Origin of the sequence: Klebsiella sp. 10, from assembly GCF_018223925.1 — a bacterium.
Classification (GTDB): Bacteria; Pseudomonadota; Gammaproteobacteria; order Enterobacterales; family Enterobacteriaceae; genus Klebsiella; species Klebsiella pneumoniae.
On record NZ_JAGRRB010000004.1, the window covers coordinates 55,661 to 113,331 of the forward strand.

52 protein-coding genes and 1 pseudogene (1 of these 53 cut by a window edge) are annotated in these 57,671 nt (G+C 59.8%); 24 read left to right on the plus strand and 29 right to left on the minus strand.

All coding sequences use genetic code 11. From position 1 onward, the window contains the following. Positions 1–25 precede the first annotated feature (25 nt). Together KHQ26_RS04475 and KHQ26_RS04480 are read left to right on the plus strand one after the other, a co-directional pair. Positions 26–172, plus strand: a complete 147-nt coding sequence (locus KHQ26_RS04475) for a hypothetical protein (RefSeq protein ID WP_004224524.1) — start codon at positions 26–28, stop codon at positions 170–172. A 212-nt stretch (positions 173–384) separates the two neighbouring features. Next, positions 385–1,602 (plus strand): Glu/Leu/Phe/Val family dehydrogenase, encoded by a 1,218-nt coding sequence (locus tag KHQ26_RS04480; RefSeq protein WP_211777851.1) that lies wholly within the window; start codon positions 385–387, stop codon positions 1,600–1,602. 155 nt (positions 1,603–1,757) lie between these two features. On the opposite strand, the gene KHQ26_RS04485 is transcribed toward KHQ26_RS04480, so the two are convergent. After that, complete coding sequence (locus KHQ26_RS04485) at positions 1,758–2,756, minus strand: aldo/keto reductase (protein ID WP_004148231.1); 999 nt, start codon at positions 2,754–2,756, stop codon at positions 1,758–1,760. Between the two features lie 100 nt (positions 2,757–2,856). Between KHQ26_RS04485 and KHQ26_RS04490 the strand changes: the two genes are divergently transcribed. From KHQ26_RS04490 to KHQ26_RS04515, 6 genes and pseudogenes are all read left to right on the plus strand, one after another. Beyond that, positions 2,857–3,804 (plus strand): LysR family transcriptional regulator, encoded by a 948-nt coding sequence (locus KHQ26_RS04490; RefSeq protein WP_002902971.1) that lies wholly within the window; start codon positions 2,857–2,859, stop codon positions 3,802–3,804. A gap of 107 nt (positions 3,805–3,911) precedes the next feature. Next, the gene (locus KHQ26_RS04495; RefSeq protein WP_002902969.1) at positions 3,912–4,343 is read left to right on the plus strand and encodes a MarR family winged helix-turn-helix transcriptional regulator; all 432 of its coding nucleotides are present in this window, start codon (positions 3,912–3,914) and stop codon (positions 4,341–4,343) included. Further along, positions 4,343–5,995, plus strand: a pseudogene (locus tag KHQ26_RS04500) (MFS transporter). Before KHQ26_RS04495 ends, KHQ26_RS04500 begins: the two are co-directional and overlap by 1 nt. 28 nt (positions 5,996–6,023) lie before the next feature. Further along, positions 6,024–7,109 carry an HlyD family secretion protein gene (locus KHQ26_RS04505; RefSeq protein WP_002902965.1) on the plus strand — a complete coding sequence of 362 codons (1,086 nt, stop codon included), beginning with the start codon at positions 6,024–6,026 and terminating at the stop codon, positions 7,107–7,109. Then, a complete protein-coding gene (locus KHQ26_RS04510) occupies positions 7,106–8,485 on the plus strand; it encodes an efflux transporter outer membrane subunit (protein ID WP_020804011.1) in 1,380 nt (459 codons plus the stop codon). Before KHQ26_RS04505 ends, KHQ26_RS04510 begins: the two co-directional genes overlap by 4 nt. Beyond that, positions 8,486–9,160, plus strand: a complete 675-nt coding sequence (locus KHQ26_RS04515; RefSeq protein ID WP_004151576.1) for an O-methyltransferase — start codon at positions 8,486–8,488, stop codon at positions 9,158–9,160. Between the two features lie 60 nt (positions 9,161–9,220). Here KHQ26_RS04515 and hrpA read toward each other — a convergent pair whose 3' ends face one another. Further along, positions 9,221–13,123, minus strand: a complete 3,903-nt coding sequence (gene hrpA, locus KHQ26_RS04520; RefSeq protein WP_020803980.1) for an ATP-dependent RNA helicase HrpA — start codon at positions 13,121–13,123, stop codon at positions 9,221–9,223. Positions 13,124–13,327: 204 nt separating this feature from the next. On the opposite strand from hrpA, the gene azoR reads away from it, so the two are divergent. Further along, a complete protein-coding gene (azoR, locus tag KHQ26_RS04525; RefSeq protein ID WP_002902889.1) occupies positions 13,328–13,933 on the plus strand; it encodes an FMN-dependent NADH-azoreductase in 606 nt (201 codons plus the stop codon). A 36-nt stretch (positions 13,934–13,969) separates the two neighbouring features. Here the strand turns inward: azoR and KHQ26_RS04530 are convergent, their stop codons facing one another. The 14 genes from KHQ26_RS04530 to paaA all read right to left on the minus strand — a co-directional run bounded on the left by KHQ26_RS04530 (position 13,970) and on the right by paaA (position 25,539). Then, complete coding sequence (locus KHQ26_RS04530; protein ID WP_024940864.1) at positions 13,970–14,380, minus strand: GFA family protein; 411 nt, start codon at positions 14,378–14,380, stop codon at positions 13,970–13,972. 8 nt (positions 14,381–14,388) lie between these two features. Further along, positions 14,389–14,985 (minus strand): phenylacetic acid degradation protein PaaY, encoded by a 597-nt coding sequence (paaY, locus tag KHQ26_RS04535; protein ID WP_004183856.1) that lies wholly within the window; start codon positions 14,983–14,985, stop codon positions 14,389–14,391. 9 nt (positions 14,986–14,994) lie between these two features. Beyond that, positions 14,995–15,921: a phenylacetic acid degradation operon negative regulatory protein PaaX gene (paaX, locus tag KHQ26_RS04540; protein ID WP_020803992.1), complete on the minus strand. Its 927-nt coding sequence runs from the start codon at positions 15,919–15,921 to the stop codon at positions 14,995–14,997. Between the two features lie 99 nt (positions 15,922–16,020). Then, a complete protein-coding gene (gene paaK / locus KHQ26_RS04545) occupies positions 16,021–17,337 on the minus strand; it encodes a phenylacetate--CoA ligase PaaK (protein ID WP_020803996.1) in 1,317 nt (438 codons plus the stop codon). A 26-nt stretch (positions 17,338–17,363) separates the two neighbouring features. Continuing rightward, positions 17,364–18,569, minus strand: coding sequence for a 3-oxoadipyl-CoA thiolase (pcaF, locus tag KHQ26_RS04550; RefSeq protein ID WP_004151578.1), 1,206 nt, complete (start codon positions 18,567–18,569; stop codon positions 17,364–17,366). After that, positions 18,569–18,991: a hydroxyphenylacetyl-CoA thioesterase PaaI gene (gene paaI, locus KHQ26_RS04555; protein WP_211777852.1), complete on the minus strand. Its 423-nt coding sequence runs from the start codon at positions 18,989–18,991 to the stop codon at positions 18,569–18,571. The genes pcaF and paaI overlap by 1 nt, the downstream gene beginning before the upstream one ends. Further along, positions 18,981–20,405, minus strand: coding sequence for a 3-hydroxyacyl-CoA dehydrogenase (locus KHQ26_RS04560; protein ID WP_016831960.1), 1,425 nt, complete (start codon positions 20,403–20,405; stop codon positions 18,981–18,983). The genes paaI and KHQ26_RS04560 overlap by 11 nt, the downstream gene beginning before the upstream one ends. Then, a complete protein-coding gene (gene paaG, locus KHQ26_RS04565) occupies positions 20,406–21,194 on the minus strand; it encodes a 2-(1,2-epoxy-1,2-dihydrophenyl)acetyl-CoA isomerase PaaG (RefSeq protein WP_004140117.1) in 789 nt (262 codons plus the stop codon). A 2-nt stretch (positions 21,195–21,196) separates the two neighbouring features. After that, a complete protein-coding gene (paaF, locus tag KHQ26_RS04570) occupies positions 21,197–21,964 on the minus strand; it encodes a 2,3-dehydroadipyl-CoA hydratase PaaF (protein ID WP_004176372.1) in 768 nt (255 codons plus the stop codon). Then, positions 21,961–23,031, minus strand: a complete 1,071-nt coding sequence (gene paaE, locus KHQ26_RS04575; RefSeq protein ID WP_016831229.1) for a 1,2-phenylacetyl-CoA epoxidase subunit PaaE — start codon at positions 23,029–23,031, stop codon at positions 21,961–21,963. The genes paaF and paaE overlap by 4 nt, the downstream gene beginning before the upstream one ends. A 7-nt stretch (positions 23,032–23,038) precedes the next feature. After that, the gene (paaD, locus tag KHQ26_RS04580) at positions 23,039–23,536 is read right to left on the minus strand and encodes a 1,2-phenylacetyl-CoA epoxidase subunit PaaD (protein WP_004176374.1); all 498 of its coding nucleotides are present in this window, start codon (positions 23,534–23,536) and stop codon (positions 23,039–23,041) included. Positions 23,537–23,547: 11 nt separating this feature from the next. Then, positions 23,548–24,303: a 1,2-phenylacetyl-CoA epoxidase subunit PaaC gene (paaC, locus tag KHQ26_RS04585; protein ID WP_002902769.1), complete on the minus strand. Its 756-nt coding sequence runs from the start codon at positions 24,301–24,303 to the stop codon at positions 23,548–23,550. A 7-nt stretch (positions 24,304–24,310) separates the two neighbouring features. Then, positions 24,311–24,598, minus strand: a complete 288-nt coding sequence (paaB, locus tag KHQ26_RS04590) for a 1,2-phenylacetyl-CoA epoxidase subunit PaaB (protein ID WP_004176376.1) — start codon at positions 24,596–24,598, stop codon at positions 24,311–24,313. 11 nt (positions 24,599–24,609) lie between these two features. Further along, entirely contained in the window at positions 24,610–25,539 is a 930-nt protein-coding gene (gene paaA, locus KHQ26_RS04595) for a 1,2-phenylacetyl-CoA epoxidase subunit PaaA (protein ID WP_004176377.1), read from the minus strand. Between the two features lie 286 nt (positions 25,540–25,825). Here paaA and paaZ point away from each other — a divergent pair, with 286 nt between their 5' ends. Beyond that, positions 25,826–27,871 (plus strand): phenylacetic acid degradation bifunctional protein PaaZ, encoded by a 2,046-nt coding sequence (gene paaZ / locus KHQ26_RS04600; RefSeq protein WP_020804009.1) that lies wholly within the window; start codon positions 25,826–25,828, stop codon positions 27,869–27,871. Between the two features lie 476 nt (positions 27,872–28,347). Further along, positions 28,348–30,615 (plus strand): primary-amine oxidase, encoded by a 2,268-nt coding sequence (gene tynA, locus KHQ26_RS04605; RefSeq protein ID WP_020803986.1) that lies wholly within the window; start codon positions 28,348–28,350, stop codon positions 30,613–30,615. A 2-nt stretch (positions 30,616–30,617) separates the two neighbouring features. Here the strand turns inward: tynA and KHQ26_RS04610 are convergent, their stop codons facing one another. From KHQ26_RS04610 to KHQ26_RS04640, 7 genes are all read right to left on the minus strand, one after another. After that, a complete protein-coding gene (locus KHQ26_RS04610; RefSeq protein ID WP_075204417.1) occupies positions 30,618–31,601 on the minus strand; it encodes a zinc-dependent alcohol dehydrogenase family protein in 984 nt (327 codons plus the stop codon). Between the two features lie 22 nt (positions 31,602–31,623). Then, entirely contained in the window at positions 31,624–32,442 is an 819-nt protein-coding gene (locus tag KHQ26_RS04615) for a phytanoyl-CoA dioxygenase family protein (protein ID WP_004224479.1), read from the minus strand. 24 nt (positions 32,443–32,466) lie between these two features. After that, positions 32,467–33,639: an acetylornithine deacetylase gene (argE, locus tag KHQ26_RS04620; RefSeq protein ID WP_023279025.1), complete on the minus strand. Its 1,173-nt coding sequence runs from the start codon at positions 33,637–33,639 to the stop codon at positions 32,467–32,469. Further along, on the minus strand, positions 33,617–34,291 hold the full coding sequence (locus KHQ26_RS04625; RefSeq protein WP_020804013.1) for a DUF1028 domain-containing protein: 675 nt from the start codon (positions 34,289–34,291) through the stop codon (positions 33,617–33,619). Before KHQ26_RS04625 ends, argE begins: the two co-directional genes overlap by 23 nt. Continuing rightward, complete coding sequence (locus KHQ26_RS04630) at positions 34,288–34,722, minus strand: RidA family protein (protein WP_004190423.1); 435 nt, start codon at positions 34,720–34,722, stop codon at positions 34,288–34,290. The genes KHQ26_RS04625 and KHQ26_RS04630 overlap by 4 nt, the downstream gene beginning before the upstream one ends. A gap of 24 nt (positions 34,723–34,746) precedes the next feature. After that, complete coding sequence (locus KHQ26_RS04635; protein ID WP_020803972.1) at positions 34,747–36,006, minus strand: flavin-containing monooxygenase; 1,260 nt, start codon at positions 36,004–36,006, stop codon at positions 34,747–34,749. A 168-nt stretch (positions 36,007–36,174) separates the two neighbouring features. Further along, on the minus strand, positions 36,175–37,089 hold the full coding sequence (locus KHQ26_RS04640; protein WP_004190428.1) for a LysR substrate-binding domain-containing protein: 915 nt from the start codon (positions 37,087–37,089) through the stop codon (positions 36,175–36,177). A 488-nt stretch (positions 37,090–37,577) separates the two neighbouring features. Here KHQ26_RS04640 and KHQ26_RS04645 point away from each other — a divergent pair, with 488 nt between their 5' ends. From KHQ26_RS04645 to KHQ26_RS04660, 4 genes are read left to right on the plus strand one after another with little or no spacing between them, the layout of a single operon-like run. Beyond that, positions 37,578–39,098 (plus strand): amino acid ABC transporter permease/ATP-binding protein, encoded by a 1,521-nt coding sequence (locus KHQ26_RS04645; RefSeq protein WP_004190429.1) that lies wholly within the window; start codon positions 37,578–37,580, stop codon positions 39,096–39,098. A gap of 26 nt (positions 39,099–39,124) precedes the next feature. Beyond that, the gene (locus KHQ26_RS04650) at positions 39,125–39,997 is read left to right on the plus strand and encodes a phytanoyl-CoA dioxygenase family protein (RefSeq protein WP_020804005.1); all 873 of its coding nucleotides are present in this window, start codon (positions 39,125–39,127) and stop codon (positions 39,995–39,997) included. A 23-nt stretch (positions 39,998–40,020) separates the two neighbouring features. After that, positions 40,021–40,851 (plus strand): ABC transporter substrate-binding protein, encoded by an 831-nt coding sequence (locus KHQ26_RS04655; protein WP_016947240.1) that lies wholly within the window; start codon positions 40,021–40,023, stop codon positions 40,849–40,851. A 5-nt stretch (positions 40,852–40,856) separates the two neighbouring features. Beyond that, positions 40,857–41,588: a class II aldolase and adducin N-terminal domain-containing protein gene (locus tag KHQ26_RS04660; RefSeq protein ID WP_016947239.1), complete on the plus strand. Its 732-nt coding sequence runs from the start codon at positions 40,857–40,859 to the stop codon at positions 41,586–41,588. 17 nt (positions 41,589–41,605) lie between these two features. Here the strand turns inward: KHQ26_RS04660 and KHQ26_RS04665 are convergent, their stop codons facing one another. Next, positions 41,606–42,496, minus strand: a complete 891-nt coding sequence (locus KHQ26_RS04665; RefSeq protein ID WP_020803991.1) for an oxidoreductase — start codon at positions 42,494–42,496, stop codon at positions 41,606–41,608. 124 nt (positions 42,497–42,620) lie between these two features. After that, the gene (locus KHQ26_RS04670; protein ID WP_004140136.1) at positions 42,621–44,120 is read right to left on the minus strand and encodes an aldehyde dehydrogenase family protein; all 1,500 of its coding nucleotides are present in this window, start codon (positions 44,118–44,120) and stop codon (positions 42,621–42,623) included. Between the two features lie 235 nt (positions 44,121–44,355). Between KHQ26_RS04670 and feaR the strand changes: the two genes are divergently transcribed. Next, a complete protein-coding gene (feaR, locus tag KHQ26_RS04675) occupies positions 44,356–45,258 on the plus strand; it encodes a transcriptional regulator FeaR (protein ID WP_016947236.1) in 903 nt (300 codons plus the stop codon). Here the strand turns inward: feaR and KHQ26_RS04680 are convergent, their stop codons facing one another. The 3 genes from KHQ26_RS04680 to KHQ26_RS04690 are packed head-to-tail and all read right to left on the minus strand — an operon-like array spanning position 45,259 to position 48,411. Continuing rightward, complete coding sequence (locus KHQ26_RS04680; RefSeq protein ID WP_002902522.1) at positions 45,259–45,582, minus strand: YdbL family protein; 324 nt, start codon at positions 45,580–45,582, stop codon at positions 45,259–45,261. A 7-nt stretch (positions 45,583–45,589) separates the two neighbouring features. Next, positions 45,590–45,775, minus strand: coding sequence for a YnbE family lipoprotein (locus KHQ26_RS04685; protein WP_002902519.1), 186 nt, complete (start codon positions 45,773–45,775; stop codon positions 45,590–45,592). After that, positions 45,772–48,411 carry a YdbH family protein gene (locus tag KHQ26_RS04690; RefSeq protein WP_020804000.1) on the minus strand — a complete coding sequence of 880 codons (2,640 nt, stop codon included), beginning with the start codon at positions 48,409–48,411 and terminating at the stop codon, positions 45,772–45,774. The genes KHQ26_RS04685 and KHQ26_RS04690 overlap by 4 nt, the downstream gene beginning before the upstream one ends. Positions 48,412–48,617: 206 nt before the next feature. On the opposite strand from KHQ26_RS04690, the gene KHQ26_RS04695 reads away from it, so the two are divergent. The 3 genes from KHQ26_RS04695 to hslJ all read left to right on the plus strand — a co-directional run bounded on the left by KHQ26_RS04695 (position 48,618) and on the right by hslJ (position 50,818). Beyond that, a complete protein-coding gene (locus KHQ26_RS04695; RefSeq protein ID WP_002902516.1) occupies positions 48,618–49,118 on the plus strand; it encodes a DedA family protein in 501 nt (166 codons plus the stop codon). 147 nt (positions 49,119–49,265) lie between these two features. Then, positions 49,266–50,255, plus strand: a complete 990-nt coding sequence (locus KHQ26_RS04700; RefSeq protein ID WP_004176391.1) for a 2-hydroxyacid dehydrogenase — start codon at positions 49,266–49,268, stop codon at positions 50,253–50,255. Positions 50,256–50,377: 122 nt separating this feature from the next. Continuing rightward, the gene (hslJ, locus tag KHQ26_RS04705; protein WP_016831201.1) at positions 50,378–50,818 is read left to right on the plus strand and encodes a heat shock protein HslJ; all 441 of its coding nucleotides are present in this window, start codon (positions 50,378–50,380) and stop codon (positions 50,816–50,818) included. Positions 50,819–50,863: 45 nt separating this feature from the next. Here the strand turns inward: hslJ and KHQ26_RS04710 are convergent, their stop codons facing one another. Continuing rightward, the gene (locus tag KHQ26_RS04710) at positions 50,864–51,127 is read right to left on the minus strand and encodes a DUF333 domain-containing protein (RefSeq protein WP_004140155.1); all 264 of its coding nucleotides are present in this window, start codon (positions 51,125–51,127) and stop codon (positions 50,864–50,866) included. A gap of 362 nt (positions 51,128–51,489) precedes the next feature. Here KHQ26_RS04710 and nifJ point away from each other — a divergent pair, with 362 nt between their 5' ends. The 5 genes from nifJ to ttcA form a co-directional block, all read left to right on the plus strand. Then, complete coding sequence (gene nifJ / locus KHQ26_RS04715) at positions 51,490–55,017, plus strand: pyruvate:ferredoxin (flavodoxin) oxidoreductase (protein WP_020324683.1); 3,528 nt, start codon at positions 51,490–51,492, stop codon at positions 55,015–55,017. A 356-nt stretch (positions 55,018–55,373) separates the two neighbouring features. Beyond that, positions 55,374–56,528: a porin OmpK37 gene (ompK37, locus tag KHQ26_RS04720; RefSeq protein ID WP_002902433.1), complete on the plus strand. Its 1,155-nt coding sequence runs from the start codon at positions 55,374–55,376 to the stop codon at positions 56,526–56,528. A gap of 143 nt (positions 56,529–56,671) precedes the next feature. Next, positions 56,672–56,884: a KTSC domain-containing protein gene (locus tag KHQ26_RS04725; protein ID WP_002902432.1), complete on the plus strand. Its 213-nt coding sequence runs from the start codon at positions 56,672–56,674 to the stop codon at positions 56,882–56,884. 81 nt (positions 56,885–56,965) lie between these two features. After that, positions 56,966–57,400 (plus strand): universal stress protein UspF, encoded by a 435-nt coding sequence (gene uspF / locus KHQ26_RS04730; RefSeq protein WP_004140161.1) that lies wholly within the window; start codon positions 56,966–56,968, stop codon positions 57,398–57,400. 233 nt (positions 57,401–57,633) lie between these two features. Beyond that, positions 57,634–57,671 carry the 5' end (the start) of a tRNA 2-thiocytidine(32) synthetase TtcA gene (gene ttcA, locus KHQ26_RS04735; RefSeq protein ID WP_002902422.1) on the plus strand. Its footprint extends 898 nt past the window's final position, so only the first 38 of its 936 coding nucleotides appear in the window; the start codon lies at positions 57,634–57,636; its stop codon lies off the right edge, out of view.

Consider the following 57,671-nt stretch of genomic DNA (forward strand, 5'->3'; position numbering starts at 1 on the left):
TCTTTTTACGGGTAATTGTTAATTCATGGTTAATGCCATGTTGTTGTGTGGGCTAATGCTGGCCTGTGAACAACAAGATTGTCAATACGGGCAAAAGCAATTTATTCACTTTTTGAAGATCATCAAGATAATGAAAAACATAGAAAAAATATTTTCTTATGCACTTAAGTGAATAAAAAGTGAATTAAAATGCACAGCTTGCGGGTGGTTGACGTGCGTAGTTATTCACTTAAAAAATAAAAAATCTAACAAAAATTTAAAAATCGGAATTGCCGTCAAATACCGCTTTATAAAATTGGTGATACCATTCATTGCACAGAGTTTACTGCTGTAGCTATTCCACGGTTTTACACGACATAAATAACACTGAGAAACAGGACTCTTATGGAAAAGTTATCTTACGCATCTGAAAGTAGTACATCTCCATGGACCACCTACCTGCGCCAGATCGACCGCGTCGCGCCTTATCTCGGCGATCTTGCCTACTGGGTGGAAACCCTGCGCCATCCGAAGCGCGCGCTGATCGTCGACATTCCTGTGCAAATGGACGACGGCACCATCCGCCACTTCGAGGGCTATCGCGTTCAGCACAATCTGTCGCGCGGACCGGGTAAAGGTGGTGTTCGCTACCATCCGGATGTCGATCTTAACGAAGTCATGGCACTTTCTGCCTGGATGACCATTAAGTGCGCCGCGGTCAATATTCCTTACGGCGGGGNNACCCGCCGCTACACCAGCGAAATCGGCATTATTATCGGGCCGCAGAAAGATATTCCGGCGCCGGACGTCGGCACCAATGGCAAAGTGATGGCATGGATGATGGACACCTACTCCATGAACCATGGCACCACCATCACCGGCGTGGTCACCGGCAAACCGATCCACCTCGGCGGCTCCCTCGGTCGTGAAAAAGCCACCGGACGCGGCGTGTTTGTCACCGGCCGGGAAGTTGCCCGTCGCGCCGGTATCGAAATTGAAGGCGCCAAAGTGGCGCTGCAGGGCTTTGGTAACGTCGGTAGCGAAGCGGCCCGCCTGTTCGCCGGGGTCGGCGCTCGTATCGTGGTTATTCAGGATCATACCGCGACCCTGTATAACGAAGGCGGAATCGATATGGCCGCCCTCACCGCCTGGCAGGCGGAGAAAAAGCAGATTGCCGGTTTCCCGGGCGCCCAGGAGATCGATAAAGACGCCTTCTGGACCACCCCGATGGACATCCTGATCCCGGCGGCGCTGGAAGGGCAAATCACCCGCGAGCGCGCTGAGAAGCTGACCTGCAAACTGGTGCTGGAAGGGGCCAACGGCCCAACCTATCCGGAAGCGGACGACGTGCTGGCCGAGCGCGGCGTGATCGTGGTGCCGGACGTTATCTGCAACGCCGGCGGGGTGACCGTCAGCTACTTTGAGTGGGTACAGGACATGGCCAGCTTCTTCTGGAGCGAAGAGGAGATCAACGCCAAGATGGACCGCATTATGACCGACGCTATCGTGCACGTCTGGGATAAAGCCGCCGAGAAAGAGTGTACGCTGCGCACCGCCGCCTATATCGTGGCCTGCGAGCGCATCCTGATGGCGCGTAAAGACCGCGGCATCTACCCGGGCTGATCCCCATCAGCAACCGCATCAGGGGTGGCCTTGCGCCGCCCCTTTTTTTCTTTGCCGCGCCGTTAACCGCCGAGGATGTGCGCTATCTGACGAGGAGTTGTTCGGCAAAGGTGACAACGTCACGCAAGTAATAACCATCCGCTGCCCGCAGGGGATTATTTTTCGATTAAATCAAAGTCGCCCTGGGTATAGCGTAAGCCAGTGACGTTGTCGGCAGTGAAAATATGTTCGATGGTGAGGATGTCCTCCGGCGCGAGAGTAATATTCGCGGCGCCGGCATTGTCGCGCAGGTGAGCAATTTTCCTCGCCCCCGGGATAGGCACGATATCCTCGCCTTTGCTCATCACCCAGGCAAGGGCAATCTGCGCAAGGGTCGCGTCATAGCGGGTGGCCACCTGCTGCAGGCGCTCAAGCAGCAGCTGGTTTTTGCGCATGGTTTCGGCCTGGAAGCGCGGCAGATGGCGGCGGAAATCATCCGCTGCCAAAACGCCGGGATCGGTAATTGTCCCCGTCAGGAAGCCGCGGCCAAGCGGGCTGTATGGCACAAAGCCGACCCCCAGCTCGCGGCAGGTGTGGAGAATACCGGCCTCCGGCTCGCGGCTCCATAGCGAATATTCCGTCTGCACGGCAGCGATCGGATGTACCTTGCAGGCCCGGCGCAGCGTCTGAGCAGATACTTCCGACAGACCGATATGGCGAATTTTACCCTCTTTAACCAGATCGGCCATAGTGCCCACCACCTCTTCCACCGGTACCGCGGGATCGACGCGGTGCTGATAGAGCAGATCGATGGTCTCGACATTCAGTCGCTTCAGCGACCCTTCCACTGATTCGCGAATATGTGCCGGACGGCTGTCAACGCCGGCCATCCGCTCCAGACCCTGGCCGGTCGGCAAAATACGAAATCCAAATTTGGTGGCAATCTGCACCTTATCGCGAAAACCTTTAATCGCTTTTCCGACCAGAACTTCATTATCGAAAGGACCATATACTTCGGCGGTATCCAGGAAGGTCACGCCCATGTCCATGGCGGCATGGATCGTATTTATCGCCTGCGACGTTTCAGCGCCGCCATAGGCAAAACTCATCCCCATACATCCGAGACCTAATGCGGAAACCTGAAACTTCTCTTTTCCAAGATAACGTGTTTTCATCTTATTTTCCTTAATTGCTGAATGGCATTAAATATATACTTCCCTTTCATATTGATAACAATTAATCTATTCCGAACGCGGTGTTAGCTGGAAATTAACAATGAAAACCTTGCCCGATCTGCAACAAATAGAAATATTAATACTCATAGTGAAACATGGCAGTTTTCGTCAGGCCGCTAAAGCGTTAAACCTTTCCCCACCGGCCCTTACCGTCGCTATTAATCATCTGGAAGAAAAGTTAGGCGTGCGCCTGCTAAATCGCTCAACGCGCAGTTTGTCATTAACCGCAGTGGGTGAGGAATTTCTTAATAATATAACGCCGGTGGTCAATGATTATCGCCGGGTGGTGGACAGTCTGAATTATCACCGTCTGACTCCGGAAGGCGTGGTGAAAGTTAATTTACCGCGCATTGTTATTGACCTGTTTTTTCAAGACTATTTTATCGCCTTTAAAAACGCCTGTCCCAATGTGACGCTCGAACTGTATGCCACCGATCGGAAAGTCAATATTATCGAGTCCGGTTTTGACGCCGGCATTCGCTATTCGCAGGATGTGCCCAAAGAGATGATTGCCATCCCCTTTGGCGAGAAACTATCGCTGATCCCGGTGGCCAGCCCGGACTATATACGCGAAGCCGGAGAGCCCGACACCCCGCAGTCATTAGTTAATTTCCGCTGCATTAACCGCTGTTTTCCTGGTGGGGAGAAGTACCGCTGGGAGTTTATTGGCCCCAGCGGCGAGCTTAGCGAGGTCGCGGTTAAAGGCGATCTGGTCGTCGATGCCGATAGCGCAATGATCCAGGCCGCGGAGAGCGGATTAGGCATCGCCTTTGTCTATCAGTCGCTGGTGACGCAGCAGCTGAGCGCGGGCAGCCTGGTCCATTTGTTACCCGACTACCGCTATCCTGCCGACCATTTCTGCGTCTACTACCCAAGCCGGAAACATATTCCCGCCCCCCTGCGGGCCTTTATCGCCTGGGTGATGGCGCAGAATAAAAATATCCTCGGTCAGCAGACCGCACGACACGGATCGCGGCCGGAAGGTTAACTACAATTAACGTACATACCGTTAACCAATTTCTATCTTTCATCTTGAACTCCGGCGGTTATCCGGCATAAAATCGTTAGAGCTCTAACGATATTGACAGACGACCTATGGACAATCGACAGCTTACCTTCTCCCATCTTTTATACCTCACCGCGCACCACTGGCGGCTGGCGGTCAATCGTCGGCTGAAAAATCTCGGTCTCAGCCAGGCCAGCTGGGTGGCGGTAGCGTCCATCGCCCGCCACCAGCAGCCGCTGTCGCAAAGCGAACTGGCGCAGGAGCTGGGGGTGGAGAGCCCGACCATTGTGCCGTTGATCCATCGTCTGGTCGCCCTCGGACTGGTGGAGCGCATCACCACCGCCAGCGACAAACGTAAGCGACTGCTGGTGGTCACCGACAAAGGGAAGGCCCTCTATGAACAGGTCAAAACGGTGGCTGACGATCTGCGCGAAGAGATCCTGACGGCGATTACCCCACAGGAGCAGGAGCAAACCCAGCGGGTGCTGGAAAAGCTGTTGCGCGAAGTGGAGAAGAAATAATGCCCCGTCGCCAGGATAACCCCTACGCCCCGCATGACTGGGCGCCGCATGAAAAACCGGCTCTGCTCGGTTCGCCGTCGACGCCGCTGCACAGTCCGGCGAAACGCCTTGCCTACGGCGTGGTCGGTCTGCTGGTATGTCTCACCGGCGCGCTGGGCAACGCAGTGGTCACCGCCAACCTGCAGCTGCTGCAGGGTACCTTCGCCGCCTGGTCGACAGAAATCGCCTGGCTGCCGGCGGTATACGTGATGACCAACGTCTCCATCAACCTGCTGCTGGTGAAATTCCGCCAGCAGTTTGGCCTGCGCGCTTTCACCGAAGGCTTTCTGGTGCTCTATGTGCTGGTCACCTTTTTCCACCTCTTCGTCAACGATCTCAGCTCAGCGATGATGGTTCGCGCCGCCCATGGCATGGTGGCCGCGGCGCTCAGCTCGCTGGGGATCTACTACCAGGTACAGGCCTGGCCTGCTCGGCATCGCCTGAAAGGGCTGACTATCGGCATCACCGGCTCGTCGCTGGCCATTCCCCTGGCGCGCCTCTTTTCCACCGAACTGCTGCAGACCGATGAATGGCGCGGTCTCTACTTCTTTGAACTGGGCCTGGCGCTGGTGTCGCTGGCCTGCGTCATCGCGCTAAAACTGCCGCCAAGCGATCGTAAAAAAGTGTTCGAAAAAAAGGATTTCATTACCTTCTTTCTGCTGGCGCCCGGCATGGCGCTGGTGTGCGCCGTGCTGTCGCTGGGGCGGCTCGAGTGGTGGTTTGAAGCGCCGTGGATCGGCTGGGCGCTGGCGGCGGCGGTAATACTGATCGTCGCTGCGATTACCTTCGAGCATAACCGCAGCAACCCCCTGCTCAATACCAAATGGCTCTCCAGCGGCAGCATCGTGCGTCTGGGCCTGATTATGCTGTTGATCCGCATCGTGCTGGCGGAGCAGAACACCGGGGTCATCGGCTGGCTGCAGTACGTTGGCCTGCAAAACGAACAGATGACTAACCTCGCGTGGTCGATTTTCGCCGGTATTCTGTGCGGGATCATTGCCAGCTGTCTGACGCTCAACCCGCAGAAGCTCTACTGGCCGACCGCCACCGCGCTGGCGCTGATCATGATAGCCTCGCTGCTCGACAGCCAGTCCAACGCCCTCACCCGTCCGGAACAATTAATGTTCAGCCAGTTTTTACTCGGCTTCGGCAGCGCCTTCTTTCTGGCCCCGGCGATGCTCGCCGGGATTGGCGGCGTGTTTGCCGACCCGCGCAACCTGGTCAGCTTCTCGGTGCTGTTCGGCATGAGCCAGAACATTGGCGGGCTGCTCGGCTCGGCGATCCTCGGCACCTTCCAGACCTGGCGTGAGAAATTCCACTCCAGCCAGCTGGCGGACCAGATAACCACCCTGAACCCGCTGATCGTCGAGCGGCTGCAGCAGTACAGCCAGATGTATCAGAGCCAGATTGGCGACAGTACGCTGCTCAACGTTCAGGCCACCACCCTGCTGCAAAACGCCGCGACGTTGCAGGCCAATATTCTCGCCTGGAATGATACCTATCTGCTGACGGCGGCGATCTCCGCCGGGACACTAGTGTGGGTTTTCTGGCGCTTAATTCGCTTACGACTGACTGCCCGTATCGCGTTGCAACGCGCTACCGGCAGCAAATAATTATCATCATTTCATCTCTGGAGTCGTTATGAGTCAGCAGGATGCGGCCAAACAACAGGCCAACACCCGGAATAATATTCGCGTGGTTTCCATTTTTACCGCCGCGGCGATAGGCCTCGTCGGCGTGCTGGTGATCCTCTACGCCTGGCAACTGCCGCCGTTCACTCGTCATAGCCAGTTTACCGACAACGCCTATGTGCGCGGGCAGACCACCTTTATTAGCCCGCAGGTCAACGGCTATATCACCGCCGTCAACGTCAAAGATTTCGCGATTGTCCAGCCGGGCGAGGTGCTGTTCCAGATAGACGATCGCATCTATAAACAGCGGGTGCATCAGGCCCAGGCTACCCTGGCGATGAAAGAGGCCGCGCTGCGCAATAACCTGCAACAGCGCAAAAGCGCCGAGGCGACGATCGCCAAGAATGAAGCCGCGCTGCAAAACGCCCGCGCGCAGAATCTGAAAATCCAGGCCGATTTAAAACGCATCCAGCAGTTAACCGCCGACGGTTCGCTGTCGATCCGCGAACGTGATTCGGCGCGGGCCAGCGCGGCGCAAGGGGCGGCGGATATTGAGCAGGCGAAAGCGGCGCTGGAGATGTCGCGCCAGGACCGTGAATCGACCATCGTCAATCGCGATTCGCTGGAGGCCGACGTGGCCAGCGCCAAAGCGGCGCTTGAGCTGGCGCAGATCGACCTGCAGAATACCCAGATTATCGCCCCCACCGGCGGCCAGCTGGGGCAGATCTCGGTGCGTCTTGGCGCCTATGTCAGCGCCGGGACCCATCTGACCTCGCTGGTTCCGCCGCAGCACTGGGTGATTGCCAACCTCAAAGAGACCCAGCTGGCCGAAGTACGCGTTGGCCAGCCGGTCACCTTCACCGTAGACGCGCTCAACGGCGAGACCTTCCACGGCAAGGTGCAGAGTATCTCCCCGGCGACCGGGGTGGAGTTCAGCGCCATCTCTCCGGACAACGCCACCGGCAATTTCGTCAAGATCGCCCAGCGCATCCCGGTGCGTATTACGGTCAACGACGGGCAAAACAACAGCGAACGCCTGCGGCCGGGGATGTCGGTGCAGGTGACTATTGATACCCGTGCGGAGAAACAACCATGATCCGCCCGGTCGCCCTTGCTATCGTTCTGGCGCTGGTCGGCTGTCAATCCGCCGATGTGCAACGCGCGCAGCCGACCCTGACCATTCCTGCCGCCTGGCGGGCCGACGTTGGCCCGGCCAGCCCGGTGGAGGGCGTATGGTGGCGCAATTTTCATGACAATACCCTCAATCAGTATGTCGACCAGGCGCTGCGCTATAACAGCGATGTGCTGATCGCCCGCGAGCGGGTGAATGAGTATCAGGCGCGCGCTTACGCCGCCGACAGCAGTCTGTTTCCGTCACTGGACGCCAGCCTCACCGGCACCCGCGCCCGGACGCAGTCCGCCGCCACCGGCCTGCCGATCCACAGCACACTGTATAAGGGCGGCCTGACCGCCAGCTATGATGTCGATATCTGGGGAGCGAACCGCAGCGCGGCCAACGCCGCCGGGGCCAGCCTTGAGGCGCAGAAAGCCGCCGCCGCCGCCGCCAATTTGAGCGTCGCCAGCTCGGTGGCCGTTGGCTACGTCACGCTGCTGTCGCTGGATGAGCAGCTGCGGGTGACCCAGCAGACGCTAACATCAAGGGAAGACGCGTGGCGCCTGGCCAAACGTCAGTTTGAAACCGGGTATACTTCACGCCTTGAGCTAATGCAGGCGGATTCGGAGCTGCGGTCAACGCGGGCGCAGATCCCGCCGCTACAGCACCAGATTGCGCAGCAGGAAAATGCGCTCAGCGTGCTGCTCGGCGATAACCCTGGCGCGGTAAAACGCGGCGAGTTCGCCCAGCTTACCCCGCTGCGTCTGCCGTCGCAGCTGCCGTCCACCTTGCTCAACCGCCGTCCGGACATCGCTCAGGCCGAGCGCCAGCTGGTGGCCGCCGACGCCACGCTGGCCTCGTCGCAGGCGCAGCTGCTGCCCTCTATTAACCTGACCGCTACCGGCAGCCTGCAGGACCGGACGCTGCCGGATCTGCTGGACAACCCGCTGCGGCTGTGGAGTCTTGGCGGCAGTATTCTGGCGCCGCTGCTAAACCGCCAGGCGTTAAATGCCCAGGTGGACGTCTCCATGGCCCAGCGCAACCAGGCGCTCTATAGCTATGAGAAAACGGTGCGCAGCGCGTTCAAAGAGGTCAATGACAGCCTGGACGCCATCAGTCGCTATGGCGAACAGTTATCCGAGCTTCAGGAACAAGAGACCGTTGCCCAGGAAACCTTACGTATTGCACAAAACCGCTACCGTAACGGCTACTCTTCTTATCTGGATGTGCTTGATGCCCAGCGAACGCTGTTCTCCACCCAGCTTAGCGTGGTGCAGGTGAAGAACAACCTGCTGCTGGCGCAGATCGATCTGTACCGGGCGCTGGGAGGCGGCTGGTCTGACTCATCAGGGAGCTAAATGGGGAAGCGTCATATGCAACAACAGTGGTCGGCAGTAGACAATTATTTGATTAAGGCCTTAATTCCCGGCGATCCTGTACTCGATCGGGTACTGGAAAACAACCATCGTGCCGGGCTCCCGGCACACGATGTCGCCGCCAATCAGGGTCAGTTTCTCGCCCTGCTGGTACGGCTAACCCAGGCTAAGCGGATACTGGAGATCGGCACCCTCGGCGGCTATAGCACCATCTGGATGGCGCGCGAGCTTCCTGCAGACGGCCAACTCCTCACCCTGGAGGCCGACGCGCATCATGCCCAGGTGGCGCGGGAGAATCTGCAGCTGGCGGGCGTTGACCAGCGGGTCACGCTACGGGAGGGACCCGCGCTACAGTCCCTGGAGTCGCTTGGCGAATGTCCCGCTTTCGATCTGATCTTCATCGATGCCGATAAGCCGAATAACCCCCATTATCTGCGCTGGGCGCTACGTTATTCCCGCCCAGGAACCTTAATTATTGGCGATAACGTGGTACGCGACGGCGAAGTGGTCAACCCACAGAGCGCCGACGAGCGCGTTCAGGGTGTGCGTCAGTTCATTGAGATGATGGGCGCCGAGCCACGGTTGACGGCAACGGCGCTGCAAACCGTGGGCACTAAAGGCTGGGACGGCTTTACTCTGGCGTGGGTAAACGCTTAAGCGTGGACGCCTGACCAGTAGCCCCGGTAAGCGCAGCGCCACCGGGGACAACCAGCCAGGCTATGGGGTAATTTGCTCCATCGCCTGCAACACTCGCTTGTCCGAGATAGGATACGGGGTGCCCAGCTGCTGGGCGAAGAAGCTGACCCGCAGCTCCTCGATCATCCAGCGGATCTCGCGGACATCGTCGTCCTCACGGCGGTTCGGCGGTAGCTTATTCAGCCACTGCTGCCACGCCTGCTGCACGCTCTCCACCTTAAGCATCTGCGCCCGATCGCGGTGCGGATCGATAGCCATCTTCTCCAGACGCTTTTCAATCGCCTGCAGATAGCGCAGCGTATCGCCAAGACGGCGGAAACCGTTGCCGGTGACAAAGCCGCGATACACCAGACCCGCCATCTGCGCTTTGATATCCGACAGCCCCAGCGCCATGGTCATATCCACCCGGCCTTTCAGCCGTTTGTTGATATTGAAGACCGCGGTGAGGATCTGCTCGACCTGTTTAGCGATCTCCACCACCGTGTCGTTGAGCTCGGCTCGCACTTTATCGTGCAGCTGACTAAAGCCCTCTTCCGTCCACACCGGACCGCCCGCCTCGTCAATAAGCTTATCAACGCCGCAGGAGATGCAATCATCAATCAGATCCAGCACTTTGCCGTACGGGTTAAAGTAGAGCCCAAGCTTGGCTTTATTCGGTAGTTTCTCGTGCAGATACTTAATCGGCGACGGGATGTTGAGCAGCAGCAGGCGACGCAGACCGCGCCACATGGCCTGCTGCTGTTCCTGTGGATTATCAAACAGCTTGATGGCCACGCTGTCGCGCTCGTCCACCAGCGCCGGCCAGGCTTTCACCTTATAGTTACCGCGCTTCTGTTCGTAACTTTCCGCCAGGGTGCCAAAGCTCCAGATATGCAGCCCGCTCTGCTCAATACCGTCATCAGCGACCGCCGACAGCGTCTCCTGCACTTTGCCCTTCAGGGCGTCTTTCAACGCCTGCAGCGAGCGCCCTTCCTGCAGCTTCTTGTTTTTATCATCCACCACCCGGAAGGTGATTTTCAGGTGATCGGGCACCTGATCCCACTGCCAGGCTTCGCGGTCGATGGTCACGCCGGTCATCTTACGCAGCTCGCGCTCCAGCGAATCGAGCAGCGGCAGCTCAAGCGGCGTCGCCCGGCCAAGAAACGCTTCCGCATAGTTGGGAGCCGGGACGAAATTGCGCCGTACCGGCTTCGGCAGCGATTTTATCAGCGCGATAATGAGCTCGCGACGCAGGCCAGGGATCTGCCATTCAAACCCGGCTTCCTCTACCTGGTTGAGCAGCGGCAGCGGAATATGAACCGTTACGCCATCGGCATCGGCGCCAGGTTCAAACTGATAGCTAAGCCGCAGCTTGAGGTTGCCCTGATGCCAGAAATTCGGGTAGTCCAGTTTACTGACCTGCTCCGCCCCCTCTTTAATCAGCATGCTCTTTTCAAAATTGAGCAAGTCTGGCGTTTCACGGCTGGCCCGCTTCCACCAGCTATCGAAGTGGCGGGCGGAGATGACGTCGTGGCTGATGCGCTGGTCGTAGAACTCGAACAGCGTCTCGTCATCCACCAGGATGTCGCGGCGGCGCGACTTATGCTCCAGCTCTTCGATTTCCGCGCGCAGCTTCAGGTTATCGCGGAAGAAGGCGTGCCGCGTCTGCCAGTCGCCCTCTACCAGCGCGTGGCGGATAAATAGCTCACGACACAGCGCCGGATCAATCTGGCTGTAGTTGACCTTGCGCGCGCCAACGATCGGCAGGCCGTAGACGGTGACCTTCTCCGTCGCCATCACCGCGCCCTGCGACCGCTCCCAGTGCGGCTCACTGTATGAGCGCTTGATCAGGTGCTGCGCTACCGGCTCCACCCACTCCGGCTCAATGCGCGCGGCAATACGCCCCCACAGCCGGCTGGTCTCGACCAGCTCCGCAACCATCGTCCACTTCGGCGGCTTCTTGAATAGACCGGAGCCGGGGAAGATAGAGAACCGCGCATTACGGGCGCCGGTAAACTCCTGCTTATCGGCATCTTTCATGCCGATGTGCGACAGCAGACCGGTCAGCAACGCAGTATGGATCTCGCGATATTCCGCCGGCTCACTGTTGATCGGCAGGCCGAGCTCTTTCACCACCTGGCGCAGCTGGGTGTAGATGTCCTGCCACTCGCGCACGCGCAGATAGTTAAGAAAATCGACCCGGCACTGGCGGCGGAACTGATTCGACGACAGCGCCTTCTGCTGCTCGCCGAGGTAGTTCCACAGATTGACGAAGGCGAGGAAATCAGACTCTTTATCGTGGAAGCGGCGATGTTTTTCGTCAGAGGCCTGCTGTTTGTCCATCGGCCGCTCGCGCGGGTCCTGGATCGACAGCGCGGAGGTGATGATCATCGCTTCCCGCACGCAGCCGTGCTTCTGCGCCTCCAGCACCATGCGCGCCAGACGCGGATCCACCGGTAGCTGGCTGAGCTGGCGGCCCAGCGGGGTTAGCTTATAAGCCGTTGCCTGCGCATCGGTGGTGATGGCGCCCAGCTCTTCCAGCAGGCGTACGCCGTCCTGGATATTGCGCTTATCCGGCGCTTCGACAAACGGGAAGGCGGCGATATCGCCTAAGCCCAGGGCGGTCATCTGCAGGATGACCGACGCCAGGTTGGTGCGCAGAATCTCCGGGTCGGTAAATTCCGGGCGCGACAGGAAATCGTCTTCTGAATAAAGACGAATACAGATCCCTTCCGAAACGCGGCCGCAGCGGCCCTTACGCTGGTTGGCGGACGCCTGGGAAACCGGCTCGATCGGCAGGCGCTGCACCTTGGTGCGGTAGCTGTAACGGCTGATACGCGCAGTACCGGGATCGATAACGTATTTAATGCCCGGCACGGTCAGCGAGGTTTCCGCCACGTTGGTCGCCAGCACGATGCGTCGTCCGCTGTGCGGCTGGAAGACGCGGTTCTGCTCGCTGTTGGACAGGCGGGCGTACAGCGGCAGCACTTCGGTATGGCGCAGATCCAGCTTATTCAGCGCATCGGCGGTATCGCGAATTTCCCGCTCACCGCTCATAAAGATCAGAATATCGCCGGGCCCTTCGCGCCCCAGTTCGTCAACCGCATCAAAGATCGCCTGTAACTGATCGCGCTCGGTATCGTCCGCCTCTTCCGCTATCGGCCGATAGCGCACTTCCACCGGGTAAGTCCGCCCGGAGACTTCGATAATCGGCGCATTATTGAAATGCTTTGAGAAACGTTCCGGGTCGATGGTCGCCGAGGTAATGATGATTTTCAGGTCCGGGCGGCGCGGCAGGAGCTCTTTCAGATAGCCGAGCAGAAAGTCAATATTCAGGCTGCGCTCGTGCGCCTCATCGATAATGATGGTGTCGTACTGCATCAACAGGCGATCCTGCTGGATCTCCGCCAGCAGGATACCGTCGGTCATCAGCTTAACCATGGTGTTTTCGCTGACGTGGTCGCTGAAGCGGACTTTATAGCCGATGCAGCCGCCCGGCTCGCTCTGCAGCTCTTCGGCAATACGATTGGCGACGGTCCGCGCCGCCAGGCGACGCGGCTGGGTATGGCCGATGAGTCCTTTCAGCCCGCGCCCCAGCTCCATGCAGATTTTGGGCAGCTGGGTGGTTTTACCCGAACCGGTCTCCCCGGCGACGATCACCACCTGGTGGTCGCGCACCGCCTCGAGAATCTCTTGTTTTTTCTGGCTAACCGGCAGGTTTTCCGGATAGGTGATGGCCGGACGCGCCGCTTCGCGCAGCAGGACTTTACCGGCTGCCTGGCTTATCTCCAGCGCCATCTCCTGCAGAATGGCCTGTTGCGATTCAGGATTTTTAACCTTCTTCACGCCGTGCAGACGGCGGGCAAAGCGCGTTTTGTCGCGCAGCATCAGGCCGTCGAGCTGTTGATAAAGCTGGGGGAAGGTGATTTTTTGTTGTTCTGTCATAGCGTTATCGGGCAGAGCTCTGCCGGGAAAATCTCTTTTGAAGTATTGCCTTAGAGTACCACATCTGTGTCATTCGTGCCTTGTTCAAAAAATCTGAACATAGGATTCGATATATTGCGCTATCTCTGTGGCGCGATTGTGAATACAGTGTCAACAAGCACCAGGGCATTGACCCGTCAATCACATTAAAAAAAGGAAACACCCATGAGCAAAGTATTAGTTCTGAAATCCAGTATTCTGGCAGGGTACTCACAATCTGGTCAGCTTTCCGACTATTTTGTTGAACAATGGCAGGAAAAACACCCTGGCGATGAGATCACCGTGCGTGACCTGGCCGCCAATCCGATCCCGGTTCTGGATGGCGAACTGGTTGGCGCCCTGCGTCCGAGCGACGCGCCGCTGACTCCGCGTCAGCAGGAAGCGCTGGCCCTTTCCGACGAGCTGATCGCCGAACTGAAAGGCAACGATGTGATTGTTATCGCTGCGCCGATGTACAACTTCAACATCCCGACGCAGCTGAAAAACTATTTCGACCTGGTGGCTCGCGCCGGCGTCACCTTCCGCTACACCGAGAAAGGGCCGGAAGGTCTGGTAACCGGTAAACGCGCGGTCGTCGTTACCAGCCGCGGCGGTATCCATAAAGATACTCCGACCGACCTGGTCACCCCATACCTGTCCACCTTCCTCGGCTTCATCGGCATCACCGACGTGAACTTTGTGTTCGCCGAAGGTATCGCTTACGGCCCGGAAGTCGCGGCCAAAGCGCAGTCTGACGCGAAAGCGGCCATCGACAGCGTGGTTGCAGCCTAATATTTCACTCCTCTCGCTTCCTGCGGGAGGAGAGTTTTACTTTTTCTCGTAGCGTAAATACCCCACCACGCCTCCGCCGCCATCTTTTGGATGATTCACGCCGTCGTTGACCTCCACGCAAGGGAAATCGAAAGGCGAAACGCCGTCAATGCAGGCCACATTCACCCCATACTGCTGTGGGTTTGATCGCCGTTGATGAAAGGTGTAGATCCCGCATACCGAGCAGAAAAAGTGCACGGCTTCCCCTGTATTAAAGCGATACTCTGTGAGCTTATCCCCTCCGCGTACCACCTCTATTCCTGAACGCGGCGAAGAGACCGCGACCGCCCCACGCATGCGACAATATGAGCAGTTACAGCGCCGAACGGTGTTGAAGCCGTCGCTGAGTTCCACGGTAAACGCCACCGCACCGCAGTGACAGTGAGCGGATAATTTCTCTGCCATAATTTTACCCCTCAGGTGGCGGCTTTTGGCCGCAGGTTTTCATCAAACGCCAGCCGCTTACGCCCTGCTTCGACTTCCCGTAATGGCTCCACCTGGTGCAGCGTCTGCTTACAGCGTTCCACCAGCGCCTGGTATTCACGGGTACCTTGTTTTTTCCACGCCAGCTCCTGTTCGCTCAGGATGCGAATCGCTTTTGCCGGGCTGCCGATAATCAGATGGTTGGCGGGCATCTCGGCGTTGGCTTTGACAAAGGCCGAAGCGCCGACAATGCTGTTTTCGCCAATGACCGCCCCGTCGATAATCACCGCGCTCATGCCCACCAGCGCGTTGCGGCCAATCACGCAGCCGTGCAGAATAGCGCCGTGGCCGATATGGCCCTCCTCTTCCACCACCGTATCCTGGCCGGGGAAGCCATGCATCACGCAGTTATCCTGAATATTGGCGCCGTCTTTGACCACGATGCGCCCGAAGTCGCCGCGCAGGCTGGCGTTGGGCCCAACATAGACCCCTTTGCCGAGGATCACGTCGCCAATCAACACCGCGGTCGGGTGAACGTAACTCTCCTCCGGCACCACCGGCGTCAGTCCATCAATCTGATATATCGGCATGCAACCTCCTTATGCGCCCGGCAAACCGCCAAAGCGCTGATAATAGAGCGGACCCGGCGCCGGGAGCTCGCCCACCGAGCTCTCACCTTTCTCGCTGACAAACGCCAGCGCACCGGGACTCACGCGTTGATAAATATTGATACACAGCTGGCGGGCGGTTTGCCCTGCCCAATGCGCCGGCAGGAGCTCTTCCGGCAGCAGCGGGTCTTTGAGCACCACCCGGCGATAGAAATGGATAAGGAGCAGTTGGATCTGGAAACAGCGCTCCGGCGTCAACTCTGACGGCTCGCTGTCGCGCAGCAGCGGCAGTAATGGTCGGAACAAGGCGATAAACGCCTCGTACATCTCATTTTGTTCGGTGAGATGCCAGCACTCCTCTACGCGGTCGCGCAGCGCCGCCCTTGAGAGCGCCAGCGGCGAATGGGCTTCAAAACAGATGACGTTTTCGGCAACGCCCGCTTCATGTAGCAGCGATTGGACATCGGCCAGTTTTTGCGACGGCGAGGCCAGCAGGCTCGGCGCCAGCGCGCCAAATCCCTGCCATAACAGTTGCTTTTTGACTTCCGCCAGAACCGTTTTTTCTAACCCTTCCGACAATAGCAGCAGCCAGGTTCCGTCCCATTCCGGGGCATTCGCCCGATAAATTTTATGTTCCGCGCGCCGGGTCAGACGCAACCCTTTATCACTCAGGCGATAGAAGCTGCGCCGGCCGATGCGGACAACATCAAGCCACTCTTCTTTATTGAGGCGAAACAGCGCGGTGCGTACGAAGCGCTCGCCGAAGCCTAATCCTTCCAGCAGCGCCGCGACGCTGCCCAGCCACACTTCCCCACCGCGTTGTAATAAAGCGTCGCCATACAGCGAGGCAATTAATGACGTGCCGCTGATGGGCATCGCCGTCACCGCTTGTTGAATAAAGGCGTCGAGTTTACTCATCTGATTCATTCTGTTGTTATATTTTTCCTTTATGAATCATAGCACAGGAAATTCCCGGCTTACGGCGTAAAGGCCTCAGCCGGGTTATCGGGGAGAGGATTAACCGCTAACCACCGCTTTTCGCAGGTCGAATACCCGACAGGCTTTCCCTTCCGAGCGCGGAATGCTGCCGCAGTTGACGATAGTAATATCGGTGGAGATCCCGACCATCGACTTAATGCGGTGACGCAACTGATGGCAAATCTGGCAGCGTTGTTCATGACTCAGCGCCAGCCCGCTCTCTTTCAGCTCAACGCGCACCGCCAGCGAATCCAGATGACCGCGGCGATTGACCTCTAACTGATAGTGCGGCGCCAGGTGTTCAAACTTGAGGATCTCCTCTTCCAGCTGCGAGGGGAAGACGTTAACCCCGCGGATAATCAGCATATCGTCGCTGCGTCCGCTGATGCGATCCATGCGGCGCATGGTCCGCGCGGTTCCCGGCATCAGGCGCGTCAGATCGCGGGTACGATAGCGGATCACCGGCAGCGCTTCTTTGGTCAGGGTGGTAAACAGCAGCTCACCATGCTCGCCATCTTCCAGCGGCGTACCGTCGTCCGGGTTGACGATTTCCGGGAAGAAGTGGTCTTCCCAGATAGTCGGGCCGTCAACGGTTTCCAGACACTCCATCGCTACGCCCGGTCCCATGACTTCCGACAAACCGTAAATATCCAGGGCGGTGATCCCCAGCCGGCGCTCGATTTCCGCGCGCATCGCCAGCGTCCACGGCTCAGCGCCAAAGACGCCGACCCGCAATGAACAGCTGCGGGCATCGCCGCCCATCTGGCGCTCCAGCTCTTCAATCAGATTCAGACAGTAGGACGGCGTCACCATGATCATATCCGGCTGGAAATCGCGGATCAGCTGCGCCTGTTTTTCGGTCTGTCCGCCGGACATCGGGATCACCGTCGCGCCCAAACGTTCCGCGCCGTAGTGCGCGCCAAGGCCGCCGGTAAACAGGCCATAGCCGTAGGCGACGTGAATTTTATCTTTTGCTGAACCACCGGCCGCGCGCAGCGAACGGGCGACAATATTGGCCCAGTTATCAATATCGTTTTGCGTATACCCCACCACCGTCGGTTTGCCGGTGGTGCCGGAAGAGGCGTGAATGCGCACCACCTGCTCCATCGGCACCGCGAATGTATCGAAGGGATAGTTGTCGCGCAGATCCTGTTTGGTGGTGCAGGGGAATTTTTGCAGATCGTTTAATTCCCGAAAGTCGTCAGGGTGCACGCCGGCGGCGTCGAATTTGCGGCGATACATCGGCACATTTTCGTACGCATGCTTCAGCGTCCATTTCAGGCGCTGGGTTTGCAGGGCCTGCAGTTCGTCACGCGATGCGGTTTCAATCGGATCTAATTTTGTAGTAGTTATCATTGTAGGGTACTCGCAGGTAAATTAGCTCACACTCGCTCGAGGATCATGGCAATGCCCTGACCCACGCCAATACACATCGTACACAGCGCATAGCGCCCGCCCCGGCGTTGCAGCTCAAGGCTGGCGCTCAGCGCTAACCGCGCGCCGCTCATGCCCAGCGGATGGCCTAACGCGATGGCGCCGCCGTTGGGATTTACGTGCGCCGCATCGTCCGGCACGCCGAGCTGTCTGAGCACCCCCAGCGCCTGGGCGGCGAAGGCCTCATTCAGCTCAATCAGATCCATATCGTTAATATTGAGTCCCGCCCGCTCCAGCACTTTACGCACCGCCGGTACCGGCCCCAGTCCCATCAGGCGCGGTTCGACACCCGCCGTCGCCATCGCCACGATACGCGCCCGCGGCGTGAGCCCCTGGATAGCGGCCTGCTGTTCGCTGGCGATGATCAGCGCCGCGGCGCCATCGTTGACGCCTGAAGCATTGCCCGCAGTAATGACGCCGCCCTGGCGGAACGGCGCTTTCAGTTTCGCCAGCTGCTCAAGCGTGGTTTCCGGGCGCGGATGCTCGTCCTCGCGCACGTCGCTAACCGCCCCTTTCCGGCCGACAATCTGCACCGGCACAATCTCCTGCGCCAGAATGCCGTCGCGCTGGGCCTGCGCCGTGCGCTGCTGGCTGCGCCAGGCGAAAGCGTCCTGATCGGCTCGGCTGATATTTAACAATTCAGCTACATTCTCGGCCGTTTCCGGCATGCTGTCAGTTCCGAAGTGTTGCGCCATGAGCGGGTTCACAAAACGCCAGCCAATCGTGGTATCAAAGAGTTCCGCCTGACGCTGGTACGGCGCGCTGGCTTTTCCCATCACGAAAGGCGCACGCGACATCGATTCCACGCCGCCGGCAATCAGCAGATCGGCATCGCCGGCTTTGATCGCCCTGGCGGCAAAGCCGATGGCATCCAGACCCGATCCGCACAGGCGGTTAATCGTGGTGCCCGGCACGGTATGCGGGTAACCGGCCAACAACGTCGCCATGTGCGCCACGTTGCGGTTATCTTCCCCGGCCTGATTCGCACAGCCGAAAATCACATCATCAATTGCTGCCGGGTCGAGCCCGGGATTACGACTCAGGAGCTCACGCAGCGGGATTGCCGCCAGGTCGTCGGCGCGCACACTGGCCAGCGCGCCGCCGTAGCGGCCAATCGGCGTACGGATCCCGTCACAAATAAAGGCGTCGCGCATTACACGTCTCCCGTGATTGTGCCGCCGATGCGGTGCGATTTGCCGCGGAACAGGGCCACAATCTTTTGCTGTTGATTAACAATTTCGATGTCGTAGACGCCGGTCAGCTTGCCCTGCTGTTTGACTCTGGCGGTGGCGACCAGCCGGTCGCCGGCAAACGCCGGACGAAGAAAATCAATGCTTGCCGCCGAGGCCACCGCCGCCAGCCCCTGGCTGTTACAGGCGTAGGCGAAAGCGGTATCGGCAAGCGTAAATAGCTGACCACGGTGACAGGTTTGATGGCCGTTAAGCATGTCCGCCGAGACGGTCATACTCATCTGCGCAAAACCGTCGTCCATTTCGATAAGTTCGATCCCCATCTTTCTGGCGCAGGTATCTTTTTCGTACATCACGCGCGCGTTGCGCCACGGATCATTGCTCATGGTGCTTCTCCATCAGCGCCTTCTGGCGCAGCAGGGAACTGGGGCGATAGCGCTCCTCGCCATAATGGTGTTGCAGGTTCTCCAGCAGTTGCAGCACCCGCCGCCAGCCAAGGCGTTCTCCCCATGCCAGCGGGCCATGCGGATAGTTCACGCCAAGGCGCATCGCGGTATCGACATCCTGCGGGCTGGCGACGCCTTTTTGCACCGCATCCAGCGCTTCGTTAATCAGCATCGCCACCGTGCGCCACACCAGCAGGCCGGGATAATCGGCAATACGCAGCACTTTCTTGCCCTGCTGCTGGAAGTAATGCACGGCCTTTTCAGTGGCCGCAGGCGCGTTGGTTGCCGCTGCGGCCAGCACCACCGTATCGCTGGCGCACAGGTCATACACCACCACCGGGCGGTGATGCTTAATACTCAGCGCCAGGGCGGTCTCGCCTTCAGTCTCCAGCAGCAAGACATCGTCTAATTCAGTGACGTTGTCACTTCTGACGGTAACGGATTCAGCACCCATCATTACCGGCGGCAGCGCCGCGTCCGGCTGCGTCTCCGCGGGCCAGCGATAGACGCCGTGACCGCTCTTTTTACCCAGCCTCCCGGCCAGCGCCAGCTCTTGCTGGAGGAGCGATGGCAGGTAGCGGCGGTCCTGCCAGAAGGCGTTAAACACCGAACAGGTCACGGCGAAGTTGACGTCCTGGCCAATCAGGTCAGTCAGCGCCAACGGTCCCATCGGAAAACCGCCGCCGTCACGCAAAGCGGCATCGATAACCTCCGGGGCGGCAACCTGTTCTTCCAGCGCGCGCCAGGCCTCAGCGTAGAACGGACGCGCTACGCGGTTAACGATAAATCCCGGCGTTGAGCGGCAGCGTACCGGCTGTTTCCCCCAGCCGCTTACGCACTGGCACAGCTGCTCCACCACTTCTGTGGAGGTCGCAAGACCACTCACCACCTCGACCAGCTTCATCACCGGCGCCGGATTAAAAAAGTGCAGTCCGGCCACCCGCTCCGGGTTTTTGACCCCGGCGGCGATAGCGGTAATCGAAATAGACGAGGTATTACTGGTCAACAGCGTTGACGGCGCGCAGATCTCCGCCAGCTGCGCGAATAGAGCCGTTTTGACCTCCAACCGTTCAGAGGCCGCTTCGATCACTAAATCTGCATCGGCAAGTGCGGCTAAATCGTGGGCCGGATGCAGGCGCGCCAGCAGCGCGTCGGCCTGCTCTGACGCCAGTTTGCCCCGCGCAACGCGTGACGCCAGACGCCCGGCGATACCCTCTATCGCCAGGTCTACAGCCTTAGGGTTAATATCAAAAATACGCACCGGATGCCCGGCGGCGGCAGCCACTTCGGCGATGCCGGCCCCCATGGTGCCGCTGCCGATCACCGCCACGTTGACTAAGGATGTCGTCATCATCTATTTCCCGCTGAACTGTGGTGGCCGTTTGGCCAGAAACGCGCTGACCCCTTCGCGGTAATCATCGCTGCGCCCGGCCAGACGCTGATAATCGCGCTCCAGGTCCAGCTGCGCGTCGAGACTGTTGGTTTCAGAAGCCAGCAGCGCCTTTTTAATCAGCCCAAGACCAAACGTCGGTTGCGCCGCAAGATGGCGCGCCAGTTGCAGACTGGTATCCGCCAGTTCTGAATCGTCCACCAGTTGCCAGATAATCCCCCACTGCGCGGCCTGTTCCGCGCTGAGGCTGTCGCCCAGCAGCGCCAGCCCCATCGCGCGCGCACGGCCGGCCACCCGCGGCAGGAACCAGCTGCCGCCGCAGTCCGGCACCAGGCCGAGCTTGCTGAACGCCATCACAAATTTGGCCGAACGCGCGGCCAGCACGATATCGCAGCCCAGCGCCAGGGTAGCGCCCGCGCCGGCGGCCACGCCGTTAACCGCGCAGATGACCGGTTTCGGCAGCGCCGCCAGACGGCGCACTAACGGGTTGTAAAAGCGTTCTACCGACATGCCAAGATCCGGCGGCGGGCCGCTGGGGTCGACATTGCGGTCGTTCAAATCCTGGCCGGCGCAAAAACCGCGGCCGGCGCCGGTTATCAGCAGGCAGCGCACGCCATCATCGCGCTCGGCCTGCTTCAGACATTCCGCCAGCTGGTGATGCATCAGGTCGTTAAAACTGTTAAGGCGGTCCGGGCGATTGAGGGTAATGGTCATGACGCCCTGTTCCACTGCGCTGAGAATGAAAGCTTCCACGATTAGCGTCCTTTAAATTCCGGGGTACGTTTTTGTAAGAAGGCGTCGATGCCTTCGCGGCGGTCCTCGGTGGCGCTCAGCAGGCTAAACAGCTGGCGCTCCTGTTGCAGACCGGCCTGCAGGCTGACTTCCTGCGCCAGGCGCAGCGACTGTTTTGCCGCCCGTAGCGCCAGCGGCGAATGGCGGGCAATGGTGGTTGCCAGCTGCAGGGCATACTCATCGGTTAACGCCGCCGGATGGATATCACTGACCAGCCCGGCCTGCTGCGCCTGGCGGGCGTCAATACTCTCGCCGCTCAGCACCATCCGGCTGGCCAGCGCCTTGCCAACGCTGCGGATCAGCCGCTGGGTGCCGCCCGCGCCCGGCATTATGCCGAGGGTAATTTCCGGCAGGCCAAAGCGGGCATTGTCCCCGGCGACAATCAGGTCGCACAGCAGGGCCAGCTCGCAGCCGGCGCCGAGCGCGTAGCCGTTGACCGAGGCGATGAGCGGCTTAGTAAAAGCATCGATTCGCGCCCATAACCGTGGGCGAATATCATCCAGGGTGGCAGGAAGATCTTTTTCCGCCATTTCATTGAGGTCAGCCCCGGCGGCGAAAAAACGCGCGTTACCGCGAATAACGCAGACGCCGACGCTGTCATCAACTGCCGCCGCCTCCAGCGCCTCGGCAATCTGGGTTAATAAGGCATTGTTCAGCGCGTTGCGGGCCTGCGGGCGGTTCAGCGTCAACTGAAGCACCCGGCCATGACGGTGGATCAGCAGGTCACTCATGCCATCCCCCGCGCGTCAAAGTCGACCACCACATCGCCGCTTGTCGGCAGCGACTGGCAGCTCAGCACGTAGCCCGCCGCCAGCTCATCCGCTTCCAGGCTGTAATTGGCGGCCATCGCCACTTCACCGCGCAGCACTTTGCATTTACAGGTGGCGCATACCCCGCCCTTACAGGCGAACGGCAGATCGGCGCCCTGACGCAATGCGGCATCCAGGATGCTGTCGTCTTCGGCGCTGAGGGCGATAAGCCGATCGCGCCCGTCCTGGCGGATGGTCACCGTGCGCCCTTCCGCCTGCACTCCAGCGGCCCGCTTCACATTGCCGCCTGGTGTATTAAAGCGTTCGAGATGAATCGATTTCTCCGCTACGCCAAGTTCACGTAACGTCGCTTCCGCCTCGTCCATCATCGCCGCCGGCCCGCAGATAAAGGCCTCGTCGAAACGGCTGAAATCCAGCAGATGATCAGCGAGCTGGCGCAGTTTGTCGCCGTCAATGCGCCCCTGTAGCAGATCGCTGTCCATCGACTCCTGGCTAAACAGGTGGATCACCTGCAGGCGCTGCGGATAGCGGTCTTTTAAATCGGCCAGCGCCTGGCGGAACATCATGCTATGGCTGCTGCGGTTGCCGTAGATCAGCGTAAAGCGGCTTTGCGGCTCGGTCGCTAGCGTCGCGCTAATGATCGCCATCATCGGCGTGATCCCGGAGCCGGCGGCAATCGCCAGATATTCTCCCTGCCGTTCGGCCTGCGGTTGATAACCGAAATGCCCCTGCGGCACCATCACCTCCAGCTCCATACCCTGCTGGATATCGTGCTGGGCGTAGCGCGAGAAGCGCCCGCCGTCGATAGCTTTGACCGCGACGCTAATTTCGCCGGGCGTGCGGCTGCGACAAATGGAGTAACAGCGGCGCAGTTCTTCGCCGCCCAGACGGGCTTTTAGCGTCAGATGCTGGCCCGGGCGAAAACAGTATTCCGCCTGCAGGGCTTGCGGGATCGCAAAAGTGATGGTCACCGCATCGCGGGTTTCCGGCTCGACTCTCGCCACCTTAAGCGAATGGAACGTCGTCATGGCAACCTCAAATACATTTAAAGTAATCAAAAGGTTCCCGGCAGCTGTCGCAGCGATAGAGCGCTTTGCAGGCCGTGGAACCGAATTCGCTAATCAGCGAGGTATGGGCGCTGCCGCAGCGCGGACAGCTCACCTCAACGGGCCTGTCCGCATGGCAGGCGTGCCCCTGGGGCGGGCTGATGCCGTACTGGCGCAGGCGCTCGCGGGCATCCTGACTCATCCAGTCGGTGGTCCACGGCGGATCCAGCTGCAGGACGATATGTACCGGCTGAAAGCCATGCTCGCTCATGACCGTGCGGATCTCCCCCAGCAGATGCTCCGTCGCCGGACAGCCCGAATAGGTCGGGGTAAAGCCAATCACCCAGCCGTCGCCATGGCGCGCGACGCTGCGCACCATACCAAGGTCGGTGATGGTGAGTACTGGCACTTCCGGATCCGGGATCGCGCTTAATAATCCCCAGATGGTGCGAACCTCTGCAGGAGCGATATCGGCAAGACGTTGCATAGTCACCTCACTTACCACTGCAGTCCGGGATGCGAACGCTGCAGATACTGCATCTCCGCCAGCAGCGGGCCGAGATGTTCACTGTGCAGCCCCTGTTTGCCGCCGCTGCGGAAGGCCGCTTCCTGCGGGATCTGTAAGCCGGAGTCGAGAAGCGCCGTGTGTACCGCGCTTTGCCATTCGGCCTGCAGTTCACGCGGATCAACCGCAATGCCCTGCTCAACCAGGCTGAGCTCCACTTCATCAGCGAGGAACAGTTCGCCGGTGAAGCGCCACAGATTGTCGACCGCCTGCTGCATTTTGCGATTTGATAATTCGGTGCCGTTACCGAGACGCTCCAGCCAGCCGCGGCTAAAGCGCTGGTGGTAACGCACCTCTTTCAGCCCTTTAGCGGCAATGGCCGCCAGCTGCGCGTCGCGGCTGTTCACCAGCCGGCTGAACAGGGCGACATGCCAGACGTCGATAAAGAACTGGCGGGCGATAGTGTCGGCAAAATTGCCGTTTGGCTGCTCCACCAGCAGCAGGTTGCTGAACCGGCGCTCATCGCGGCCAAAAGCCAGCGTATCTTCGTCGCCGCAACCGTTAAGCTCGGCGGCATAGCTTAAAAAATTGCGCGCCTGGCCGAGCAGGTCGAGGCCGATGTTGGCCAGCGCAAGATCGATCTCGAGCTCGGGAGCATGTCCGCACCAGGCGCCTAAACGCTGGGCCAGAACCAGACCATTGTCGCCAAGCCGCAGGGCGTAGGTGGCTACGGGGTTAGGGTTATTCATCGCCGCCTCACATATGTTCCATGCCGTCCGGCACGGTATAGAAAGTCGGATGACGGTAGACTTTGCTTTCCGCCGGGTCGAAGAATTCGCTGCGATCTTCCGGCTGCGAAGCAACGATTTCGCTGGCCTTCACCACCCAAATTGAGCAGCCTTCGCTGCGGCGGGTGTAGGCATCGCGGGCATTCTCCAGCGCCATTTGATCATCGGCAGCGTGCAGACTGCCGACGTGACGATGGGATAACCCCTGTTTGCTGCGAACGAACACTTCATATAACGGCCAGTAAACTTTGCTCATGTTGTCTCTCCTCATGCTGCGCTGCGGGCCTGCTGTTTTTGCGCATGGGCCAGCGCGGCTTCGCGCACCCATTCGCCCTCTTCCCAGGCCTTACGCTTGGCGGCCAACCGCTCGTGATTGCAAATGCCACGGCCGCTAATCACCTCGTTAAATTCCTGCCAGTCGATTTCGCCGAAGCGGTAGTGGCCGCTGGCTTCATCAAACTGCAAATCCGGGTCCGGGACGGTCATACCGAGGATCTCTACCTGCGGCACGGTATTGTCGACGAAGCGCTGACGTAGCTCGTCGTTGGAGTGCAGTTTGATTTTCCACGCCATGCTGCGGGCGCTGTTCGGCGAGTTGTCATCGTTGGGGCCGAACATCATCAGCGCCGGCCACCAGAAGCGGTTAATAGCGTCCTGCAGCATCTGCCGCTGCGCGTCATTGCCCTGCGCCAGCGCCATGCAGGCTTCAAAACCCTGACGCTGGTGAAAGCTCTCTTCTTTGCAGATTTTGACCATCGCCCGGGCATAGGGGCCGTAGGAGGTCCGGCACAGCGCCACCTGGTTGACGATGGCCGCGCCATCGACCAGCCAGCCGATCACGCCGATATCCGCCCAGCTGAGGGTCGGGTAGTTAAAAATGGAGGAGTATTTCATCTGCCCGTCGAGCATCTTCTGATACAGGTCTTCCCGGGCGCAGCCAAGGGTTTCCGCGGCGCTATAGAGATACAGCCCGTGTCCAGCCTCATCCTGTACCTTAGCCAACAGGATCGCTTTGCGGCGCAGCGTCGGCGCGCGGGTGATCCAGTTGCCTTCCGGCAGCATGCCGACGATCTCCGAGTGCGCGTGCTGGCCTATCTGCCGAATCAAGGTCTTACGGTAGGCATCCGGCATCCAGTCCTGCGGTTCGATGGCCGTTTCCTGCGCGATGCGCTGGTCAAAGCGTTGTTCTTCTGTCACGTCATCACCTTTATGATTCAGATATTCACAACAAAAACATTTATGTGAATCACTTTGTTTATTGAAGGTTACATATTGGTTAAATAAAACCACAAATTTTGTTTGCTCTTTTTGTGATAATCTCCGCAAAACCTTTTGTAAACCACAATTAATACAGTAAGTTAAGCATAAGGCGTAACGCCATCGCGATCACAATGTTAATAATTTATTAAATACGGGCTTGCATTTTATGATTCATAAAAGAACTATTTATAGATATCACACGTAACACATTTGGAGATTTGCGATGCAGCAGTTAGCCAGCTACTTATCCGGCGCCTGGCAGACCGGCCGGGGCCGCGCCCGTACTATCCATCACGCCATCACCGGCGCGGCGCTTTGGGAGGTGACCAGTGAAGGCCTGGATATGGCGCAGGCGCGCCGCTTCGCGATTGAGCGCGGTGGTAAAGCCCTGCAGGCGATGACCTTTATTGAACGCAGCGCGATGCTGAAAGCGGTGGCGAAACACCTGCTGGAGCAGAAAGACCAGTTCTACGCCATCTCCGCGCAAACCGGCGCCACTCGCGCCGACAGTTGGGTGGATATTGAAGGCGGTATCGGTACCCTTTTCACCTATGCCGGGCTCGGTAGTCGAGAATTACCGGACGATATCCTGTGGCCGGAAGACGAGCTCATCCCGCTCTCCAAACAGGGCGGTTTTGCCGCGCGTCATGTGCTGACATCAAAATCAGGCGTCGCCGTCCATATCAACGCCTTCAACTTCCCCTGCTGGGGAATGCTGGAAAAACTGGCGCCCACGTGGCTTGCCGGTATGCCGGCGATCATTAAACCGGCAACCGCTACCGCCCAGCTCACCCAGGCAATGGTGAAAGCGATTGTCGACAGCGGCCTGGTGCCGGAGGGCGCCATCAGCCTGATTTGCGGCGGCGCGGGCGATCTGCTCGACCACCTCGATAGCCAGGACGTGGTGACCTTTACCGGGTCAGCCGCCACCGGCCAGCAGCTACGGGCGCACCCTAACCTGGTAGCCAAATCCATTCCCTTTACCATGGAAGCAGATTCACTCAACTGCTGCGTGTTAGGCGAAGACGTCACTCCGGAGCAACCGGAATTCGCGCTGTTTATTCGGGAAGTGGTCCGCGAGATGACGGCGAAAGCCGGGCAAAAATGTACCGCTATCCGCAGAATCATTGTGCCACTGGCTCAGATTAATGCGGTTAGCGATGCACTGATCTCCCGCCTGCATAAAGTAACCGTCGGTGACCCTGCGCAGGAGGGCGTTAAGATGGGGGCCCTGGTTAATAGCGAACAGCGTCAGGACGTACAGGAGAGCGTCAATAAGCTGATAGCCGCTGGCTGCGAAGTACTCCTCGGTGGAGAGGCGGATCTCAGCGCGGCCGGCGCATTTTTCCCGCCGACCCTGTTGTACTGCTCACAGCCGGATGAAACGCCGGCGGTACACGCCATTGAAGCTTTTGGTCCGGTGGCGACGCTGATGCCGTATCGCGACCGCCAGCATGCGCTGACGCTGGCGCGCGCCGGCGGCGGCAGTCTGGCGGGGACGCTGGTCACCGCCAGCGGCGAGCTGGCGCGCGAGTTTATCCTCGGCGCCGCCCGCGCCCATGGCCGTATTCAGATACTGAATGAAGCATCCTCCGCAGAATCAACCGGCCACGGTTCGCCGCTGCCGCAGCTGGTGCACGGCGGCCCTGGCCGCGCTGGCGGCGGAGAAGAGCTTGGCGGGCTGCGTTCGGTGAAACACTATATGCAGCGTACCGCGGTCCAGGGCAGCCCAACGATGCTGGCGACCATCGGTCAACAGTGGGTGCGCGGCGCCCAGGTGAACGAAGACCGTATTCACCCGTTCCGCAAATATTTCGAAGAGATTCAGCCTGGCGACAGCTTATTAACCCCGCGCCGAACCCTGACCGAAGCGGATATCGTTAACTTCGCCTGCCTGAGCGGCGATCATTTCTACGCGCATATGGACAAAATCGCCGCCGCCGAGTCGATTTTTGGCGAGCGGGTGGTCCACGGCTATTTCCTGATCTCCGCCGCGGCCGGGCTGTTCGTCGATGCCGGCGTCGGGCCGGTTATCGCCAACTACGGCATGGAAAACCTGCGCTTTATTGAGCCGGTCAAACCGGGCGACACCATTCAGGTTCGCCTCACCTGTAAGCGGAAAACGGTCAAACATCAGCGCAGCGCCGATGAGAAAGCCACCGGCGTGGTGGAATGGGCGGTGGAGATTTTCAATCAGCACCAGCAGGCGGTGGCGCTGTATTCCATTCTGACCCTGGTGGCGCGTCAACAGGGAGATTTCCCGGCGTGATAGCGAAAAATAGACCGCTGGCGCTCTGTTGGCCGACCCTTTAGCCATTGATACTGCAATCGGTTTGCAACGGTTTCGCCCCGGGAAGTCCTTTATGTTATCCGTGGCTTCAGCGCACATTGCGCTCCCGGTTAATCGTCTGCGTTATGCCTGGCATAGCGCTGGGAGCGCACAGGGGGCGGCCAGTCGCCGCCGCCCCCTGTACCCCCGGGCTCGGGCCAGCAAGAATGGTGAATAAATTAACGGCAGGCCGCACGGACCGTAGGCCGGGTAAGGCGTCAGCCGCCACCCGGCAAAAAAATCAGCGCACGTTCTCAATGCCTCTGCGGAGGCATTTTTTACGCCCGTCTGGCAAAACTGACAAACAAGCTGGCAAAAGCAAACAAACGCCCCGGCGCCGCTGGCTGGTAGCTTAAGGATGACAAAGCCGACATTCGCAGCGGCAAGAGACAACACAACAATAAGATGAGGTCACAATGGCAAACGGCTTGAAATTTTCTCCTCGTAAAACCGCGCTGGCGCTGGCCGTGGCGGTGGTTTGCGCCTGGCAATCACCGGTCTTCGCTCACGGTAGCGAAGCCCACATGGTACCGCTGGATAAAACGCTGCAGGAATTCGGCGCTGATGTGCAGTGGGATGACTACGCGCAAATGTTCACCCTGATAAAAGACGGCGCTTACGTCAAAGTAAAGCCCGGCGCCAAAACGGCGATCGTCAACGGTAAATCCCTTGACCTACCGGTGCCTGTGGTAATGAAGGAAGGTAAAGCCTGGGTTTCCGATACCTTTATCAACGATGTCTTCCAGTCCGGTCTCGATCAGACCTTCCAGGTGGAAAAGCGCCCGCACCCGTTAAACTCGCTCTCGGCGGCGGAAATCAGTAAAGCGGTGACCATTGTCAAAGCCGCGCCGGAGTTTCAGCCGAATACCCGCTTTACTGAGATTTCCTTACACGAGCCGGACAAGGCGGCGGTATGGGCCTTTGCCCTGCAGGGAACGCCGGTCGATGCTCCCCGCACTGCCGATGTGGTGATGCTCGATGGCAAACACGTCATTGAAGCCGTGGTCGATCTGCAAAACAAAAAAATCCTCTCCTGGACGCCGATCAAAGGCGCCCACGGGATGGTGCTGCTCGATGATTTTGTCAGCGTGCAGAACATCATCAATACCAGCAGCGAATTCGCTGAGGTGCTGAAAAAGCACGGTATTACCGATCCTGGCAAAGTGGTCACCACCCCGCTCACCGTTGGCTTTTTTGATGGCAAAGATGGCCTGCAGCAGGATGCGCGTCTGCTGAAGGTGGTCAGTTATCTGGATACCGGCGACGGCAACTACTGGGCGCACCCGATTGAAAACCTGGTGGCGGTGGTCGACCTTGAAGCGAAGAAAATCATCAAAATCGAAGAAGGTCCGGTGATCCCGGTCCCAATGGAGCCCCGTCCGTATGATGGTCGCGACCGCAACGCCCCGGCGGTGAAACCGCTGGAGATAACCGAACCGGAAGGCAAAAACTACACGATCACCGGCGATACCATTCACTGGCAGAACTGGGATTTTCATCTGCGCCTGAACTCGCGCGTCGGACCAATTCTGTCAACGGTGACTTACAACGATAACGGCACAAAACGCCAGGTGATGTATGAAGGTTCCCTCGGCGGGATGATCGTCCCCTACGGCGACCCGGACGTCGGCTGGTATTTCAAAGCCTATCTGGACTCCGGCGATTACGGCATGGGCACCCTGACCTCGCCGATTGTTCGCGGTAAAGATGCGCCGTCAAATGCGGTACTGCTGGACGAAACTATCGCCGATTACACCGGCAAACCAACCACTATTCCAGGCGCGGTGGCCATATTCGAACGCTATGCCGGGCCTGAGTATAAGCACCTGGAGATGGGCAAACCCAACGTCAGCACCGAACGCCGGGAGCTGGTGGTACGCTGGATCAGCACCGTCGGCAACTACGACTATATCTTTGACTGGGTGTTCCACGACAACGGCACCATCGGTATCGATGCTGGCGCCACCGGCATTGAAGCGGTGAAAGGCGTGCTGGCGAAGACCATGCATGACCCCAGCGCCAAAGAGGATACCCGCTACGGAACGCTGATCGACCATAATATTGTCGGCACCACTCACCAGCACATCTATAACTTCCGCCTCGACCTCGATGTGGACGGCGAGAACAACACCCTGGTGGCGATGGACCCGGAAGTGAAGCCCAACACCGCCGGCGGCCCGCGCACCAGTACTATGCAGGTGAATCAGTACACGATTGACAGCGAGCAAAAAGCGGCGCAGAAATTCGACCCTGGCACCATTCGCCTGCTGAGCAACACCAGCAAAGAGAACCGCATGGGCAACCCGGTCTCATACCAGATTATCCCTTACGCCGGCGGCACGCACCCGGCGGCGACCGGCGCCAAATTCGCCCCGGACGAGTGGATATATCATCGCCTGAGTTTTATGGATAAACAGCTGTGGGTGACGCGCTACCACCCGACAGAGCGATATCCGGAAGGGAAATACCCGAACCGTTCCGCCCACGATACCGGCCTGGGCCAGTACGCGAAGGATGATGAGTCGCTGACTAACCACGATGACGTCGTGTGGATCACCACCGGCACCACCCACGTGGCGCGCGCCGAAGAGTGGCCGATCATGCCGACCGAGTGGGCGCACGCGCTGCTCAAGCCGTGGAACTTCTTTGACGAAACCCCTACTCTGGGCGAAAAGAAAAAGTAATCTTAACCAGCGGTGAAATCCAGCAGGATCTTACCGCCTCTTCCCGGCTGGCCGGCGGCGGCAATCGCCGCCCGCCAGTCGTTCAACGCTATACGCTGGGCCGGCGGCTGGGAGGTCGTTGGCAGGCGCTGCCAGATTTCGTCGAACGCTGCCCGCCACGCCGCCACGCTGAGTGTCGGCAGCGCCTCCCGCAGATGAAACTTGCGCACCGTCGCGCTACCGCGCGTCTGGGTCAGCGGCCGCCCGGATAACAGCCCATAGGAGATGAGGGTCGACGACCCGGGCAGCACCGACAGCAGCGTATTCGCCAGTTCGCCGCCCACCGCGTCAAACACCAGATCGCTGTGCTGGCTGACCTTCTCCATCAGCGCCCGGTCGGTATCGAGGATCGGATAGATCCCGGCCTGTTCCAGGCGCGCCCGATGCTGCGGCGAGCGAATAATCCCGCTCACCGAGCGGGCGCCCATCGCCAGCGCCCACTGCCGCAGCAGACTGGCGCAGGAGGACGATGCCGCGGTCAGCACGAGGTGTTTTCCGGCAACCGGCCAGCGCTTGAGCATCAGCATCGCGGTCAGCGGATTGATATACCCGCGGGCGGCCAGCAGATCGTCAACTGCCGGCGGCACCGGCACCAGCCAGGTCTCATCCAGATCGATAAACCGCTGCCAGGTGCCGCCTCCGCGAAGAGGCAGCACCCGCTGGCCCGCGGCTAACCGGCTGCCGTATGGCGCGGCGACCACCTCGCCAAGGCCTTCATAGCCGGCGACGGCCGGCAGTCGGGTGCGGTGGCGATAGGCGCCGGTCACGGGGATCAGATCCGAAGGATTCACCGGGGCAAAGCGCATCCTGACCCGCACCCGTCCGCCCGCCAGCGGCGCCAGCGGCAGGCGTTTCAGGGTCAGCACGGCGGCCGGCGGCCCGTAGCGGTCATAAACAATGGCGTCGTTGAACATCGACTGGCTCCAGACAGCGAAAGGCGGGATCATAGCAGATCCCGCCGCCAGTGGCTCACGCCCGCGGCCAAACCTGGGGGAACAGCGGGGAATCCAGCGGGTCGCCGTCCCGCAGGGTCAGCTCGGGGAACGGTGGCGACGTCACGCCGCCGCGATCGGCAAACGAGGCGTCATCCCCCACCCAGCGGGCGGAGAAGACCCGTCGCGCCCGCGCGCCGGGGTTGCCGCGGGCGCCATGGACGGTGCGAAAATGGAAGGCCACCGCATCCCCCGGCTCCAGCGCCCAGCTGACGATATCGTATTCGTCCTCATGGGCGTCGATATCCGGCAGGGTGCTGAACCGGGTGTGCTCGTAAAGCTTAGTGCCATTGAAACGGGTAGGACTGAACTCCTCCTCCCAGCGATGCGACCCGCGAATGCAACGCAGCGAGGTGGCCTCCGCCACCGGGTCCAGCGGGATCCAGAAGCTGACGTTCTGCCTGCCGGAGACGCAATAGTAAGGCTGGTCATGATGCCAGGGAGTCACCGTGCTGCCTCCGGCCGGTTTGACCAGCGTATGTTCATGGAAAAATTTCGCCGTCTGCGACTGCATCAGCGCCGCCGCGATCTCGGCGGCCGCTGACTGAAAGACAAACTCGCTAAACGCCGGGATCCGCGACCAGTTGCAGTAGTCCTGAAAAAAAGGCGGCGAACCATCTTTGGGGATCACCGTGCGCGCATGACCATACTCGCTGGGGCTGGCCATCAGCGCCGTGACCCCTTCGGCGAGGCGCTCGACCCAGGGGGTAAAGACGCCTTTTAATAACACCGCGCCATCCGCCTGCCAGCGGTCGATGGTCGCTTGATCGATGTGGGGAGAGTGTTGATTGTGCATCGCTTGGGTTCCTGTGTTGAGGGATCAGGTGAGCGGTTCCGCCGGTTCGGCACGCATCCACGCGCAAAGCTGTCTCAGCATCGTCATACAGCGCTCGGTCTGCGCGATGCTGATGTACTCATCGGCCTTATGGCCCTGGGCCATGCTGCCCGGTCCGCAGACCAGGGTCGCGACGCCCATCTCATCGAACAGCCCTCCTTCGGTGCCGAACGCCACGGTGGAGAAGCGGTCGCTGCCGCACCACTGCGCCAGCCAGCGGGCGAAGTCGGACTGCGGATCGCTGAGCAGCGGCGGATAGTGGCTTAACAGCTGGAACTGGATGTCGCTCCCGCTGCCTACCCGGCGCATCTCCGGCAGCAGCTGGCGATGGGCGTAGGCCGCCAGCGCCTCGGTGACCGCTTCGGGACGCATCCCCGGCAGGTAGCGGATCTCAAAATCAAAGCGGCAGGACTGCGGAACAATGTTCAGCGCGGCCCCACCCTGAATGGTGCCCACCTGCAGCGTGCTGAAGGGCGGCGAAAAGCGGCTGTCCTGCTGCCGGGCCAGACGCACGCCCAGCCGATCCAGGTGGTTGATCAGTCTCGCCGCGTAGCGGATGGCATTCACCCCCTGCGGGGCATAGGCCGAATGGCAGGCTTGCCCCTCGATGCAGCAGCGCATGGCCAGTTTGCCTTTATGACCGAACACCGGCTGCATCTCCGTTGGCTCGCCGATGAGGCACAGCGCCGGTTTCTCCGGCGAGGCCTGCAGAAAATCCACCAGGCTGCGCACGCCGAGACAGCCGACCTCTTCGTCATAGGAGAAGGCCAGATGCAGTGGCATGCGCAGCGGCGCCGCCAGAAAGTCATCCACTGCCGCCAGCACGCAGGCGAGAAACCCCTTCATATCGGCGCTGCCGCGGCCATAGTAGCGGCCATCGCGCTCGGTCAGGCTGAAAGGCGGAACGCTCCAGGCCTGGCCGTCCACCGGGACCACGTCGGTGTGGCCCGAGAGCATCACCCCACCGCCGCCGGACGGCCCCAGCCGGGCGTAGAGATTGGCCTTACCGCCCGACGGGTCATAAAAGCGGCGGGACGCCACGCCGCGGGCAGCGAGAAAATCGGCGATCCAGTCGATCATCGCCAGGTTCGAATGGCGGCTGGTGGTGTCAAAAGCCAGCAGCGCGGCGAGGATGTTATTCATCGCCGGGGACGCCATAGGCGGGCGCCTCGCGCGGGTCGAGCGCCCGGGTAATATAGGCGTCCATTTGCGGCTCCCAGGCCAGCCACAGTTGCTCAAGGGCCGCCAGCGGATCCGTCTCCGCCCAGTCAATACGCAGATCGACCACCGGCCACGGATAATCGTCCACCACCTTCACCGCCGCCGAGTGGACCGGGCCGGCCTCGCCCCCGGCGGCAATCCCCGCGCGCAGCCCGGCCAGCAGCCGGCTGGCCAGCTCTCCGGTGGCGGCCTCAAAGGCGCCCACCATCGCGGCGATTACCCCCTGACCGGCCAGCATGTTACCCGCCGCCACGCAGTTATCCCCCGCCAGGGCGCCGCCGATCCCGAGGGTGAACTCCCCGCTGAACACCGCCGTGTCGCCGTTGGCGTCAATCGCCGCGACCTGGCGATATTCGCGGAAGCGATCCTCCGCCAGGGCCAGGTTCAGGGCCTGCTCAACGCTGGCCCCCGCTTCGAGCGCGCTGAGGATCTGCGGCCCCAGCGACGGCAGGGTTATGTTCTGACTGGCGACCGCGCCGACGCCGGGCAATAGCCACGGACAGCGCGATCCCACGGCCATGCTCGACGAACTAATGGCAATGCCGAGCTGACCTGATTCCGGGCAGCGGGCGCTAATAGAGAGAGTCATTCTGCTGCCTCCCCCTGCCAGTCGTCAGGGATCACCGCCGTAACGTCAATCTCCATCAGCCACTGCGGCTGCGCGAGGGCCGACACCACCACCCCGGTGGAGATGGGAAAGACACCTTTTAACCATTTGCCCACCTCCTGATAGACCGGCTCGCGATAGCGGGGATCGATCAGATAAGTGGTGGTCTTGACGATATGCGAGAGGTCGCTTCCCGCCTCTTTCAGCAACTGTTCAACATTCTTCATTGCCTGCTCCGCCTGCGCCCGCGGGTCGCCGAGGCCAATCAGATTGCCGGCGAAGTCGGTGCCAACCTGGCCGCGAACGTAGACGGTATTGCCGGCCCGCACCGCCTGGCACAGATCGTTGTTCAGCGCCTGGTTCGGGTAGGTCTCTTTGGTGTTAAACATGCGAATACGGGTATGAGTTGGCATCAAAGCACTCCTTAAGGAAAACGGTTAACAGGACGGCTGGTAACGCTGGTACTGGCGCTGAATGGCGATCTGGTCGGCAATATATTTGGCATCGTGCCAGACGCCCCAGATAAAGGTGGACCCGCGCCGCGAGAGCCACGGCAAGCCGAGGAAATAGACGCCCGGCTCCGTCGATACGCCGCGGTGATGCTGTGGCCGCTGTGCGTCATCGAAGGCGTTGACCTTCAGCCAGCGATAGTCAGTGGTGTAGCCCGTCGCCCAGATGATGGTGCCGATCCCGGCCTCGGCCAGATTGAGACTGAGCAGCGGGTCGGTAACGCAGGCCGGATCGGGCAGAAATTCGCGGGCGGAGGGCTCTTCGGGCAGGTCCATGCCGTTGCGGGCCACCCACGCGTCCGCGGCGTCGAGCAGCGCAAGGTAGGAGGCATCGCCGCGGCGGATATTCTCCGCCAGGTCGGGGTGAAACAGTGCTTTGTCACCGTCAAAGCCGCGGGTCTGCCCCACTAACGTGACCCCCTGATGCGCCAGCTGGCGAAAATCGACGGTATGGCCGCCGCGCGCGCCGCTCACCGCGATAGTGACATGCTCTTTACCCGGCGCATTGGCCGCGGCATCCCACATTCCCAGCACCCCGAGCCACCAGCAAAAATCGCGCTGACGATAGCGACGCGGCGGGCGGTCGTGCGCTCCCACCGACAGCCACACCGCGCGTCCGGCTCGCTGTAGCTCATCGGCAATCTGCACGCCGGAGGATCCTGCGCCAATCACCAGCACACCGCCCTCCGGTAGCTGCTGCGGGTTAAAATAGTGCGCGGAGTGGAGCTGCTGAATAGCCTGACTCTGTGGGGCGATGGCCGGGATCACTGGCCGCTGAAACGGCCCGGTGGCCGCTACGATCCGCTGCGCTTCAATCCCCCCCTGCGAGGTGTCAATACGAAAGCCCGGCCGTCCGACGAGGCGTTCGGCGCTGTACACCTCCACCCCGGTACGGATCGGCGCATTGAAGCTGCGGGCATAGGCGGCAAAATAGTCTGCCACCTGCTCTTTGCCGACAAAGCTGTCTGCCGGGCAGTCCGGGAACACCATCCCCGGGAACCGATCGTGCCAGGCCGGGCCGTTGGCGACCAGCGAATCCCAGCGTCCGCTGCGCCAGGCCTGGGCAATACCCTGTTTCTCCAGCACCAGGTGGGGGATATCCAGCCGGGTCAGATGCTCGCTCATGGCGACGCCCGCCTGCCCCGCGCCCACCACCAGGGTATCGATCTCGGTAATCTGTTCAGTCATTTCGCTATCCTTCAAGCACAGTTGCCGACGACGTCGCCGGAATTGACGGCTTTCAGGTTATTTAACTGTGACGAATTGGTAAAATATTATAAAACGATCGACTGAATAGAATTTTGCGAGGCTGAGTGACGACAAAAAATAATGCCTGCCGGATCGACAGGCGTTATTTCAGGCGTGAGTTGGGGTTAATTCGATGCTGCGACAATAATCCATAAACAGTTGCGTCGGCCGCGTGGGCTCATTATTCGCGAGATGCGCCATAATTAAGGTCGAGGCGGGCATCTCGTCGGCAATATCCCGCTGCACCACTCTTTCACCATCGTAGGTCATGTCGCAGCAGGGCCGGGTGACCAGTACCGAAAAACCCAACCCCTGACCCACCATACAGCGCACCATTTCAATGGAGGGGGAACTGTAAGCCACTTCCGGGTGATAACCCTTTTCCTTAAAGATGGAGATAAAATAATTTTTACTGGGGACCGCATCGAGGAGGATCATCGGCTCACGGCTCAGCTCCTGCAGCGTCACCTGCGCCTTCTGCGCCAGCGGATGCGCGGCGGGCAGCAGCGCGTAGGGTTTATGCGGGGCATTGAGCCGTTCTTTATTGATCGAATGGCCGAGCTCCAGATCGTAGACCAGCGCCAGGTCGAAGCGGCCGCGGTGCAGGCCATGCATCAGCTCATGCTGTTCGCCGTCGTACAGATGCAGGGTGATTTCCGGATAGCATTTCTTAAACCCGGCCACCAGCTTCGGCATATACAGCGGGGCCACCGATTCAAAGCAACCGATGGAGATCATGCCAGAAACCAGCTCTTTATCCGCTCGCGAATTCTGTTCGAACTCCCAGGACAGGCGCAGCAGCTCTTTCGCTTTATCGTAGATCCGCCGACCGCTGGAGGTGAGCGAAACGCCCTGCGCGTGGTGGCGAATAAACAGCTGCTGGTCGAAGGTGCTCTCCAGATTCTTGATGGCAATCGAAATCGACGGCTGCGCAATGTGCAGCTGGCGGGAGGCCTCGGCGATACTCTCCGTCTCCACCACGGTGACGAAATATTTGAGCTGCTTCAGGGTAAATCGGTTCATAGCATCACCATTGATAAAATATGGTCCGGCGCACGTGGGGAATAGTTTTCCTCTAAGTCCCAAGCAATCCGCGTGCCACCCCCGGAAAAGAGCGGCGCGTTGCCCGACAAGGGGCGGCAATATTTATTATTGCTCTACGCCCGCGTGGTTTATTTCCGCCGTTGCACCATCATGCGCCACGCTGCACGCCAGACAGGCAGCAGCTGCCCCAGTTTCGCGCAAAATACCCTTCCCCCACAAAATAGCGTTATTGAATTACTGTCATTGTTTTTAAATTGTTTGCACAAAGTATCTCAGCAATCACTTTAAATTCCATATCGTTAATATCGTTGTATAGTTTTTTTAAACTTAAAGGCCAAAAATTTACTAATTGCCTCTGAAAGCATCCTGCCAGCATAGTGTATTCGCACGATGAATACCGGTGGCTCCCCATTACGGCACAGCCGAGCCACTTTAATTTTTGATAATTATGACGAGTGAAATAGCCCATGACGTTTAACTGGAACTACATGTTAAGCCTGCTCAGCGATGCCGATTTTTGGTGGGCCACCTGGACCGTCATTAAATTAAGTCTGCTGACCTGGGGCTGCAGTATTGTGCTCGGATTTATTCTGGCGCTGGCCAAACAGTCGCCGCGCGGCTGGTTATCCACCCCAGCCCGGCTGTATATCTGGTTATTTCGCAGTATGCCGCTGCTGGTCCTGCTGATTTTTGTCTACAACATGCCGCAGGCGCTGCCCTCCTTCGCCCCGGTGCTGAACGATCCCTTCTGGGCCGGCCTGCTGGCGATGGTTCTCAGCGAAGCGGCTTATATCGCCGAGATCCACCGCGGCGGATTGCTCTCCATCCCTCGCGGGCAGAGCGAAGCCGCGCGGGCCCTGGGGTTGCGCTACGCCGGGATCCAGTGGCGGGTGATCATCCCCCAGGCGCTGCGCGTCGCCCTGCCGGCGCTGGCCAATGAATATATCGCCATCGTGAAGCTCAGTTCGCTGGTGTCGGTGATCTCCCTGACCGAAATATTGATGGTCGGCCAGCAGCTCTACTCGCAGAACTTTCTGGTCATGGAGACGATGACGGCCGTGGCGTTTTATTACATCTTTATCGTCACGGTGTTCGATTTTCTGCTGAAACGGCTGGAGAACTACCTTGACGTAACCCAGCGCAATACCGCTCGTCCGGTAGATGCCGAGATGCAGCGGCTGGCCAGCGCCCGCCGCCCGGCGATGGCGCGCAGCGTCACCCAGAGTCATGAGCCGGCACTGCAGGCCTCTAAGCTGCATAAGGCCTACAACAACGTCGAAGTGCTGGGGGCGGTGAGCCTGCAGATCCAGCCCGGCGAGGTGGTCTCGGTCATCGGTCCGTCAGGCTCGGGGAAAACCACCCTCATTCGCCTGCTGAACGGTCTTGAGCAGATCGATAACGGCGAAATTCAGATTAACGGCCAACCCTTTATTCACCTCGACCGCCAGGGGCAGCAGAAGCCGCGCTTTATGGAGAATGCCGAACATCGCCTGAACATCGGCATGGTGTTCCAGAGCTTTAACCTGTTCCCGCATCTGACCGTGTTCGGCAATCTGCTGCTGGCCCCGCGCTATCACCATCTGGCAAGTGACGCGGAGCTGCGCCAGCACGCCTGCGAACTGCTGCACAAAGTGGGCATGCTGGAGCACGCCTGGAAGTATCCACACCAGCTCTCCGGCGGACAGCAGCAGCGGGTGGCGATCGCCCGCGCCCTGATGATGCGTCCGCAGATCATGCTGTTCGATGAGCCCACCTCGGCGCTGGATCCGGAAAAAGTGAATGAAGTGCTGCAGGTTATCGAATCCCTGGCCCACGAAGGCATCACCATGGTCATCGTCACCCACGAGATGAACTTCGCCTTCAAAGTGTCCGACCGGATCGTGTTTATGGAGAAAGGCCGGGTGGTGTGCGATGACACGCCGCAGGCGATGCGTAGCGGGCAGCACCCGCGGGTCGAGGCCTTTCTCAAAGATGTTTCTCTGGCTTAACTATCGGAACGTGAAGAGGAAAAACTATGATTGCGCAGTGGCAAATTGATCAGTTTCATCAGCAGGGTTTTCTGGTGGTCGAAGAAGTGCTTTCCAGCGCTGACATCGCCGCCCTGCAGAGCGATTTCGACGGCTGGGTCGAGGAGAGCCGCGGTCACGCGACGGTGTGGGGAGAAACCCTCGACGGGCGGCCGCGCTTCGATATCGAGCGCGATCATGCTCCCGACCATCCGTCGCTGCGCCGGGTCGCCTCCCCGACGGAGATCTCCGAGGCCTATCGCCATACTGCGCTGAACTCGCGGATGGCGACCATCGCCGCGCAGTTGATCGGCGGCAGCGGCACCCGCTTTCATCACAGCAAAATTAACTCCAAGCTGCCGCACACCGCCACCGAGGTGAAATGGCATCAGGATTTCCTTTTCACCCCACACAGCAATGACGACATCATCACCGCTCTGCTGATGGTCAGCGAGGTGACGCCAGAGAATGGCCCGCTCAACGTGGTGCCGGGCAGCCATCAGGGGCCGCTGTGGACCCACTGGCAGGAGGGGCGCTTCACGGGGGCGGTGGATGATGAGGTGGTGGCGACGCACTGCCAGCAGCCGCAGGCCTGTTTTGGCCCGGCGGGCTCGGTCTGCTTTATGCATACCCGCCTGCTGCACGCCTCCAGCCCCAACGAGACCGCCCTGCCGCGCACCCTGTTCATCAGCGTCTACGCCGCCGAGGATGCGCTGCCCTTCGGCGAAAACCCGCTGCCGAGCCGCCATGCCGGCCAGCTGGTGGCCGGGGAAGAGAGCGGTCTGGTGCGCAGCACCGATAACCAGCTTCGCCTGCCGCAGAAGCCGCGCGGCGCTTCGTTTTTTGTTCAGCAGGCCGGTACCGATCGCGCCAGCATGTAATTCGCCCACACTCCGGAGGTTTTATGACACGCTTTTTCGCACCACGCCCGCTGGCTCTGCTGCTCTGCGCAGTGGGGGCTCTGACATCCCTGAACGCGCTGGCCTTCCAGCAAAGCGGTAAGATCACCGCTGGTTCGGACATGACCTTTTTCCCTTACGAGTACATGGAGAACAATAAGCCGGCGGGGTTTGATATTGAACTGCTCAACGGCCTGGCGAAGAGCATGGGCCGTGAAGCAGTGAATATCGATACCCGCTTCCCCAACCTGATCCCCGGGCTGCAGGGCGGGCGCTTCGATATCACCAACTCGTCGATGTACATTACCGCCGAGCGCCTGAAGGTGATCGACATGGTGCCGTACCTGAAAAGCGGGGAGGCGATCCTCGCCCGCAAAGGGAGCGACTACCAGCCTAAGACGCCGGAAGACTTCTGCGGGCATAAAATCGGCTCGATGGGCGCCACCTCGTGGCTGGCGCAGTTACAGAAGCTTTCCGCCGACTACTGCGTGAAGAAAGGGCTGAAGCCAATTGCGTTGAGCGTCTATACCACCGACCCGCAGACCACCCAGGCGCTGCTGTCGCGCGCAGTGGATGCGCAGATCACCGACGCCGCCGTGGCGCGCGGGGTGGTGGAAAAGCTGGGCAACCGGGTGGTTATCTCCTCTGACACGCTGATCTATCCGGTGCTGAACGGCTTTGGCGTTAAAAAAGGCAACATGGAGGTGAAAAACGCCCTCGAAGAGGCGCTGAAAAAATACAGCGCGACGCCGGAATATGCCGCCCTGCTGAAGAAATATCACTTCCAGGCGCCGACGGAAGAGGATCTGCAGACCCTGATGCCGAAAGCGGAGTAATGCCCATGCGCGATTCCGATGAAGAGCAGATCCGCATCGACCTGGCGGCCACCTTTCGCATCATTGCCCATCTCGGCATGCATGAGGCGGTGGCCAACCATTTCAGCGCCGCGCTCTCCGCTGACGGGAAAACGTTTTTACTCAACCCGAAGTGGAAACACTTTTCGCGCATCCGCGCCAGCGATCTGCTGGTGCTGAACGCCGATGATGAACGTTGCGCCGCGCGCCCTGACGTCGATGCCACCGCGTGGGCCATCCACGGGCAGATCCATCAGCGACTGCCCGACGTGCGGGTGGTGCTGCATCTGCACCCGGTGTACACCACCAGCCTCGCCTGTCTGGCGACGCCGCAGATCCTGCCCATCGACCAGAACACGGCCCGCTATTTTAACCGGGTCGCCGTCGATACCCTGTACGGCGGGATGGCGGACACCGCGGCAGAAGGCGCCCGGCTGGCGGGGCTGCTGGCAGATAAACGCCGTCTGCTGATGGGCAACCATGGGGTGCTGGTGACCGCCCCGAACATCGGCGAAGCGTTCGACGATATCTGGACCCTGGAGCGCGCCTGTCAGATCCTGATCACCGCCTGGTCAACCGGCCAGCCGCTGAAGGTGCTGTCAGACGCGGTGGCGGAAAAAACCGCCCAGGACTGGGAGAAGATTGCCGATTTCTCCAGGCAGCACTTTGCCGAGATGAAGCAGTTGATGATCGACCTCGATCCCTCCCTGGTGGACTAACCCCGCGCCTGCCCGGGTCAGCCCGGGCCATCGCTGGCCGCCGCCAGCAGCGGCACGATGATATCGCTGAGCGGCGTCGGAATGCCGTGCTGACGCCCGCGACGCTGCACCACGCCGTTACGAATATCCCACTCCAGCGGTCGGCCATTGAGGCGATCGATCAGAATAGAGGTGCTTAAGTCGGCAGGCGCCCGATGAAAGCCGGCGATAATCTCCTCCGACACGCTGTCGCTCAGGGCGGCCCCTTCCGCCCGCGCCACCTGCAGGCATTCGCGCAGATAAGCCAGTCCGAGGGCAGTGATGTCCTCCCGGGCGAACATCCCGGCGCGGCGTCCGGTCAGCACCATCAGTCCGGCAACCGCGTTCTGCAACAGTTTGCGCCAGGCCACGGTGGTAAAATCAGCCGCCAGGTCCACCGCGCAGCGGGTTCCCGCCAGCGCCTGCTGCACTCGCTCTGCCCCCGGCAGATCCGGCAGCGTCAGGCGCGGCGTGGCGCGCAACCAGACAGAGGCATCGGCATCGCGCTGCGCCGGGAACCAGACCACCGACGGCAGCACCGTCGCGCCGCCGGTCAAGGGGGCAAACTGCTGGCGCTGCTCAACGCCGTTTTGCAGCACGCACACCACGGTGTCAGGGGAACACAGGGCCGTCAGCCAGGGGGCGATGGCCTCCGTCTGGGTGGTTTTCACCGCGACAAAGACCAGGTCGAAGGGGGCGGCTATCGCCATCGGGTCGGTGTACACCGGGCCGGGCACCACGATCTCACCCTCGTCAGTGCGCAGCACCAGCGCCGAATGGGCGGTACGCCCGCAGACCATCGGTGCCCTCCCCCTCTCAAACAGGGCGGCGGCAATCGTGGTGCCGATGGCGCCGGGACCAATTAGCGCAACCTTAGGAAATGCTGTCATGCCGAAGACCTCCTGATGATTCACCGCCCAGATTAGGCAAAGATTGCCCTCCACAGTAGCGAGAAAGACCGGAGGTCGGCAAGCGGCGCGTCGGGAAAAGCCTTTCGCCTTCCCCGACGGAGGGTTAGTAGCGCACGCAGACGGATTTGGTTTCGCACCAGCCGTCGAGCCAGTCAGGGCCGAAATCGCGGCCGGTACCAGACTGCTTCATGCCGCCGAAAGGCAGGTTGGCGTCAATCAGGGTATGGCTGTTGACCCATACCGTTCCCGCCTGCAGACGGTCGGTGTAGTTCAGGGCCTGGGTCAGATCGCGGGTCCAGACGCTGGCGGTCAGACCAAAATCGCTGTCGTTGGCCAGGCGCAGCGCCTCCTCGCCATCGGCCACTCGCACCAGGTTCACCACCGGGCCAAAAACCTCCTCACGGCTGAGACGCAGTCCGGCGTCGGGGTTTACCACCAGCGTTGGCGGAATATAGTACCCTCCCGCATCTGGTCCGGCGCTGCCGCTGATGAGCTCTGCCTTCTGCTGGCGAGCCTCTTCGAGGTAGGCCGCCACCTTGTCGCAGTGGGCCCGGGAGACCACCGGGTTGATCTGCGCCGTCTCCTGCATCCCCGGCCCCACCTGCAGCGATTTCACCGCCTGCTCGAAGCCGCTGACCAGGGTGTCAAACAGCGGCGCTTCGATGTAGATCCGCGAGCTGGCGGCGCAGACCTGCCCCTGATTGAGGAAGCTTCCGGTCATCAGCCCCTCAATAACCCACTGGGGGTCGGCGTCTTTGAGCACAATCGCCGGATTCTTGCCACCCAGCTCCAGCGTCACGCGGGTCAGGCGGTCGGCAGCCACGCGGGCAATCTGTTTCCCGGTCGCCGTCGAGCCGGTAAAGCTGACCTTCGCCACCTGCGGATGGGCGGTCAGCGCCGCGCCGCAGCCGGCGCCGCTGCCGGTGACCACGTTGAACACCCCGTCAGGAATGCCCGCCTGGGTCGCCAGCTCCGCCACCCGCAGCAGGGTCAGCGGGGTGGTTTCCGAGGGCTTGATGACGATCGAACAGCCCGCCGCCAGGGCCGGCATGACCTTCCACATGCCGATCATCAGCGGGAAATTCCACGGGACGATGCCCGCCACCACCCCGACCGGCTCTTTTTTGGTCCACGCCTGGTAACGCGCCCCTTGGGGGAACGGGATCGAAACGTCCAGCGTCCGGCCGCTGATCTTGGTGGTCAGCCCCGCGGTGTAGCGCATCCAGTTCAGGGTGCAGCCGACCTCAAAGGCGCGGGAGATGGCAATGGATTTCCCCTGCTCGAGGGTTTCCAGTTGCGCCAGCTCTTCGCCGTGCTGCTCCACCAGATCGGCAAAACGCAGCAGGATGCGTTCACGGTCAGCCGGGGTGCGCCCGGCCCAGCGGCGATCGACAAAAGCGCGCCAGGCGGACATCACCGCCCGGTCGACATCCGCCGGGCTGGCGTCGGCGGTGGTGGCAATCGCCTGCCCGGTGGCCGGATCCCAGACGGTTAACCGGTTTTCGCTCTGCGCGGCGCAGGGGGCGCCGTCGATATACAGGCCATGCTGACGGTCTAAAAACTGCTGGACGCTGGCAAGCAGCGCTATCTGTGAGGTGGACATACCCTTTCCTTATTCATCGCGGATAGTGCTTTCAGTCTATGTCTGGTTGGCGGTTGGCGCTTTTTTCTCTGTGACATTCGTTTGCGCCGCTGTGACAGTCGCCGCAATTCCGTCGTCTGCCCTCGCAGAAATGTGCCGCGGGTAATAGTTCTTTCATATACCCGCCATCGCGCCCTTGCCTGAGGCGACACAAATGCAACAATGCGGAAACATTGTTATTACAGGAGAAGGGCGAATGATGACCACGGCAGAGGGGGGGCTGGCATATCAGCGCTGGCTGGCGACGATCAATCAGGTCTGCGGCCATTTCGCCGCCCGACCGCTGAAGGAGAGTTTCCACGGCGAGATTGACGCCCGCTACGCCGGCAGCCTCAAGGTCAGTACCGTCACCGCCGCCGGCGTCAATCTCTACCGCACGCGCAATGAGATAAAACGCGATAACGACGCCTGGTTCTATACCGTGTTTCAGCTCGCCGGCGAAGCCATCATCGAACAGGACGATCGCCAGGTGACGCTGGCGGCAGGCGATATCACGTTAATCGACGCCGCCCGCCCATGCTCCATCGTCTGGCAGCAGACCTCGCGTCAGGCCTCGCTGCTGCTGCCGCGCCAGCGGGTGGCGCCCACAGGGGACATCACTACCGCCTGCCGGCTGGACAAATCTCTGCCAATGGTCCAGCTCAGCCAGCGACTGCTGCTGGAAAGCATGGGCGGCACGACGCTCTCCGCCAGCGAGAGCGAAGCCGCGCTGGAGGCGATCGCCTGCCTGTTGCGCCCGGTGCTGCATCAGCGCGATCCTGCCCCTTCCCGGCGGGAAAAGCAGTTTCAGAAGATTATTGCGTTAATCGATGCGTCCATTCAGTCGGAGCATCTGCGTCCGGAGTGGCTGGCCAGCGAGACGGGCATGTCGGTACGCAGCCTGTACCGGCTGTTTGCCGACCAGGGGCTGGTGGTGGCGCAGTATATTAAGAACCGGCGGTTGGATCTGTGTGCCCAGGCGTTACAGAACGTCCATGACGATGAAAAGCTGGCGGGGATCGGCTACCGCTGGGGCTTCAGCGACCACAGCCATTTCTCCACCGCCTTTAAGCAGCGCTTTGGCGTCACCCCGGGGGAATACCGCAAGCGCTGTCGCTAATTATTTGCGCAGCCACTGGCCGTTCAATCCCTGGACGTACTCCCCGGGCTGCGCGCGGGCCACCAGCTTCTGCCCGGCCATTTTCGCCACTTCATCCACCGGCAGATTGTTGTCATCCGCCAGCTGCTGGTAGCTTTCGCTGCGCGCGGCGTTAATCTGCTTTACCAGCGCCAGCGTCTCTTTATCCTGACGCAGCGGCGCGAGATAGCCGTTCAGCGTCTCCCCCACTCGTCCCTGCTGGCGCGCTTCGCTCAGGGTCAACGCCAGCGCGGGCGCGCTGAGTAAAGCCAGCGTCAGCGCCGCGGTTAACAGTCGTTTTCTCATCGTCGCCTCAGAACAAATCGCTGCGGGATTTGAGCAGGTTTTCCACATCCTTATCGACCTTGATATGGATCTCATGCTCAATTTTGACATTCATATTGATGGTGATGGGCTCTTTCGACGCCGCGATTTCGATGCGCGGCGTACAGCCGGCGAGCAGCATCGACGCCGCCATGGCCAGTAACAGCTTCTTCATTTAGGTTCCTTACATGTCTTACCGTCCGCACAGCGCCGTACGGGCAGCGTAGCATTCTGCTCGAGCCACGCCTGTAAATTGTCGCCGAAGCGCAAACTGCGCCACAGGTCGAAAATATTCTCTTCATGAGCGTAGTTTAAATGCACGGTACTGCTTTTCCCTTCCACCCGGCTGGTGCCGTTGATGCTGGCCTTAAGCGTCAACACGCCCAGATTATCGAGGTTAATCTGCGTCCACGAGCGGGAGATTTCCATATAGCGCAGCCAGTTAATCGCCGCCCCGGCGGAGACGTTATCCGCCACCAGCGCATCGGCGGTGTCTTTATCCAGCCGCAGGGTCATCGGTCCGTCATTGCGCAGCCAGCCGTCGTGGATGATCCATTGATTATTCTCCAGCCACAGCGGCAGCGCACCGCTCACCGCGCCGGACATGGCGAACTGTTTCACCTTGACGGCGCTGGTCAGTTCGCTGCTGGAGATATGCTGCAGGCGGATCAACGCCGGGTCGCGCTGCGGCATACGCAGCTGCAGCAGCGTCAGTTTCCCGCCTAACAGATCGACGCTGACGTCGCTGAGCTGCAGCGGATTGGCCTCGCTCCACGGCCAGGTGCCCTGCAGGTCCGCCGTCAGATTACGCGCGGTGACCTGGTTGACGATTTCGCCAATGCGCAGGGAGACCGGGCGGCGGATGCCCAGCTGCCAGTGACCGTCGCTGAAGCGGAACGGCAGGACGAAATCGACGCCGTTGATCTGGTTATCCGGCATCCAGGCGCTGCCGCCCTTCAGGACGCCATGGCCGCCCGCCTCAAATCCCTGCCCGGCTGCCGCCGAGAAGGCCACCTGCGCGTAGAGACTGCCTTCGCGCAGGTTCATCTTCCAGTCCGGCGGCACCAGCGGCTGGAACACCGTTAGCGACTGTTTTGGCCACCACGCCTGGCCGCGCAGCCGTTCGCCATCCCAGCGCCCGGACAGACGCACCGGACCGATAGCCTCGGCATGCAGGGCGCCGGTGAACTGGAACCACGTCGGGTCCCGACCGTCGAGGGCGAATTTCAGCGTTGAGGCCGGGAGATAGCTGCCGCCGGAGAAGGTGGTTTTGGCGGCGTCCAGCGACAGCGCGCCGGTCAACCGCGGATGCTCAGCATCGCGCAGCCAGCGGATCGGCTGCTCGAGGGTCAGACGCGGGGTGCTGACCCGCATTGTGCCGTACTCAAGCTTATCGAAGCCGGTGGAGAGGCTGCTCAGGGTAATAGCATTGTCGCGCCACTCCCCGCTGCCCTTCACATCCCAGCGCGCCTGCATCGGGGTAAAATGTCCCTCGCCCCAGTAGCGCCACTGCCAGCGGCCGCTGTCGGGCAGAAAATCGCTCACCTGACCGTCCAGATGCAGCGTAAAGTCGCCCATCTGCTGCTCATGGGCGCGAAGGATCGCCTGCAGGCGGCCATCGACGCCCTGCTGAGTGACCTTAACCCCGGCCAGCGGCCAGCGGATTTCGTCAATATTCAGCGCGTCGATCACCCGCCCGCGCGAGCGCAGCAACGCACCGGGGTGAAAAGCCAGCTGCGGGCTGATCAGCGGCCCGCTGAGCTGAGCCGGCAGCGCCGCGTATAGTATCATCTCCCCCAGCTTGGCCTCGCCGGTGAGCCGCAGCGGCAGATCGCTGTTATCCATGCTCAGCTTGCCCGGACCAATATTCAGTACCGCATTGCCCTTCCCGGCATGCCCCTCGGTGAGAACATTCAGGCGACCGCTGACGATCATCTGTTCGGTGCCCTGCTGCCAGTTACCCACCGACAGCGCCACCCGCCCGCGCAGCGGATACGCCTCGTAACGGGTGCGCCAACGGCCGTCGCTGATGGTGATCCGCTCCGGAGTGATCTCCCACGGCAGGTCCAGAATAGGCTCTACCTCACCCCGCGGGGTGACCAGCAGCTGGCCGCGATTGTGCTGCCACTCGAGCTCAGCATCGATCCATTCCGCAGTCTGCGGGAATTCGAAGGTGCCCTGCATCTGGCCGTCGACCGGCAGACCATCCGGCACCAGCGGCAGATGGAAGGTCCCCACCAGCTTCACCGGCGGCTGATCGTCAGTCAGCCGGGCGCTGAACTGGCTGACGGTGAGCGCCTGGCCGCGCAGGCGCGCCTGCAGACTCAGTTCCTTCCCGGCAAAGCCGATATCCTGCTGCGCAGGCGTTAATGACATTACCAGCCGCCCCTGCCATTTCTCCCACGGCGACAGCCGCAGATTGTCAATGGTTAACCAGCTATAGGGCAACATCGATTGCCATTCGGCAAGCGTGCGCGGTGAACCGGGAGAGGGATCGCTGGCCGGCAGTTTGCTCAGGCAGGCGCTGTTGATCTCCAGCTGGCCAATATGCAGCCGCCAGCGGCTGGGACGCGAGAGACGGGCATCGGTCACCCGGGCGATTTCACAGTCGCCCACCAGATAACGCAGATCGGGGATCAGCAGGGCCGACCGCGTCAGGCGCGGGCTCTCCTGCAAAGAGATACGCGTGCCCACGGGCAGCCAGATGCCCGCCAGCGTCGGCACCCAGTGGGTTAGCGTCAACAGCAGGGTTAGCGGCAATAACACCAGAACTAACACCAGCGCGATGGCGGCTTTATATTTACCCTTCATGGGCAGTTAATATCCTGATTCAACATAAGTAAAAGCCGAAAGGCGTCCATTGTGACACGTTCGACCAGTGAGTGAAAGTTTACGGCCTGTTAAAGCATAGTTGCCAGCCGGAATCGCGGCGCGACGTTCGGCCATTATCATTTAACTGTTGTTTAAGTCGCCCCTGCCACACTCCAGCCAGACGGGAATAGCTTGCGGGAGAGGCGGTGTCGTTAATTATCTCGCTCATAGAGAGCGCACAGGACCACTATCCATGGGTATTGCTGATTGTTTTTCTGCTTACCTTCACTAAATCCTGCGCATTGGTCTCGCTGGCAATCCCCGGCACCTCCGGCCTGCTGCTGCTGGGAACATTCGCTTCCGCCAGCCTCGGACATTTCCTGTTAATGTGGTCCAGCGCCAGCCTCGGCGCCATCGGCGGATTCTGGCTATCGTGGCGGCTGGGCATTCGCTACCGTCATCGCCTCACCCATCTACGCTGGCTGACCGCCGAGCGTCTGGCCCGCAGCCGCCTCTTCTTTCAGCGCTATGGCCCGTGGGCTATCTTTTTCAGCCGCTTTCTCTCTCCCCTGAGGGCTACGCTGCCCTTCGTTAGCGGCGCCAGCAGTCTGCCGCTGTGGTCGTTTCAGCTGGCTAACGTCAGCTCCGGTCTGCTGTGGCCGCTTCTGCTGCTCGCCCCCGGCGCTTTCAGCCTCAGTTTGTGGTGAAAAAACTTTGTCTTTCAAAGAGATTCCGCAAGTCCGCGATATGCTCTAGAATTAGGATTAGCACCCTCTCATTAAACTATTTTTTAATAATTGTACGATTATTTTAAATATGCTACCGTGACGGTATAATCACTGGAGAAAAGTCTTATGAAAATCGCGGTTTATAGTACGAAGCAGTACGATAAAAAGTACCTGCAGCACGTTAATGATGCATACGGCTTTGAACTGGAATTCTTCGATTTCCTGCTGACAGCGAAGACTGCCAAAACCGCCAACGGTTGCGAAGCGGTATGTATCTTCGTCAATGACGACGGCAGCCGCCCGGTGCTGGAAGAGCTGAAGGCCCACGGGGTGAAATATATCGCCCTGCGCTGCGCCGGGTTTAACAACGTCGACCTTGAGGCGGCAAAGGAGCTTGGCCTGCGCGTCGTGCGCGTTCCAGCTTACTCTCCGGAAGCGGTCGCTGAGCATGCGATCGGTATGATGATGTCGCTCAACCGCCGCATCCACCGCGCTTACCAGCGTACCCGCGATGCCAATTTCTCCCTCGAAGGCCTCACCGGCTTCACCATGTACGGCAAAACCGCCGGGGTGATCGGCACCGGGAAAATTGGCGTAGCGATGTTGCGGATCCTCAAAGGCTTCGGCATGCGCCTGCTGGCGTTCGACCCGTACCCAAGCGCCGCCGCGCTGGAGCTGGGGGTGGAATATGTTGACCTCGCCACGCTGTACAAGGAATCGGACGTGATCTCCCTGCACTGTCCGCTGACCGACGAAAACTACCACCTGCTCAATCGCGAAGCCTTCGATCAGATGAAAGACGGGGTGATGGTGATCAACACCAGCCGCGGCGCCCTGATCGACTCTCAGGCGGCCATCGACGCCCTGAAGCACCAGAAAATTGGCGCGCTGGGGCTGGACGTTTATGAGAACGAACGCGAACTGTTCTTTGAAGACAAATCCAACGACGTGATCCAGGACGATGTCTTCCGCCGCCTCTCCGCCTGCCATAACGTGCTGTTTACCGGCCACCAGGCGTTCCTCACCGCCGAGGCGCTGATCAGCATTTCGGAGACCACTCTGGGTAACCTGCAGCAGGTCGCCAACGGCGAAACCTGTCCGAACGCCATCGTCTAATGCCTTTCCCTTTTGTGCTCCTCTCCCGGGGGGAGCACATTCAGATAATCCCCACAGATCCCCGCTGCGATACCGTTACACTGGCTTGGTTTTATTAGTTATGTGAATGTTTTGGAGTGAAAATGAACAAATTTGCGGCGCTTCTGGCGGCAGGTATGCTGCTGTCCGGCTGTGTCTATAACAGTAAAGTGTCCACCGGTGCGGAACAGCTGCAGCATCATCGTTTCGTGCTGACCAGCGTCAACGGCCAGGCGGTCAACGCCAGCGACCGGCCGCTGGAGCTGAGCTTCGGTGAGAAGGTGGCTATTACCGGCAAGATGTATGTATCCGGCAATATGTGCAACGGCTTTAGCGGGGAAGGTAAAGTGTCGGACGGCGAGCTGAAGGTCAAATCGCTGGCAATGACCCGGATGCTGTGCCACGACGCCCAGCTCAATACCCTGGATGCGACGATCGACAAGATGCTGCGCGAGGGTGCGCAGGTCGATCTGACGGAAAACCAGTTGACGCTGGCGACCGCCGACCAGACGCTGGTCTATAAGCTCGCCGACCTGATGCACTAGCCGGCGTTGAGGTGCCGCTGACGCTGCCCCGCGACGGGGCCGCTGTTAGTAGCCGCAGCTGCCGCCCGCCAGCGCCTGCTCGCTGCAGCGTTTGCCGTTCGGCAGCGCGCACATGCCAATCGCCGAACCATCGAGCTGACGAGCCACCGATAACGAACCGCCTATCATGGCGCAGTTGGCCTGACCGGCGTCGCTCATCGCCGCCCGCATTCCCGGCGTGACGTGCGCCGCCGTGGCCTGCTGAACGGGTTCACTACTGCACGCGGACAGCAACAGCGCCGCACATCCTACTAACATCGCAGCTCGCATTCTCTCTCCCCTCGGAAACGTCTTAAAAAAGCAAACCCCAGAATAATAGGCAGCGTGGCGGGCGGCGTCGAGAGGGGAAGTACGTATTTATGCGCCTCATTAACATTTTCTAGCAAATTTTCGCCGAAAGCTTGATCTGCCTCGGCCATGTCGCCCGGCGCAGGTGGTTCCTCTCCCGGCAGGCAGCCATTTTCTCCGCGAACCACGCAAAATATTGATCTGGTCACGGGTACCCGGCGCATTGAGGACACAAATGCAAAAATGGCGGGGTCAGCGGTTTGCTAAACTACCCCTTATATAATTACAGGGCGCGTCGCGGTTTCACGCGTCCATTCTTTTGCGCAATGTAAGGGTGTCTTCATATGATTACGATTGATGGTAATGGCGCGGTCGCTTCCGTCGCGTTTCGCACCAGTGAAGTTATCGCCATCTACCCGATCACGCCCAGTTCAACGATGGCGGAACAGGCTGACGCCTGGGCCGGCAATGGGCTGAAAAACGTCTGGGGCGATGTTCCCCGCGTGGTCGAAATGCAGTCGGAGGCGGGCGCCATTGGCGCCGTACATGGCGCGCTGCAGACCGGCGCCCTCTCCACCTCCTTTACCTCATCGCAGGGCCTGCTGCTGATGATCCCCACCCTGTACAAACTGGCCGGCCAGCTGATGCCGTTTGTGCTGCACGTCGCCGCCCGCACTGTCGCTACCCATGCGTTGTCGATCTTCGGCGACCATTCCGATGTCATGGCCGTCCGCCAGACCGGGTGCGCCATGCTGTGCGCCAGCAGCGTTCAGGAAGCGCAGGATTTCGCGCTAATCTCGCATATCGCCACCCTGCAAAGCCGGGTGCCGTTTATTCATTTCTTTGATGGTTTCCGTACTTCGCACGAAATCAACAAAATCGCCCCGCTGGCGGATGACACTATTCGCGCCCTGCTGCCGCAGGATAAGATCGCTGAGCATCGCCAGCGCGCGCTCAACCCGGAACACCCGGTGATCCGCGGAACCTCGGCCAACCCCGACACTTATTTCCAGTCCCGGGAGGCCACCAATCCGTGGTACGACGCGGTGTATGACCATGTCGAGAAAGCGATGGACGATTTCGCTGCCGCCACCGGCCGTCAGTACAAACCGTTTGAGTTTTACGGCCACCCGCAGGCAGAGCGCGTGATCGTCATTATGGGCTCGGCCATCGGCACCTGCGAAGAGGTGGTCGATGAGTTGCTGAGTCGCGGCGAGAAAGTCGGCGTGCTAAAAGTCCGCCTCTATCGCCCGTTCTCCGCCGCCCACCTGCTGGCGGCGCTGCCGGAAAGCGCCCGCGCGGTTGCCGTACTGGATCGCACCAAAGAACCCGGCGCGCTTGCCGAACCGCTTTACCTCGACGTGATGACCGCCCTGGCGGAAGCCTTTAACCGCGGCGAGCGCGAGACGCTACCGCGCACTATCGGCGGCCGCTACGGTCTCTCCTCCAAGGAGTTTGGTCCGGAATGCGTGCTGGCGATATTCAGTGAACTGCAGGCCGCCCAGCCGAAGCCGCGCTTTACCGTCGGGATCTATGATGACGTGACCAACCTGTCGCTGCCGCTGGGCGAAAATACCCTGCCGGCAGAGGCCAAGCTCGAGGCCCTGTTCTACGGCCTCGGCAGCGACGGCAGCGTGTCAGCCACCAAAAATAACATCAAAATCATCGGCAACTCGACCCCATGGTTCTCCCAGGGGTACTTCGTCTATGACTCGAAGAAGGCGGGCGGCCTCACCGTCTCGCATCTGCGGGTCAGCGAAAAACCGATTCGTTCATCGTATCTGATTTCGCAGGCTGATTTCGTCGGCTGCCACCAGCTGCAGTTTATCGATAAATACCAGATGGCCGAGCGGCTGAAGCCCGGCGGCATTTTCCTGCTCAACACGCCGTACAGCGCCGATGAGGTCTGGTCCCGCCTGCCCCAGGAAGTCCAGGCCACCCTGAATCAGAAAAAAGCGCGTTTTTACGTGGTCAACGCGGCAAAGATCGCCCGCGAATGCAGCCTCGGGGCGCGCATTAATACCGTGATGCAGATGGCCTTTTTCCATTTAACCCAGATCCTGCCGGGTGATAGCGCGCTGGCGGAACTGCAGGCAGCCATCGCCAAAAGCTACAGCAGTAAAGGTCAGGAGCTGGTGGAGCGCAACTGGCAGGCGCTGGCCCTGGCCCGTGAATCACTGGCGGAAGTACCGCTCCAGCCGGTGAACGCCAGCAGTCCGAACCGCCCGCCGGTGGTCTCCGACGCCGCGCCGGATTTCGTCAAAACGGTCACCGCCGCGATGCTGGCCGGGCTCGGCGATGCGCTGCCGGTCTCTGCCCTGCCGCCGGACGGCACCTGGCCCATGGGCACCACCCGCTGGGAGAAACGCAACATCGCCGAAGAGATCCCCATCTGGAAGGAAGCGCTGTGTACTCAGTGCAACCACTGCGTCGCCGCCTGCCCGCACTCGGCGATCCGCGCCAAAGTGGTCGCCCCGGAAGAGATGGAGAACGCCCCTGCCAGCCTGCATTCGCTGGATGTGAAATCCCGCGATATGCGCGGGCAGAAATACGTTCTGCAGGTCGCCCCGGAAGACTGCACCGGCTGCAACCTGTGCGTCGAAGTGTGCCCGGCAAAAGACCGCCAGAACCCGGAGATCAAGGCCATCAATATGATGTCCCGCCTGGAGCATGTGGAAGAGGAGAAGGTCAATTACGAGTACTTCCTCAACCTGCCGGAAATCGACCGCAGCAAACTTGAGCGCATTGATATTCGCACCTCGCAGCTGATCAGCCCGCTGTTTGAATACTCCGGCGCCTGCTCGGGCTGTGGCGAAACGCCGTATATCAAACTGCTGACCCAGCTGTACGGCGACCGAATGCTGATTGCCAACGCCACCGGCTGCTCCTCCATTTACGGCGGCAACCTGCCCTCGACACCGTACACTACCGACGCCAACGGCCGCGGCCCGGCGTGGGCCAACTCGCTGTTTGAGGATAACGCCGAATTCGGGCTCGGCTTCCGCTTGACCGTCGACCAGCATCGCCAGCGCGTGATGCGCCTGCTGAGCGAATTCGCCGACAAGCTGCCGGCAGAGCTGAACGCGGCGCTGCACGCCGAGGCGACGCCGGAAGTTCGCCGCGAACAGGTGGCGGCCCTGCGTCAGGCGTTGGCCGGCGTGGCGGGTGCTGAAGAGCTGCTGACCGATGCCGACGCGCTGGTGGAGAAATCCGTCTGGCTGATCGGCGGCGACGGCTGGGCTTACGATATCGGCTTCGGCGGCCTGGACCATGTACTGAGCCTGACGGAAAACGTCAATATTCTGGTGCTGGACACTCAGTGTTACTCCAACACCGGCGGGCAGGCGTCAAAAGCCACCCCGCTGGGAGCAGTGACTAAGTTTGGCGAGCATGGCAAACGCAAGGCGCGTAAAGATCTGGGCGTCAGCATGATGATGTACGGTCATGTTTATGTGGCGCAAATTTCGCTGGGCGCGCAGCTGAACCAGACGGTAAAAGCGATTCAGGAAGCGGAAGCCTATCCGGGGCCATCGCTGATCATCGCCTATAGCCCTTGCGAAGAGCATGGCTACGATCTGGCGCTCAGCCACGACCAGATGCGTCAGCTGACCGCCACCGGCTTCTGGCCGCTCTACCGCTTCGACCCGCGTCGGGCAGATGAAGGCAAGATCCCGCTGGCGCTAGATTCCCGTCCGCCATCAGACGCGCTGGCCGAGACGCTGCTTAATGAGCAACGTTTCCGCCGCCTGAACGCCCAGCAGCCTGAAGTGGCGGAGCAGCTATGGAAAGACGCCGCCGCCGATCTGCAGAAGCGCTATGACTTCCTCGCCCAGCTGGCTGGCAAAGCGGAGAAATCGCCAAGCGAAGGTTAACCGCCCCGTCACCTTTGTCCATAAAAAAAGCCCGAACACAACGTTCGGGCTTGTCGTTTTACCGATAAACAACATCATTCCGCAGAATGAGACGGCAACAATAAATTATTGGCATGACAATAAAGGCATATAACGCGCAAATAATACGTGATTAGCCCAGGCATGTATAATTTTTATTTTGTATATTATCTATAAATGCATTCAGCATAATTATCACCATTTCATTGGTATTATTTATTTTAGATTTTACTTATATCGTAACAATTGAGTCTTACCGGATCTCAGACCGCTCCTTTAGCATGAGTTCACTTCCCACCCGGAAGTTAAAACATAAAAACAGTTAAAGGAATTTCTTCATGAAAAGAAAAGTACTGGCCCTCGTTATTCCGGCTTTATTAGCCGCCGGTGCCGCGCATGCGGCGGAAATTTATAATAAAGACGGGAATAAATTAGATCTCTATGGCAAGGTAGATGGTCTGCATTATTTCTCCAGCGACTCGAAAAAAGACGGCGATCAAACTTATTTACGTTTTGGCTTTAAAGGCGAAACCCAGATCAACGATATGCTTACCGGCTATGGCCAGTGGGAATATAACGTTCAGGCCAACAACACCGAGACCTCCAGCGATCAGGCGTGGACCCGTCTGGCATTCGCCGGTATCAAAGTGGGCGATTACGGCTCCTTCGACTACGGTCGTAACTACGGCGTGCTGTACGACGTTGAAGGCTGGACCGATATGCTGCCGGAGTTCGGCGGCGACTCCTACACCTATGCGGATAACTTTATGGCAGGCCGCGCCAACGGCGTCGCAACCTACCGCAACAGCGATTTCTTCGGTCTGGTGGAGGGTCTGAACTTCGCCCTGCAGTATCAGGGTAAAAACGAAGGCCAGAACGCGCAGGATATCAACGTCGGCACCAATAACCGCAGCAGCGACAGCGATGTTCGCTTCGACAATGGCGATGGTTTCGGCCTCTCCACTTCCTACGACTTCGGCATGGGCATCAGCGCGGCGGCAGCTTACACCTCGTCTGACCGTACAGGCGACCAGCAACACTATACTCACACCGAACGATACGCCAAAGGCGACAAAGCGGACGCCTGGACCGCCGGCCTGAAGTACGACGCCAACGATATTTACCTGGCGACCATGTACTCTGAAACCCGCAATATGACGCCATACGGCTCTACCAGCAGTACCAACGGTGGCGGTATCGCCAATAAAACGCAAAACTTCGAAGTCACCGCGCAGTATCAGTTCGACTTCGGCCTGCGTCCGGCCATCTCCTACCTGCAGTCCAAAGGCAAAGATCTGTACAATAACGGCCGCTATGCCGATAAAGATCTGGTCAAATATATGGACGTTGGCGCAACCTATTACTTCAACCGTAATATGTCCACCTATGTTGATTACAAAATCAACCTGCTGGATGGTAACGACAAATTCTACGAAGACAACGGTATCTCTACCGATAACATCGTCGCCCTGGGCCTGGTTTACCAGTTCTGATGCGCCTGCCCGCCGGTTCCGGCGGGCTTTCCCCCACCCGCCTCGCTGCAGATAAAACAAAACGCTATATCTCGCGGACTAAAATAGCCGTCCGTTTAATGATATAGTCATGGCCAGTCAGTGCTTGCCCGAGGACGTCCATCATGCACCACCATCCGGTTAAATCTTCCCGAATTATCTCCGTCGCCTACGATGACGCCTCCGCCACACTGGAAATCTATTTCTATCACCAGCCGCCATTACAATATACCGGAGTCCCACCGCGTATTTTTCATGATTTTTTACAGGTGGTGTCAAAAGGCCGGTATTATGACGGGGTGATCAAAGGAAAATTTCCCGAACGCAAGCTACGTTAATGTCAAAGTGTGACTGCGGTCATGATACAAAACGTGCCCTAATACCGTACAATATGAAGGGATACTTAAACAGGAGGTTTTATGAGCAGAATGATTCTTGTCCCTATCGATATCTCTGATAAAGAATTTACTGAACGCATTATCAGTCACGTTGAATCGGAAGCGCGGATTGACGACGCCGAGGTGCATTTCCTCACCGTGATCCCTTCTCTGCCCTATTATGCCTCACTGGGAATGGCCTATACCGCTGAGCTTCCCGGCATGGATGAGCTGCGTGAGGGTTCTGAAACGCAATTGAAAGAGATCGCGAAGCAGTTCTCCATCCCGGAAGACCGGATGCATTTTCACGTCGCGGAAGGATCGCCAAAAGATAAAATCCTTGCGCTGGCCAAGTCGCTGCCAGCCGACCTGGTGATCATCGCTTCGCACCGACCGGATATCACAACTTATCTGCTGGGCTCCAACGCCGCCGCGGTGGTTCGTCACGCCGAGTGCTCGGTACTGGTGGTCCGCTAACGCCGCAGCCCGCCGCCCGGCGGGCTTTTTATTTCCGCATCAGCCGCCCCCGCCTGGCTGCTCGCTGCCGAAAGTGCCGGAAAGATGCTGACATTCCGCCCCTGAATCCGTACCATACACGCCACGGTTGCCTGTCAAACCTCAATAATTGCTACGCGCCAGCGCCACGTTGTTCAGCGGCTGGCAGAATGCGTGCTCTTCTGATGCCACACTATGAATTGAGCCACTATTACATGCTGCAAAACCAAGAAATCAGTAAAAAAGAAAAGTA

Bases quoted from the DNA above. Each gene is read 5' to 3' on its own strand.
- uspF (WP_004140161.1), top strand. From the start codon at position 56,966: ATGAGCAGAATGATTCTTGTCCCTATCGATATCTCTGATAAAGAATTT.
- paaE (WP_016831229.1), bottom strand. From the start codon at position 23,031: ATGACGACGTTCCATTCGCTTAAGGTGGCGAGAGTCGAGCCGGAAACC.
- KHQ26_RS04560 (WP_016831960.1), bottom strand. From the start codon at position 20,405: ATGATGACGACATCCTTAGTCAACGTGGCGGTGATCGGCAGCGGCACC.
- paaC (WP_002902769.1), bottom strand. From the start codon at position 24,303: ATGAATAACCCTAACCCCGTAGCCACCTACGCCCTGCGGCTTGGCGAC.
- KHQ26_RS04680 (WP_002902522.1), bottom strand. From the start codon at position 45,582: ATGAGAAAACGACTGTTAACCGCGGCGCTGACGCTGGCTTTACTCAGC.
- hrpA (WP_020803980.1), bottom strand. From the start codon at position 13,123: ATGACAGAACAACAAAAAATCACCTTCCCCCAGCTTTATCAACAGCTC.
- KHQ26_RS04505 (WP_002902965.1), top strand. From the start codon at position 6,024: ATGAGTCAGCAGGATGCGGCCAAACAACAGGCCAACACCCGGAATAAT.
- hslJ (WP_016831201.1), top strand. From the start codon at position 50,378: ATGAACAAATTTGCGGCGCTTCTGGCGGCAGGTATGCTGCTGTCCGGC.
- KHQ26_RS04630 (WP_004190423.1), bottom strand. From the start codon at position 34,722: ATGCCAACTCATACCCGTATTCGCATGTTTAACACCAAAGAGACCTAC.
- KHQ26_RS04495 (WP_002902969.1), top strand. From the start codon at position 3,912: ATGGACAATCGACAGCTTACCTTCTCCCATCTTTTATACCTCACCGCG.
- KHQ26_RS04725 (WP_002902432.1), top strand. From the start codon at position 56,672: ATGCACCACCATCCGGTTAAATCTTCCCGAATTATCTCCGTCGCCTAC.
- KHQ26_RS04635 (WP_020803972.1), bottom strand. From the start codon at position 36,006: ATGACTGAACAGATTACCGAGATCGATACCCTGGTGGTGGGCGCGGGG.
- KHQ26_RS04650 (WP_020804005.1), top strand. From the start codon at position 39,125: ATGATTGCGCAGTGGCAAATTGATCAGTTTCATCAGCAGGGTTTTCTG.
- KHQ26_RS04645 (WP_004190429.1), top strand. From the start codon at position 37,578: ATGACGTTTAACTGGAACTACATGTTAAGCCTGCTCAGCGATGCCGAT.
- KHQ26_RS04615 (WP_004224479.1), bottom strand. From the start codon at position 32,442: ATGCACAATCAACACTCTCCCCACATCGATCAAGCGACCATCGACCGC.
- azoR (WP_002902889.1), top strand. From the start codon at position 13,328: ATGAGCAAAGTATTAGTTCTGAAATCCAGTATTCTGGCAGGGTACTCA.
- KHQ26_RS04625 (WP_020804013.1), bottom strand. From the start codon at position 34,291: ATGACTCTCTCTATTAGCGCCCGCTGCCCGGAATCAGGTCAGCTCGGC.
- KHQ26_RS04475 (WP_004224524.1), top strand. From the start codon at position 26: ATGGTTAATGCCATGTTGTTGTGTGGGCTAATGCTGGCCTGTGAACAA.
- ompK37 (WP_002902433.1), top strand. From the start codon at position 55,374: ATGAAAAGAAAAGTACTGGCCCTCGTTATTCCGGCTTTATTAGCCGCC.
- paaZ (WP_020804009.1), top strand. From the start codon at position 25,826: ATGCAGCAGTTAGCCAGCTACTTATCCGGCGCCTGGCAGACCGGCCGG.
- tynA (WP_020803986.1), top strand. From the start codon at position 28,348: ATGGCAAACGGCTTGAAATTTTCTCCTCGTAAAACCGCGCTGGCGCTG.
- KHQ26_RS04710 (WP_004140155.1), bottom strand. From the start codon at position 51,127: ATGCGAGCTGCGATGTTAGTAGGATGTGCGGCGCTGTTGCTGTCCGCG.
- KHQ26_RS04700 (WP_004176391.1), top strand. From the start codon at position 49,266: ATGAAAATCGCGGTTTATAGTACGAAGCAGTACGATAAAAAGTACCTG.
- paaI (WP_211777852.1), bottom strand. From the start codon at position 18,991: ATGAGCAATGATCCGTGGCGCAACGCGCGCGTGATGTACGAAAAAGAT.
- feaR (WP_016947236.1), top strand. From the start codon at position 44,356: ATGATGACCACGGCAGAGGGGGGGCTGGCATATCAGCGCTGGCTGGCG.
- KHQ26_RS04515 (WP_004151576.1), top strand. From the start codon at position 8,486: ATGGGGAAGCGTCATATGCAACAACAGTGGTCGGCAGTAGACAATTAT.
- KHQ26_RS04670 (WP_004140136.1), bottom strand. From the start codon at position 44,120: ATGTCCACCTCACAGATAGCGCTGCTTGCCAGCGTCCAGCAGTTTTTA.
- argE (WP_023279025.1), bottom strand. From the start codon at position 33,639: ATGGCGTCCCCGGCGATGAATAACATCCTCGCCGCGCTGCTGGCTTTT.
- paaB (WP_004176376.1), bottom strand. From the start codon at position 24,598: ATGAGCAAAGTTTACTGGCCGTTATATGAAGTGTTCGTTCGCAGCAAA.
- KHQ26_RS04690 (WP_020804000.1), bottom strand. From the start codon at position 48,411: ATGAAGGGTAAATATAAAGCCGCCATCGCGCTGGTGTTAGTTCTGGTG.
- KHQ26_RS04655 (WP_016947240.1), top strand. From the start codon at position 40,021: ATGACACGCTTTTTCGCACCACGCCCGCTGGCTCTGCTGCTCTGCGCA.
- paaD (WP_004176374.1), bottom strand. From the start codon at position 23,536: ATGCAACGTCTTGCCGATATCGCTCCTGCAGAGGTTCGCACCATCTGG.
- pcaF (WP_004151578.1), bottom strand. From the start codon at position 18,569: ATGCGCGACGCCTTTATTTGTGACGGGATCCGTACGCCGATTGGCCGC.
- KHQ26_RS04510 (WP_020804011.1), top strand. From the start codon at position 7,106: ATGATCCGCCCGGTCGCCCTTGCTATCGTTCTGGCGCTGGTCGGCTGT.
- KHQ26_RS04485 (WP_004148231.1), bottom strand. From the start codon at position 2,756: ATGAAAACACGTTATCTTGGAAAAGAGAAGTTTCAGGTTTCCGCATTA.
- paaX (WP_020803992.1), bottom strand. From the start codon at position 15,921: ATGAGTAAACTCGACGCCTTTATTCAACAAGCGGTGACGGCGATGCCC.
- KHQ26_RS04660 (WP_016947239.1), top strand. From the start codon at position 40,857: ATGCGCGATTCCGATGAAGAGCAGATCCGCATCGACCTGGCGGCCACC.
- nifJ (WP_020324683.1), top strand. From the start codon at position 51,490: ATGATTACGATTGATGGTAATGGCGCGGTCGCTTCCGTCGCGTTTCGC.
- KHQ26_RS04640 (WP_004190428.1), bottom strand. From the start codon at position 37,089: ATGAACCGATTTACCCTGAAGCAGCTCAAATATTTCGTCACCGTGGTG.
- KHQ26_RS04610 (WP_075204417.1), bottom strand. From the start codon at position 31,601: ATGATCCCGCCTTTCGCTGTCTGGAGCCAGTCGATGTTCAACGACGCC.
- KHQ26_RS04665 (WP_020803991.1), bottom strand. From the start codon at position 42,496: ATGACAGCATTTCCTAAGGTTGCGCTAATTGGTCCCGGCGCCATCGGC.
- KHQ26_RS04490 (WP_002902971.1), top strand. From the start codon at position 2,857: ATGAAAACCTTGCCCGATCTGCAACAAATAGAAATATTAATACTCATA.
- paaY (WP_004183856.1), bottom strand. From the start codon at position 14,985: ATGCCGATATATCAGATTGATGGACTGACGCCGGTGGTGCCGGAGGAG.
- KHQ26_RS04685 (WP_002902519.1), bottom strand. From the start codon at position 45,775: ATGAAGAAGCTGTTACTGGCCATGGCGGCGTCGATGCTGCTCGCCGGC.
- paaF (WP_004176372.1), bottom strand. From the start codon at position 21,964: ATGAGTGACCTGCTGATCCACCGTCATGGCCGGGTGCTTCAGTTGACG.
- paaK (WP_020803996.1), bottom strand. From the start codon at position 17,337: ATGATAACTACTACAAAATTAGATCCGATTGAAACCGCATCGCGTGAC.